This window comes from Burkholderia sp. WSM2232 (genome assembly GCF_000472545.1).
Taxonomy (GTDB): domain Bacteria; phylum Pseudomonadota; class Gammaproteobacteria; order Burkholderiales; family Burkholderiaceae; genus Paraburkholderia.
Window position 1 is genome coordinate 115,344 of sequence record NZ_AWZV01000007.1, and the last position, 57,671, is coordinate 173,014.

Genomic DNA, 57,671 nt, shown 5'->3' on the forward strand with positions numbered 1-57,671 from the left:
TGACCTGACCATCGCGATCAGCCTGATGAATACTTATAATCGTATGGCAATCAGCTTCCGGAACACGCCTCAGGCTGTAATGGAAGAGTAGAGCGCCGCGCGAGTTTGTGCAGGGTAGAGTGCCCCGACTTCGGCATATGCCGCGCCAAATTTCCTGCGCATTTCTTTATGCGCTATGGAGCGCGGCGCGAGTAAGTCTGTTTGTCGGGGTTGTCGACAAGACGATCATTGCAGACATCTCCGCTCGCGCGTTTCTTTTGTCGACGCGAGTGGAATGACTTGCCCTTATGCGTGCCTATGCAACGACGGCGCGCGCAGCACGAGTCCACATTTGCGACGGATTCAGATAGCGCCCGAGCATAGGTCCGAATGCGCACCACCTTCTGACACCCGCTGACCCGCGACGCAATCAGATCGCGTTCCTGTGGCTACCCCTGGCACCGATTCAAGGCGACAGGGGCAGTATCTGCATCGGCCGTTATTTCGTAGTTTTAAATGAATCAACGTGCCTATAAGCTGCCGACAGCACGGACCCACATCGGGTCCGGCCGCCATCATCCCTTTTGCAAGCGCCCCCGGGCTTAAAACGCTGGGTCAGGGCCTTACGTCGATGCGGCCATACACGCCGCTCGTCGGTGTCGGTCCCGCTGCGAAGAACAGCGTATTGAGCGGCTGGTTCGCGGCGTTGTTACCGAACGAGAGGCCCCAGAGGCCCGGCTGTTTGAAGGTTGTGCCGTCGGTATTCGTGAGCGCGCCCTTGAACTCGCCGGAGTTCGGATCGAACACGTCGATCGTGCCGTCGCCGAAATTACCCACCAGCAGTTCGTTGCTCGCGGCACCGAAGTTCGCCGGCGCAATTACGACACCCCATGGCGAATTGAGTGTAGCCGACGTCGCGATGCGCTTGACGAAGTTGCCCGCGGTATCGAAGGCATCCACTACGCCATTGCCCGCGCCGTTGACTTGCGTGCGGCCGTCCGGACCGAGCAGCGCGTAGGTCACATATACGGTGTTGCCGATAGCCGCAATGCCGAACGGCGAGAAGCCGGCGGGCAGAGTCGGATCGATGAATTTGCCGGGAAGCTGGATCTTGTTAAACGACTTGTCGAACACGTCCACTTTCCGGTTGTGGAAGTCCGTTGCGAACAGCAGGCTGGCACCGGCGTTCGCACCAATCGCGAGACCCTTGTAGACGGCGCCGCCCGCACCGTCGTCGAATGCGTTGACCGCCTGAGTCGGCAAGACTTTCGGCGACCATGCGGCGATCGTCCCCGCGTCGGTTGCCCACAAGAACACCGCGTTAGACGCGGCTGCGCCATTGGCGCTGATCTGGAAATCCGTGGTCTTGTTAAAGACAATGCCGGTTGGCCCGGCCGCCTGGCCGGCGGCGTTGGGCGGGAGCGTTACCACCAGCGACTGGACCACGCCGTTGCCGTCATAAAGCGTCGACTTTTTCGTGTTGTTGTCCGACACCCACATTACGCCAGTGGGGTTGAACGCTATGCCCCAGCCGTTCTTCAGATTCGGATCGACATTGGCTGCGTTGGCGCTGCCATCGGATACGAGCGTCGTAGCCTTGAATTGCGCGGCGATCGTCGGCGTCTGATTAACGGCGTTGTCGCTACTGCCGCAAGCGGCGAGCGTGACAGCGGTGAGGCCGAGTAGCGCGGCAAGCACTGCGTCTCTATGCAACTTCATTTTATGATTCCTCTGAATGGATTGGTTTGTACTAACTTGATCGTCCACGACCGGACGGGCCACGCGGTAGTGCGTGCGACGACAGGCGGGCAACGGCCGCCGATTCGACGGCAGTGCCGCGAATCGTTGAATCGTCCCTACCGAAAACGTGCGATGACGCGCATTATTCCGTCGCGCGGCCGCGAAATTTTTGGAGCGTTTTTCGCTGCATTCAGCGTGGGGTGGAATAGCAGCGCTGTATCGACTGTTATGGGTGGGCGGCCATGATCGACCGGAAAAGCGGGCGGCAGGCGCGCTTTCTCCACACTTACGGTAACTGTCATGCTCAATTCACTTATTTCCCGCCGCCGTCTGATTGCGGCCGGGTCGCTGGCTTCTCTCGGTGCCGGTCTCTCGCGCTTTGCTTTTGGTGACACGCGGCAAGATTCATCCACACGCTCGTCAAGCGGAGAAAAGCCAACGCTTTCTGTCGTTCCTACCTATCTTGGGGCTTCCCCGCAGACACTGCCGCCGTTGCCCTACGCGCAAGACGCTCTTGAGCCGACCATTTCGGCACGTACGGTTGGCATTCATTACGGCAAACATCACCGTGCATACTTTGACAATCTGCACAAACTACTGGCCGGCACGCCGCTGGAGCAGGCAACGCTTGAACAGATCATCATGCAGTCACACGATCAACCCGCGCTTGCCGATGTATTCAACAACGCTGCGCAGGCGTGGAATCACAACTTCTACTGGAATTCGTTGAGCCCAGCGTCTGCAGCAACGGCGCCTGGCGCGAAGCTTCAGGCGGCGATAGAACGCAAGTTCGGTTCTGTCGAAGCGCTTTCAAAAACGCTGGTGGCCACGTCCGCCTCGCAATTCGGCAGCGGCTGGGGCTGGCTTGTCGTGGATCGCGGCGAACTCGCGGTGATCAAGACCAGCAATGCAGAAACGCCGTTCACGCGCGGTCTCGCGCCGCTGCTTACCGTCGACGTCTGGGAGCATGCGTACTATCTGGACTATCAGAATCGTCGTCCTGACTATCTGGTGGCGGCCGTCTCGCGTCATTTGAACTGGGCTTTCGCATCGGCCAACCTGGAGCGCGTTTGACCGTGCGCCCGGTCCGCGCGAGTGCTTAACCGTTCATTCAAGGCCCAAAATGTCGAGGAAACACCTACAGTCGGTTGCCATGGTCGCGCTCGCGGTGAGCGCCCTGGCACTGGGCGCTTGCGCGCTCGCTCCGGCAGCTCCTGCGGCGGCGTCGATCGACCCGCCGCAGGGTCAACCCATCATGACGCTTACCGCCTCGGGCATACAGATCTATTCATGCGAGTTCGATGCGCAGCATCGGCTCGGATGGGTGTTCCAGAGTCCTCAGGCAACGCTGTTTGACCGCAGCGGTCATGCGGCGGTCCGTCATGCGGCGGGACCGTCGTGGGAAGCGGAAGACGGCAGCCGGATCGTGGGACGTGTGCTGAGCCAGCGCCCCAGCGACAATAAGGCAAGCGTGCCGCAACTGTTGCTGCAGACGCATTCCACTGCGGGGAGCGGCGTGCTGTCGGCGGTACGGTATGTACAGCGAATGCATACCGTGGGAGGCGCGATGCCGGCGGGAGCATGCACTACTCAAGGACAAGTCGGCAGTTCGCCGTATCTCGCGGAGTACGTGTTCTATCAGTAGTTCACGGCGGCTGGTTCGCGCCGGGAGGCACGGTTCGGCGGCGCGCAACACTCGAACAGGTATGACGTTCGGCCGCTGAATCCTGCATTCCTTGAACGGTAGACGTTGCCGGGCACGAACCGACAGCGAGCCACGGAGTCGCTGCGTGAAGCTGCGGACTCACCGGCAGGAACGGCGATGCATCCGCCTGAGGTCGTGAATCCAGGCCCGCAGCGTGATCGTTGCCACGCGAGCCGGACTGGCGGCGGCAGCGAACAAGGAGCAACGATTCCGCGCCTCAGAACGAGGTGAACCGCCGAACCGTGCGAATTCGCCGAAAAAAAATTTGCACCCAGCAAGGCGCATATATCGCGACAAACATCGCATAAGGTCCTGAACTGCCCGGGCTATTGCAAACGCGGCGATTGCGTCGCGCAGTTCCAGACCTTAAGTGCGAATTCGAAGCTCCTGCACGCCGCGCAGGTTATTTCGCGCATGCCATCTCAACTGGTCCAGCTGTGTCGGTTGCATGTCGGGGAAACGGGCGAGCAGACTGCCTATCGCTACTTCCAGTTCGAGCAATGCGAGCCGCGCGCCGAGACAATGATGAATGCCGGCACCAAACGAGAGCGAGGGCACGTTGGCGCCGCGAGCAAAGTCGAGTCGATCCGGATGAGAAAAGACCGAGGGGTCGCGATTAGCCGCACCGATCAGCATGAAAACTATGCTTCCGGCCGGCAGCGTGACGTCTTTCACGACCACTTCTTCGAAGGCCGTGCGTACCACCATTTGCACAGCGCCGTCGTAGCGCATGCATTCGGCGACAGCCTTTGGAACCAATGTGCTATCGCGCTTGAGCATTTCCAGTTGCGGCGGATGACGGAATAGCGCAACCATCGCATTGCCGATCATGTTCGACGTGGTCTCGTGGCCGGCAATGAACAGCAGGATTACGTTCGAGACGATCTCGTCGTCGGTCAGCTTCGTGCCTTCTTCTTCCACACTCGCGAGCGACGAGATGATGTCGTCGCCGGGATCTGCGCGCCGCTGTTCGACCACATCAAGAAAGTACCGCTCCAGTGTGAGCGCTGCTTCATTTGCCGCGCCGAGCGCTGCTTCGTCGAGCGGAGCCAGGTCGAACGCGGCTACGAGACGGCTCGCAGCATCGCCCAGTTCAGTGCCGTGCGAAGACGGGATGGCGAGCAGACGGCAGATGATCTCGATAGGCAGCGGCAGCGCGTATTCGCTCACCAGATCGAATTCGGCCGCCGAACCGATACGGTCGAGAAGGGCGTGGCTCGTTGCGTCGACGATATGTTTCAGCTTTTCGATCTGCCTTGCGTTGAAGGCCTTCATAAGAAGCGTGCGAAGCTTCGTGTGAGATGGCGGGTTCATCATCAGGAACGTGCGGCTCAGCGCCTGGAACACCGGGTACTGCGTCGCCGCGTCGCCATAACGTGCGCTCACACTTTGCAGATAGGTCTTGCCCATGCGCCGGTCACGCAGCAGCGCGTCGACGATTTCGAAGCGGCCCGTGACGAGCGCGGACGGGCCCGCGCTCACCAGCGGACCTGCTTCGCGTACCTTTTCATAGAGGGGATATGGGTCGGCGAAAAAAGCAGGTGACGAGAAAGTGGCAAAATTCATCGTGTAGAGGTTTTCCGGAATGCGATTGACGGCCCGTTAGGCCGGTTGCAACTGAGAACAGCTGACGAGCCGGTTTATTCCGCTCCGCCCGTTTGCCATCGCTGCGGGTACGCCTGCTTCTCCACATCCTTTGTCTCGCCACGGTTATCGCGTAGCAGATTGCTGTTGCGTAATCTTGCATGTCTCGCGCGTCGGGCGGCAGTACGTTTCGCAGGCCGCCGGGCAACGCGCCGGGCATGCCGATATGCAAAATGGCTAGAGTTTGAAAAAGACCACTTCGTCGATTCACGAAAGAAGAGCTCAAGGCACTGGAGGAAAGCGCAGGCCACACGGTGTCTAGTCCCGCTTTATTGTTTTTTCTTTCAGATTTGCAAGGCGCATATTCTCTCTCGCGCGCAGTCTGACTATCCGGCGACGGCGGTCAATTTCGTCCTATGTCGCGCATCTTCCTCGCGCAAGCGTTTGCGCGGCAGCGCACGCGTGCGCGTTGACAGCCGCCGCAGCGATGCCCGCTGTGCAAGGATTTGACGGTTCCTTGCATTCATCTGTTGGTTATCCCGCTCCCATCGTATTCCGGTCTGTTTTAGGCTCGCATTGCAATATCAGTGTTTAACCCTAAAGGACCGCTCAAATGAATCTACAAAACCACCACGCCTGCCGCCCGTTCCTCGAAGCCGGCAATCTGTCGCAAATCTCCGCCTACTACGAAGAAGGCCGCAATATCATGTGGATGATGCTGCGCGCGCAGCCGCGTCCCTGTTTCAATCTCGATCTGGTCCATGACATTCTCGGGCTCGCTCAGGCGGCGCGCGAGTCGGGCCTGCCTATCGACTTCTGGGTGACGGGTTCGCTGATCCCGAACATCTACAACGTGGGTGGCGACCTCGATTTCTTCGCCGACGCGATCCGCTCCGGCAAGCGCCAGGCGCTCATGGCTTACGCGCGCGCCTGCGTCGACTGTGTTCATGCGGCGGCGCGCGGCTTCGACACCGGCGCGATCTCCATTGCGATGGTGGAGGGCACGGCGCTCGGCGGCGGCTTCGAAGCGGCGCTCGCGCATCATTTCCTGCTGGCTCAGTCGGACGCGCGCATGGGCTTTCCCGAGATCGCGTTCAATCTGTTTCCCGGTATGGGCGGCTATTCGCTCGTTGCACGCAAGGCGGGCATGCGCCTCGCCGAGGAACTGATCGGTGCCGGCGAATCGCATACCGCGGAGTGGCACAGCGAAAAGGGTCTCGTCGATCAACTGTTCGAGCCCGGCGACGCCTACGTGGCGACCCGCACCTTCATCGACACGCTCAAGCCGAAAATGAACGGCATTCGCGCGATGCTGCGGGCCCGCCAGCGCGTGTTGCAATTGCCGCGTGCGGAATTGATGGAAATCACCGAGGACTGGGTGGACGCCGCCTTCATGATCGAAGAGAAGGACCTCGCCTTCATGGAGCGGCTCGTCATGCTGCAAAACCGCCGCACCTCCAACCTGCGGCAGACGGCTGCGAGCGCAGCCAATTTCGGCTGAATCCGTGCCGGCGCGGTCAGCGCGCGCGGTGCCGCTCGCAAGCTCAGGCGATCAGCCTGAGCTTCTGCCTGTCCTGCAGCCAGCGCTCGAAATCGGCGGCGGGCATAGGGTGCGCGTACAGATAGCCCTGCACGTATTCCACGTCCAGCCCCTTCATGAACGCCTCTTCGGACTCCGTCTCGATCCCTTCGGCGACCACCTTGAAACCCAGTTCCTGCGCGACCACGACCATCGAGCGCACCAGCGCTTGCGCTTTGGAGTCGGCGTTGATGGAACGCACGAAACTGCGATCGAGCTTGATCACGTCGAGCGGAATGCGGCCTAATTGCGAGAGCGACGAATAGCCGGTCCCGAAGTCGTCCAGATGCACCTGCGCGCCGATCTGGCGAAACTGCCGGATGAGGTCGATTGCGGCGGCTTCGTCCTCGATCAGACAGCTCTCGGTGAGTTCGACGTCGACGAGACAGGGATCGAGTCTGGCTTCGGCAAGCGCTTCGGTGAAATGCCGGACCACGGCCGTGTCCACCAGTTGCCGCGCCGACACGTTGATCGCAATGCGCAGGTTGTAACCGTCGGCTTTCCATTTGGCGGCCTGTTTGGCGGCCGTTTGCATGACCCAGCGGCCCAGCACGCCGATCAGGCCAGATTCTTCGGCATAACGAATGAACTCGGCCGGCATGATCTGACCGCGTTCCGGCGAATTCCAGCGCACCAGCGCTTCCACGCCTTGCACAGCGCCGGTCGAGAGCAGCAGCTTCGGCTGATAGTGCAGCGTCAGTTGGCCTTCTTCGAGCCCGCGCCGCAGGTTCGTGTCGAGCCACATGTATTCGGCGACCTTGCGGTTCATTTCCGGCGAGAACACTCGGTGCGTGCGCTTGCCTTCGTCTTTTGCGACGTACATCGCGGTATCGGCTGAGCGGATCAGCGACTCAAGATTGTCACCGTGTTCCGGATAGCGCGCGATGCCGATCGAGCAGCCCGTGTAGACCTCCACGAGCCCGAGGCTGAACGGCGTGCGCATGCGCTCGAGTATGCGCTGCGCGGTGGCTTCCAGTTCGTGCGCCGCGCCCCTGGCCGCGAGCACGATGAACTCGTCGCCGCCGAGCCGCGCGAGCGTGTCGCCTTCGTTCAGGCACGTGCCGATTGCCGCGGACACGTCGCGAATCAGACGGTCGCCGAACACATGGCCGTAGTGATCGTTGACCTTCTTGAAGTTGTCCAGATCGAGAAACAGCACGCCGACCGATTCGCCAGGAGCGGCTTCTTCGATTGCGCTGCGAATCTTGTCCTGAATCGCATTGCGATTGGCGAGTCCGGTGAGCGAATCCGTGTTGGCAAGCTGCGTGAGACGTTCCTGTGCGAGGCGTTCCTCGGTGATGTCGGTGCCCGAGCAGATCAGATATTGCTCATCCACGCCGCTGCCGCTTTGCACGAACTTGTTGCGAAACAGAAAGAGCCGTTCGCCCTGCAGCGTTTTCACGCGCCGTTCTACTTCATACGAAACGCCGCGATTGAAGAAGCCCGTAATGTTCTGGCTCGACGCCGCGCCGTCTTCGGAGGACATGAAAAGCGCCCATACGTTGCGCCCGACGATGTTCTCTTCCTTCACGCCGGTGAGTTCCTCGGCGAGCCGGTTAAAGCGCTGGATCCGCCCATGCCGGTCGACGATCACCACGACCGAATTGACTTCGGACACCACCTGTTCCGCGAACGACAGACCGTGCATCAGATCGCGCGCGACGGATTCCGTGTCGTCATAAGCGGAGGCGGTGCCGGCCCAGTTGCTGCTGTTGATTTTTCTGCCGACGAGATGCAGCCGCAGCGGCTCGCCGAACATTCGCACGTCGAGAACCAGGTGCGACGTGATACCCGTGAGGCAACGGATCTGCGCTGCCTGCTGGGGATTCAGCGGAATGGCCACGTTGGCTGGCACGTCGCCCGTGACTGGCGTCAGTTCGAGCGCATTGCTGTCGCTCGACAGACGCCAGCAAGGGCTGCTTGTGCCGAACTGCGCATAAAGCACCTGCTCGTGTTGGTCGTCATTCATGGGATCCCCGGGCGGTGTGCCGTTTCGGCCCTGATGGCGGATAGCGGCAGACAGTCTTCATCATACTTAAAGACGGGCCCATTGTAGCGAAGCCACTGAAATTCGGGCCATAAAGATGAATGACCCGCACTTGCGCAGCGCGCGCCTGAATCGGTAAAAGAGGCAGTCCGAACGATGCCGGGTGAGGCATTCTCTACCCGCGGCGCGTTCCGCGGGATGGCGTCTAGAACCGGCGCGTGAGGAGGCTGCGCGCGCGCTCGCGTTCGAGCGGGTCGGCCTCGACCGACGCGTCGAACCAGAACGCGCCCGCCGCGAGCGTGGCGACGACGATGCCGTCGCGATACAGCACGCGGTTGCCCGCTACCGCCGGCACGCGTTCGCCGACCAGCAGCGTGCCGGCAAGATTCAACGGATCGGTGCCGGCGACGCACACAAAAGCACTATCGTTCGCATGCCTGCGCACTTCGCGCAGCAGGGGTATCGCTTCGGGCAACGCGAATTGCTCGCCGGCCAGTCCATTCACGAAGCGTCCGCCGCGAATCACGCCGCGCGCTTCGAGCCGCTGATACACGCGCAGCAGATCGCGCCACGGCGGCAGCCAGTCGGCCTCGCGCGCAAGGAGCCGCCAGAACACGACGCCGTAGCGCCGCAGCAAGGTCATCGCGACATGTTCGAGAAGCTCGGGCGGCAATTGCCGGGGCGCTTGTGCCGGCCGCTGCGCGTCTTTGGCGACGTCGCCGGACTGCGTGCTCGCGGCCGCCGAGCCGCGTCGGTTCACCAGCGCCCAGCGCCCGGCGTCGTCCATTCCGCCTATCAGCGCTGTCGAGCGCGCGCGGCGGCTACCCGCGTACGCATTGCGTTTGGCGGCCGGCTTGAGCAGCGCGCGCAGGCCAGCGAAACTGTCCGAGTTGACGAGACCGGCCGCCACCAGTTCGCCGAGGGCGTTCTCGAGTTCAATACGCAGTACGCGAAGTTCGTGCAGTAGTTCGTCGAAGAACATCGCGCCGTGTTCGGATAGCGCGTCGTGAACCGATTGCGCGCGCGCCGAGAGTTCGGGCTGACGCGCCGGGTCGATCAGCGCGCTCCACACGCGCACCTGGGCGCGCGGCAACAGGACGATCGGCGTGCCGCGCACCGGAGCTGCGGCGCTGCGCGAACGTTCGGTGAGCCGGGTCCAGACAATCTTGCCCGCCCGGCATAGTTCGTCGAGCGAAGTATTGGAGTAAGCCTTCACGCGAGCGGGCAGGATGTCTTCCTCCCAGGCGCTGGCCGCGGCTTCGAAGCCTTCCATCTGTTCGAGCACGGCCGCGAGCGCGTCGCGGCCTTCGCTTCGCGTGTCCGGCGTGAGGTGCTGCCACTCGAATAGAAAGCGCATGAAGTCATGGCGTTCCACCGGTTCGATCTCGCGGCGCAGGCGCTTGACGGTATAGCGGTGAATCCGCGCAAGCAGGTGCCGCTCGCACCATTCGTCGTCGGTGGTTTGCGCAGTGAAGCGGCCGCGCATCACGTAGCCTTCGGCTTCGAGGCGCACGAGCGCCTCGTCCACTGCCGTCTGCGGTAGCCGCAACGCATCTGCAATCGCGCCGGCCGGCTGCGGGCCGAAGCCCGTGAGCCGCGCGCGCAGCACGTCGAGCAGGGCGTCCTCGGCGCTCCATTCGTTCGTGTAGCCCTTAGGCGCGGCGAGCGGCGGCGCAAAGCGCGCGCCGTTCGTGCCGGGATACAGCGCGGCGAAACAGGTCAGGCGTTCGACAGGCAGCCACAGCGCGGCGTCGGCGGCAATTGCGAGGCGCGTCGCGCGGCCCGATTGCGCAAGCGAGGCGAGCCATTCCAGCCAACCTTGGTTGTTGCGCGCCTCGGCTTCGGTCACGCACGCGAGGCCCGTGAGCGCCTCGTGCATTTCGTCGACACTGCGTGCCTGCGGCCACGCTTCGTCGCGCACGCTGGCAATCGCGTCGGCGTCGAGCGCGCCGAGGTCGTCGGCGCTTGACGGATCGCTCCAGCGGCGGTTCAGCACGGCCTGCGTGCGGCGTTCTTCGATCGGCGCGTCGTCGAGATAAGCGTAGGGCTTCGCGTTGAGGATCTCGGCGGCGAGCGGCGAAGGCGCCGGCAGATCGCGCGCCACGAGTCGTACTTCGCCGCTTTCGATGCGGCGCAGCAGCGCGAGCCAGCGCTCGCTGTCCATCGCGTCGTGCAGGCAGTCGTCGACGGTCTGATCGACGAGCGGATGACGCGGCAGGTCGCGCTCGCCGACCACGTTCTCCAGACACGCGGCCTGCTCGGGGAACACGCTCGTCAGCAGATCTTCGCTGCGCATGCGCTGCAATTGCGGCGCCGTTTTGCGCCCGCCGGTGTAGCGCGGCAGGCCAAGCGCGGTGGTCGCGTTCCAGCGCCAGCGCACGCCGAACAGGGGTGCGTCGAGCAGCGCCTGGATCAGCAGCCGTTCGGCGCTTGCGGAATGTAGATAGCGCCACACTTCGTCGAGCACGAACGAGTGGCTGCCGGTTAGCGACAGCACGATTGCGTCCTCGGTGGCGGCCGCCTGCAGTTCGAAGTTGAACTGACGGCAAAAGCGCTTGCGCAGCGCGAGGCCCCACGCCCGGTTCACGCGGCTGCCGAACGGCGCGTGAATCACGAGCTGCGTGCCGCCGGATTCATCGAAGAAACGCTCCATCACCAGCGTGTCCTGCGTCGGCAGCACGCCGAGCGCCGCGCGGGCGCGCGCAAGGTACTCGACAATCTGGCGCGCCGCGGCTTCGTCGAGCCCCAGTTCGGCGACGAGCCAGTCGATCGCGCGTTCGAGACGCGCGGGCACGGCGGCGGGGGAATTGTCCAGAATGGCTCGATCAGCGCTGTAGGCGCTATCCGCCGGGCCGGCCCCGCGGGCCAGAACATCGCCGCTATCACCACCAAGCAGCCGCCCGATCTGCGCGCGCAGCCGCGCCACGCCGAACGACAGCTCGTCGCTTCGGCCCGGCGCTTCGCCGAGCCAGAACGGGATGTTGGGCGGCTGGCCCTGTGCATCCTCCACACGCACCCGGCCGCTTTCGATCCGCAAAATCCGGTACGACGCGTTGCCGAGCTGAAACACGTCGCCCGCGAGACTTTCTACGGCGAAGTCTTCGTTGACGGTGCCGATATTGATCGCCTGAGGCTCGAGCACGACCGCGTAGTCGGCGTTCTCGGGAATCGTGCCGCCGGAGGTGACCGCGACGAGCTTGCCGCCGCGCCGGCCGCGCAACGTGCCGCTCACCACGTCGCGATGGATATACGCGGCGCGCGGCCCGTTGCGGCTCGTGTAGCCTTCGGCGAGCATGCGCAGCACGGCGTCGTATTGCTCGCGCGCGAGCTCCGCGTACGGCGCCGCGCGGCGCACCAGCTCGAAGAGCGCGTCTTCGCTCCACTCGGCGCTCGACACCTCCGCGACGATCTGTTGCGCGAGCACGTCGAGCGGCGCGCGCGGGATGCGCAGCGCGTCGAGTTCGCCGCGCCGCACGCAGTCGAGCAACGCCGCGCATTCGATCAGGTCGTCGCGCGAAGTGGGAAAGAGCCGGCCTTTCGGCATGCCGCCGACATGGTGGCCCGAACGCCCGACGCGTTGCAGGAACGGCGCGATCGCGCGCGGCGAGCCCATCTGGCAGACCAGATCGACGTCGCCGATGTCAATGCCGAGTTCAAGCGACGCAGTGGCAATCAGCACCCGCAGTTCGCCGCGCTTGAGCCGTTGCTCCGCGTCGAAGCGGTGCTCCCGCGCGAGGCTGCCGTGATGCGCGGCGACGGCTTCCTTGCCGAGCCGCTCGGTCAGATGACGCGCGGCGCGTTCGGCCATGCGGCGCGTGTTGACGAAAACGAGTGTCGTGCGATGCAGCGCGACCAGTTCCGCGAGCCGGTCGTAGACGCGCTCCCAGACTTCGTTCGGCATGACGGCTTCGAGCGGCACCGGCGGAATTTCCAGCGCGAGGTCGCGCGCGCGGATGTGGCCCACGTCGACAATCGCGCAGTCGGCCGCAATCTCGCTGTCGACGCTCGCGCCTCCTACGAGAAATCGTGCAACCGCGCTCACCGGCTTTTGCGTCGCCGACAGGCCGATGCGTGGCAGGCGCCGCCCGCACAACGCGTCGAGCCGCTCCAGGCTGAGCGCGAGATGGCTGCCGCGCTTACTGCCCGCGAGCGCATGAATTTCGTCGACGATCACCGTGCGCACCGTGGCCAGCATGCGCCGGCCGGAGTCCGAGCCAAGCAGCACGTACAGCGATTCGGGCGTGGTGACGAGAATATGCGGCGCACGCTTTTTGAGCGCGTTGCGCTCCTGCTGCGTGGTGTCGCCGGTGCGAACGGCCGTGCGGATGTCGAGCGGCGGGAGCCCGCGCGCTGCGAGTTCCGCGGCGATGCCTTGCAGCGGCACCTGCAGATTGAGACGGATGTCGTTGGAGAGCGCCTTGAGCGGCGACACGTAGACCACCAGCGTTTCGTCGGGCAAGGCGCCGTTGCTGGCGAGACCTTGCTGGACCAGATCGTCGAGTGCCGACAGGAACGCGGTGAGCGTTTTGCCCGAACCCGTGGGCGCGGCGACCAGCGTCGAGCGCCCCTGACGGATGGACGGCCACGCGGCGGTTTGCGCGTCGGTGGGCGCCGGGAAAGTCTTCAGGAACCAGCCGGCCACAGCGGGGTGAAAGTCCGCCAGCGCGATGTGCGCGGCAGGCGCAGCAGGCGCAGCAGGCGTGGCAGGTCTCGCAGGTGCGGCCTGCGCGGCAGGTGCGTTAGATGGGCGGGGCGCGGCGGTGCTGTCCGCCTCGGAAACCGGGGCGGGGCAGGCGGCGGATGCGGTCCTGGCGGCGGTTGAAGTCATGCGAAGTTAGATGGGGGCGCGACGCCCGATATCCAGCGACGCAATCGCCATGCGCCGACAGCGGAACCCGGCCGGGCCGGGAAACCAGTCTCGCAGGTTTTCGCGGCATTTGCCAAATGCCGCGCTCGGCGCGCCACGCCAGCCCTCCTTTGTCGATTGCCAGCCGGCGGTCGCCGGCATCTTGGGACAAAGTATTGCGCCCGGTGGCGATATCCTGAATACTCGCTTCGCTCAACTTTTAGCGCAAAAGTCTCATGGACACGCTCAGCCGATTGCTCGACCTCGCCCGGCCGCAGGCCAGCCTCGATCTGCGCTGCCTGCTGAGCGGCGCATTCGACGTAGACCACGCGCCGATGGAGCCGGGCATCGCGCCGTTTCATCTGGTGCTGGAAGGCGAGTGTGTCATCGAGACGGCAGACGGGGCACCAGTGCCGCTGCGCTCCGGCGATTTCGTGCTGTTCCCACGCGGCACCGCGCATCGCGTGCGGGATACGAAGCGCGGCACCACCACTGCGCCGCTCGTGACGGGCCACGACGGTCTGCTGCCCATCAAGAGCAATCGCGCCGCCGCGGCCGGCGAACTGTCGAACGGCGTCGCGCCTCTCGCCGAGCTAGACCTGTTGTGCGGCCGCTTCGTCTACACGCCGGGTTCGTCCGCCTTGCTGCTGAACGCACTGCCCGATCCGTTTCGCGTGTCGCTCGGCGGGGCGCACGCGCTCGGCCCGTTGCAGGCGCTCATCGGCCTCATGCGCGACGAAGCCGGTCAACGCCGGCCCGGCTCGCTTGCCATCGTCACCGCGCTGAGCCAGGCGCTCTTCACAATGGCGCTGCGCGTGCACGGCGACGAGGCCGGTTCGGCTCCCGGCATGCTGGCGCTGCTTGCCGACCCGCGTCTTGCAGCGTCGGTGCAGGGCATGCTGGGCGCGCCAGAGCGGCCATGGACCATCGCCGGACTCGGCGAGCTTGCGGCAATGTCGCGCGCGACTTACGCGCGGCGTTTTAGCGAACGCGCGGGCATGACCGTGATGGACTTCCTCACGCAGATTCGCATGACGATCGCTTGCGATCTGCTGCGCCGGACCCAACGAAGCGCGGCGGAAGTCGGCGAGGCGGTGGGTTATCAATCGGAAGCGGCATTCGGCAAGGCGTTCCAGCAGCACGTCGGCGTGACGCCGGGGCGCTACCGGCGCTTGCCGGACGACGGCGCGCCGGCCGCGGCGGCATGAAGCCGGGCCGGCCTAGCGCGTGTCGCGGTGCGTGCCCGGCCAGTGTTTTTCCGCGACCAACATCAGCCAAGCCACGAGCAACGCGCACACCGTGCCGAGCGTGACTTCGCCAAGGCGCAGCAACGCCTTGTCCCATGCCGGGCCGATGCCCGGCACCAGCAGCATGATGGTCGCGGTAATGCCGCCAAGCCGCGCTGCGCTGCCTACATTGACCACCCAGCAGATCACGATAGCCGCCGCCACTGTCGCCGCATAAGCCGCGAAATAGCCGTGGCCGACGGTGGCGCCCGCGAGTCCGCACACGCCGCCGACCATCGCGCCGATGAACTGGTCGCGCGACAGCTTGCGCGTGTCGATATAGCTGTGCTGGCTTACTGCGATGGCCGTGATCGCGGCCCAGAACGCCTGCTCCGTGTGCAGCATGCGGCCGATGCCGAACGCGAGGCTTGCGCCCGCCACGGCCTGGAAGGCCATCAAACTGCCTTCGGCGAGCCGCTCGGCGAACGGCAGTGACTTCAGGAAGGCGAACAGTGATTCGCCGGCGCTTGTGCGCCTCGTGTGCGCTGGATCGTCGGAAGGGGTCATCGGCAGGCGAAGTGGCAAAGGCGCCTCGCGAAGCAGCAAGGCGGCTCGCGCAAGCGGCGCAAGGGCGCTCGTATTCTACCGTTCGCGACGGCGCAGCCGGCGGTAGCGGTTCATGAGCGGCGTTGCCGACACGCCGTGAATCACGACCGAAGCGGTGACGACCGCCAGCGCAAGCGGCATCAGCGGCGCGATGTCGGCGGCCGGTCCGTGTTCGAGCGCATACGCCAGGTAGTAGAACGAGCCCACGCCGCGAATGCCGAACCAGCTCATCAGGCGCCTTTGCGTCGGCGAAGCGGCCGAGCCGAGCAGCGACAACTCGACCGACGCGGGCCGCACCACAAAGAACAGCGCAACGATAAGCGCGAGCGCCGGCCAGGTGAAGAGCGGCGCGTTCAGCGTGGCAAGCACGTTGCCGACCATTGCCATGATGATCACTTCCGCGATGCGTTCGAGCTCGATCGTGAAGCCGAGCACCGACTCGGTCATGAACGCGTGGGCCTTGTCGGGGTCGGACGCGGTCGCTTCGACATCGGCCGAATCGATCGTGCCGATCGCTTCGCGCGGCGAGATGCCGCCGCTCGCGCGATGTTCGACGCGGCGCATCGACACCCCTGCTGCGAACACGGCGAGAAAGCCGTAGGTTTGCGCGAGCTGCGCGGCACCGAACGAGAGGCCGATCAGGCCGAGCGCAAAAAAGCCCTCGAGTCCGAGCGCATGCGCATGGCGCGTGCGTAGCCACGCGACCGCGTGCGTCGTCCCCCAGCCGAGCAGACCGCCAATCGCGATCGCACCGAGCACGCCCCACGCGGCAGTGCCTGCGAGCCTCAGATTCAGCACGTCGCCAGCGCCGGCTCCGGGCATCGCGCAGAACGCAAGGCCGACCATCGCGAAGGGCAACGCAATGCCGTCGTTCAGGCCGCCTTCGCCGGAGAGCGCGAAACGCAGCAGATCGTGATCGCCAGGGTCGTGCACCTGCACGTCATGAGCGAGCACCGGATCGGTTGGCGCGAGAATCGCGGCGAGCAGGATGGCGGGTCCCCAGCCAAGATGAAGCACGTACACGCAGAAAAGCGCGAGGAGCGGCACGGTGACGAGCATCGCCAGAAAACCGAGGCGCAGCGGCACGGTCCATAACCGGTCCAGCATGCCCACGCGCAGACGCAAGCCGATTGCAAAGAGCGAGACCAGCAGCGCGATTTCGGTGAGCGTGCGCAGCAGGTGGGCGTCGGCGATCATGTTGAGGTGCAGCAGATCGAGGCCCGGCGGCCCGAGCGCGTATCCGAGCGCGACATACACCATCGCGGCGCTCACGGGAAGGCGGCGCAGTGTCGTCGCGGCTATGCCCATGAAGACCAACACCGCGCCGACAATCAGGAACCAGTATGTTTCGTGCATGTGCATCCGGTTGAGGCCGGCCATGCGAGCTGTGCACGGCAGGCCGGGTGAAGCGCTCAAGGCGCGCGTCCAAATGCTTCACGCAGTTTGCGCTTGGCTTGCTCCAGGGTTGCGCGGCGCGTCTTCGGCAGGTTTCGGCCCGCGCGGTTGATGTAGAAGTTAAGCATCGACATCGCCGATTGAAACGGTGTGCCTTTGCGGCGCCGGCTTTTCGTCGACGACTGTTTGAGCGACTGCGCGATCTCTTCAGCGTTCGCGTTCTTGAAGATGTCCGGCTGGAGATCCATCGCGTCGCTCGTTTCCATCACATGATGCGACCACTTGCGCGGGCGTTTGCCGCCGCCCGCGCTCGCCGCCTTGCGATGTTGCGCGGCATGCGCCTGTGCATGGCGTTGTCGCGGCGGTCGTCCGGACTTGCCGCGCGCCTGCGGGCGCCTCGCTTTACTGGTGGTTTTGCTGGTGGCCATGAGAGCCGCCTCCCTTTCGGGTGCTGGGTGGCCCGGCTGTGCCCGTTCGCCTCGTGCGGTTCACGAGACTGCCGGTAACGGAAGTCAGCGCGCCGGTCGCCGCGAGGGCTGCCGGCGCAATATAGGCGAGCAGCGCGGAGCGCAGATCCAGGCAAACTCAGACGGGATTCGCTTCACGCACTCGCCGCAGCTTGCAAATTACAGCTTGACTCCGCCGGCTTCGGGCGCGTCCGACGAGCCGGCCGGAATGTCGCCGATGCGCGTGTCGTCGCGCAGGTCGAAGCGGTCGCGGCTCCAGTACGGCTCGCTGCCGTAGTACTGGTGCACCGAGGTCGCCCACGTCTCATCCGCCATCGACGGCCAGTGGTCCTTGTCGAACCCCGGCGCGTTCTTCACGCTTTCGGCCGGCATGTTCAGCACGAAGCACTTCTGCTCGGTGTCGAGCGTGAGCGCTTGCCACGGAATGGCGAGCAGCTTGTCGCCGATGCCGAGGAAGCCGCCGCTCGAAAGCACCGCATACGCAATGCGGCCCGAGCGCACGTCGAGCATGATGTCCTTGATCTTGCCGATGTCCTCGCCGTCGCTGCTGAGGACCCGGTTGTCGTCGAGCGTGTCTGCCGCCATGACGTCCGGGCCGGGGCCTTCCGCCGTTGCACTGCCTTTACCGACGATACGTGCTCCTTGCATGCCTTGCGTCTGACTTTGCATGACCATGATCTGCCTCCTTCGTAGGTTAAGGGGTGATGACAGTGAAGCAACGCGCGTTCCTCGTCGTGTGACGCGACGCTTCGCGACAAACTGCCGGCGTGCTGCCGCCCCGGCAGCGCCCGGCGGTGCGAGTGGCTCAGCCGGCAGCCGGTTTGTCCGCGCCCGGCGGAGCAGCGGCGCGCCGCGAGCTGCGCGCGCGAGCTTTTATTCCAGCTTCGGCTTCGCCTTGCACGCCGGTTTTCGCGGCGGCTTTGCCACGGGCTTGACGGGCGGTTTTCGCGCCTGCCTTCAGCGCCGCCTTGTTCGCTTCCTTCCGGATCGCACGTGACTTCTGCAGCAATGTCGAAATGGAGCCGTTGATGCTGTCCGCCTCTTGCGCTTCGCGCAGCTTGCGTCCCTTCGCGCCCGCCTGACGTGCGAGTTTCGCCGCGCGTTTTTCCGCGTGCGCGAGCAATGCGGCAAACGCCACTTCGTCCACTTTCAGGCCACGTCTGGACTGGCCAGGAGGCAGACTCTGCAATTCGTCCGCCTCGAAGGCGCTGATCACAGCAGGATGGATGTAGCAGCGCCGGCATACGGCCGGCGTGTTGCGCAGCAGGCCCGCCACTTCCTTGACGGTGGCCACGATATGGCGCCGCGCTTCCGCGGCGCTCTCGCACACGAGGCGGCGCAGCGTGGCGAGCGCGTAGACGCTGCCCGCCCATGTCCGGTAGTCTTTCGCGGTGAAATCGGCGCCGCTTGCGCGGCGCAGATAATCGTTGATGTCGGCGGAACCGACCGTGCGGCGGTTGCCTTCTTCATCCAGATACTGGAACAGGTCGTGCCCCGGCAGTTCCGCGCAACGTCGCACGATGCGCTTGACGCGCGCGTCGTCGACGGTGACGTCATGCTCAATGCCACTTTTGCCGCGAAACTTGAAGCGCACTTGTCCCGCTTCCACCTTCATGTGTTTCTTGCGCAGCGTCGTCAACCCGTATGACTGATTTTCACGCGCGTACTCGACACTGCCGATGCGCACGAGCGTCGTGTCCAGCAGCCGCACCACGGCGGCCATCACTTTGTCGCAAGGCATGCCGGGCAGTTCGAGGTCGCGCGCCACGCGCGCGCGAATCCTCGGCAATGCGCGACCGAACTCCCGCATGCGTTCGTATTTGTCCGCGTCGCGCGTTTCGCGCCAGCGCGGGTGATAACGGTATTGCTTGCGGCCGCGCGTATCCCGGCCGGTTGCCTGAATGTGGCCGCGTGGATCGGGGCAGATCCATACGTCTTCATAGGCGGGCGGAATCGCGAGCGAATTGATGCGCTGGATTTCCGCTTCATCTTCAATGCGCTTTCCTTCGACGTCGAAATACGCGAAGCCGTCTTTCTCGCGCTTGCGCGTGTAGCCCGGCTTGCTGTCGTCCGCATGGCGCAAACCGGGCGGCATTGTCGTCGCGGTGGCCTGCTTCGCGGCGTCGTCGGCCGGCGCGTGAGCGTTGGGTGTCGTGCTGTTGGTCGTGGGCATCTTCGCAGGTAGAACTTTCAAGCGTGAAGCGCGTTGCGCCAGTGATGGCCCGAAGCAAGGGCGGTGCCTGGCCGCTGCGTCGCCGGGAGCTCCGCCGTTGCGCGTGCGGAACAGTCCTTGCGCTCAACCTCATACGTATTCATCCGCCCATCAACCAGCACAGGAGAGCGCCATGAGCAGCACGCTGAATCCCGATGAAGAGCCGCAACAGGTCGTGAAGCAAACCTCCGGCACGACAGGCACGTTGGGACCGAGCGATTCGTCCGATAGCGGCAGCGATGTCGCAGGCCAGAAGCGCCATGAGTTCGACGTCGATACCGAACTCGACAATCACGCGCTGGAAACCGGCGAGCTCGAACTCGCCAGCGACACCGACCGCGCCGGAACCGGCGAGCGCGCCGCAGCCGACGGCGATTCGACGCTCGACCCGGATCGCGACATCGAACCGGATCGCATCGTGAGTCCGCCGGAAGCGGCGGACGACGACGGTCTCGACGAGGACCCGAGCGGCCTCTAGACAGCACGCGTGATCGCTGTACGGTTACCTTCGCGTTGCGTTGCGCTGCGTTACGTTGCTTTGCGTTGCGTCGCGTTGGGCTGTGGTCCGTGCCTGGCGGGTCATACCGCGCGAGGGCAGGCACCACGGCAGCTCACACCCGAGCGGCAGGCACATGCCTTGCTGCCCCCCGATTGACGAATAGCAGATGACGAGGGCTCGCGTCACGCACGCAGCCCCGCGTTTGAATGAAGGAGAGAACAGATGGCTAACAGCCTCGACGGTCTGAAAGTAGCGGTACTCGCAGTGGATGGCTTCGAACAGGCGGAACTGGTCGAACCCAAACGCGCGCTGGCCGAAGCCGGCGCGACCGTGCATGTGATTTCGGAGAAGCCCGGCAAGATCCAGGGCTTCAGGCATGTTGACAAGGGCGACGCGGTCGAGGTCGATGCGACTTTCGACAAAGCCACCGCCGCGGACTACGACGCGGTGGTGTTGCCCGGTGGCGTGGTGAACGGCGATGCGATTCGTCTATTGCCGCAGGCGCAGGCTTTCGTGAAGGCCGCCGACAGCGCGCACAAACCGATCGCGGTGATCTGCCACGGCACATGGCTGCCGGTGTCGGCGGGAATCATCAAGGGCCGTACGGTGACGAGCTGGCCGAGTTTGCAGGACGACATTCGCAACGCCGGCGGCACGTGGGTCGACCAGGAAGTGGTGGAAGACAGCAACTTCATTTCGAGCCGCAAGCCCGACGACATTCCCGCTTTCAACAAGGCGCTGATCGGGCAACTGTCGAAACGCAAGGCAGCATGAGCGGCACGACGCGCGTCGCGCTGTGCGCAAGGCAAGGCGATGGGTGTGGTCGAACAGCGCCGGTGACTCCGTAAGCAAGGGAGAAAAGCATGAAACTACGGTATTCCCTCCAGGTAACGGCGCTCGCGCTGGGCCTTGGCGTGGCATCGGCCGGCCCAGCGTATGCGCAGGCAAGCGACGCCCCGGCGAGCGCGGCGCCCGCGGGCGGCACCAGCCTCTCGCCGGCGGACCAGCAGTTCATTCAGGACGCCTCGCAATCCGACGCTACCGAAATCGCCGCAAGCAAGATCGCGCTGAAGAACTCGCGCGATCCGCGTGTGAAGAAGTTCGCGCAGCAGATGATCACGGACCACACGAAACTCTCGCGCAGCATGGCCGCGCTCACGGCGAAAAAGCGCGTACCCGCGGTACCTGCGGCGGATTCGGCGCTCGTCGGCAAGCTGCAAACGCTCAAGGGCCAGCAGTTCGACGAAGCGTATGTCGAGCAGATCGGCGTAGAGGCGCATCAGCGGGCGGTCGATCTGTTCCAGCAGCAGAGCCAGAGCGGCACCGACTCGCAACTGAAGGCCGCAGCCGCGCGCGCGCTGCCGATCATCCAGCATCATCTCGAGATGGCGAAGCAGCTTGCCGGCACCATGAAGGGTTCTTCATCATGAACGCAATCCTGCCGCGGCCTGCCTATGAGGACTCTCTTATGCAGATCACTTTTCCCGACGACAAGCCGACCTTCGACGGCGCGAACCTGACCGTTCGCTTTATGGCGCGCGTGGAGGGCGAACCGGTTGTGTGCGCAATCACCGTCGAGGCGCTCGAGGATCATTTCGGCGCCGAGTCGCCGCTCGAAAGCGCGTTGATGGAAGCCTTCGAAAAAGGCCGCAACCGCATCCGTTCGGTGTGCGCGGAGGCACTCGACCAGAACAACGGCGAGGGCGTCATCCTGCACAGCGGACTGTTCCGGGTGGAAGGCATGGAGTCCGATCGCGGCACCGCCGCCTAGCGCGGGCACCCGGGTTGCCACGCACTGAGTGGGCCGGGTGGCCGCTCGGTGGCGACCGAAGCCGCTGCTCATCGCCAGAAGGCGCACCGTAGTTCGCGCGCGTCGTCCGCAAAAATGCTATCACGATGCAAGGAGGCCTTATGTCACTCATCGTCGCAGCACGCTTTACAACTTTCCCAGCCGCTGAAGAAGCGGCGCAAAAACTCTTCAACGCAGGCTTCGTCGAGGAAGACGTCACGCTCTTCTTCGTCAATCCCCGCGGCCAGCACGCGCGTTTTCCAATCGGCGGCGATACGCACACCGACGCGGGAGCGAAGGGCGCCTCCAGGGGCGCAGGTTTTGGTGTGACGATCGGGGCGGTGGTGGGCGCAATAGTGGGTGTCGGCATCTTCGCGGCGTTTTCGGCACCGTTGCTCGTGTCGGCGATTGCGGCGGGCGTCGGCGCGTATATCGGGTCGCTGGCCGGCGCCATGTGGCGCACACGGCAGGGTGCCGAGGCCGGGCAGCGCACGCCGTTTCATGAAGAGACGCGGGATTCCGGTGTGCTCGTCGCCGTGCACGTGTCGACGGATAATCAGCTCGAGGCGGCGCGCGTGTTGCGCGATGCAGGCGGCGTATCCATTGAACGCGCGACCGGTCGTTGGCAACAAGGCCGCTGGGCCGATTTCGATCCGCTGAAGCAGCCCGTGCCACTTAGCGAATTCAACGAAAAGCGCGCTTAGGGCGCGCGTTGCCTGAGTGAATGCCTGAGTGAATGCCTGAGTGAGCGCCTCAGTAAAACGCCAAGGGCCCGACGATTGTCGGGCCCTTTGTCTTTGATGGCCGGGCACAGAGCAGAGCGCTCGTGTGATGCTGCCCGGCCGTTTGCACTCCAGCTATACCCAGATGCGTGCGGCGCCACGCTGCGCAGGCGCGTGTTCCGCAGGACGTTGCTCGCGTGCAGCTTCGCATGACGCCGGGATGATGCCGTTGCGCGCGCGCTCGCAAGACGTGGGCGCCGCCTCGACGCTTTGCGGCGCGCTCGTTGCGAGGTTCTCGTCGGGTTGAGAGTGCTGCCGAAGCTGCAGTACCGTGGCTGACGAGACTATCGCCACGGTGGCAAGAAACTCTGCGCTGCTGATCTTCATGATGGTGTTCTCCCTGTCGTCGTTGCTCGCCCAGTCTTTTCAATTTGTCTGTACGTCGTGCAGGTTTTCGCTTGACGCGCTGCATGACATTGCGAAGGGCCAACGCGATAAGCAACCCATATGCCACCGGCAAAAGCCTTGCCCCGCGGGGCGCGCGCGGTGCCCCTGGAAAATCGCGCCGCGCAACATTTACGCGGCCTGGCAGGAACAGCCGTGGCTTGATGGCGGCCCGGGCGCAAGCGGGTCACGCGGGGCGCCGGGCACGCGCCATGCGGGTATTGAACGAACCCCGTTGCTCATGCAGTTCATGACATGGCCGACGGCACGCGTGTCCTTAACGCATGCGTGCAGGCCGGCGACGGATTTCGCGATCAACGAAACCCTTGGAGGTATGAATGGCTACGAACGTTGTTTCCGTACTGAACGATCTGATCGAAACGTCGAAGGATGGAGAAAAGGGCTTTCGCAAGGCCGCCGAAGATGCGCGCGACGCCCAGTTGAAGACGCTGTTCCTCACGCGAGCCGAAGACTGCTCGCGCGGCGCACGCGAACTGCAGGACGTGGTGCAGCGGCTGGGCGGTAAGCCCGAGACCGGCGGCAGCGTAAGCGGCGCGTTGCATCGCGGCTGGGTCGACGTGAAGTCGGCGGTGACGGACCGCAGCGACCATCAGATACTCGTCGAGGTGGAGAAGGGCGAGGACGTCGCGAAGAAGAACTATCACGACGCGCTGGAAAAAGAACTACCGGCCGACGTGCGTGCGATTGTCGAACGTCAATATCAGGGCGTGCTGCAAAACCACGACCGCGTTCGTGATCTGCGCGACCAGTATGCCGCGAAGAGCTAACACGGCCAGCACGTAAGCTCAGGCGTCACGTAAAAAAGCCGTCCGCATGCGGACGGCTTTTGTTTGCCTGGCGCCTGGCGCACACAGTGACATTGAGTGCGCCAGGCGCCAGGCGCGCCTTAACCGGACTTATTCAGCCGCGATCTTCAGGCGGTTCTTCACGCTGCTTACGCCCTTCACGCCTTCCACGACTTCCTGCGCGGCGAGCTTGTCGTCGGCGGAAGGCACGGTGCCGGTGAGCCAGACCACGCCCTTACGCGTCTTCACGTGGATGTGCGTGGACTTTACGTTCTTCGCGCCCAGCAATTCTGCCTTGACCTTGGTGGTGATGGTGCCGTCGTCGATGTGCTGGCCGATGCTTTCGGATGCAGCGGGCGGTGCCGAGGCACTGGTTTGCGCAGTCGCGTTCAGTGCGAATGCAAAACACGCGATGGTGCCGGCGGTCTTGAGCATCTGGATGGTCTTCATGGTTTCTCCTTCGGGTGTTGATGAAAATTGCGGTCTTGTTGCCTGCGGTCGATCGCGACCAAAGCCGCCGATGACTCGCGTGGGGTCGTTGCCGCTACGGTTCCGTCAGGGCCCGTTATCGACACCGGCCGGGTCCCGCAGTCGTTGCGCGATTCGCGCGGGATGCGGGGACACACGTCCGTCCACGCCGAGCGTGTCGCAAAGTGCATGCCCAACAGTTGGCTTACGCCGGCAACACGGGGAGCGAACTGGGCGGCGCGGATGAATTCCGCTGACGAATTAGCCCAAGCCGCATGGCGAAAGCGTTTGACGGGCCGTCCCGAGGGAGCCCGGATTTGCCGCCCCGCTTGTAAAAATGGCGCCGCGCGGGGCCGCAAACGGCGAGCCCGAAAAAACAAAGGCTAGGAAAAACAGTGTCTTGCAAAAGCTGGTACAGCAGTTGCTCTATGGAGGGTGCTCTCTACTTCAGCTATTAACGGGACCTCAACACGATGCCTTCAATTGAACTTCGCACAAGGCAGTCTCTTGCACTCACGCCGCGGTTGCAGCAGTCCGTGCGTCTGTTGCAGCTATCGTCTCTGGAGTTCCAGCAGGAATTGCGAACCGCGCTCGACACTAATCCGTTCCTCGAATACGACTCGTCGGATACAGAAGACGTTGCGCTCGCAACCGCGACCCCCGGCGACGAGTCCGGCGCGCTGCCCGCCACCGATGCCGTCGCGGCAGCGGAGCCCGACGCGCTGCCCGCAGAAGCGGTCACGAGCGAAACGCTAGACAGCGGCGGCCCGGACGATATGCCCGGCGACTTCTCCGGCGACTACAGCAGCCGCAGTTCGGCCCGTCAGAACGGCGATTCGGACGGCAGCGATCCCGCCGAATGGGCACGTTCGCAGCCCACCTTGCGCGAGCAGTTGCACGACGCGCTGCGTCTTTACAGGCTGGACGACCGCGATCGCGCCGTGGCGCGCTTCATCATCGAGGCGCTCGACGACGACGGTTATCTACGCCAGAACCTCGCGGATCTCGCCGACAGCGTCGATCTCGAGCCCGAGCTGACGGAAGAAGAACTGCTGGTCGCGCTGCGCCTCGTGCAGTCGCTCGATCGACCCGGCCTCGGCGCGCGTTCGCTGTCGGAATGCCTGCTGCTGCAACTGAACGCGTTGCCTGCCGAAACGCCGGGGCGCGAGGTCGCCCGCCAGATCGTCGAGCATCATCTCGAGCGACTCGCGCGCCGCGAGCAGGCGGAATTGCAGAAGCAGATCGGCTGCAGCGCCGAGGAATTGCGGGTGGCCTGCGCGCTCGTGCGCAAGCTCGACCCCAAGCCGGGCAACTGCTATGGCCGCACAGAGGACAACTACGTGGTGCCGGACGTGATCGTGCGTCAGGTCCGCAACAAGTGGGTGGTGACGATCAACCCGGCCGTGCAGCCGCGCGCGCGAATTCACCGCATGTATGCGGAGCTCTTTGCGCAGTCCGCGGGTGCGAGCCGTTCGCCGCTCGCCCAACAGCTTCAGGAAGCCCGCTGGTTGATCAGGAATGCACAGCAACGCTTCGATACGATTCAGCGTGTGGCCGAATGCATCGTCGCGCATCAGAAGGCCTTCTTCCAGTACGGCGAAATCGCGTTGAAGCCGATGGTGTTGCGCGACGTCGCCGACGAACTCGGCCTGCATGAATCGACCATCTCACGCGCGACCGGCAACAAATATATGGCGACGCCGCGCGGCATTTTCGAATTCAAGCACTTCTTCCCGCGCGAACTGGGCACGGAAAGCGGCGGCACGTGTTCCGCGGCCGCGGTGCGGGCGCTGCTGAAGGAAATGATCGCTGCGGAAAACGCCCGCGATCCACTCTCCGACGTGACGCTGGCGAAGATGCTGGCGGATCAGGGCGTGCTGGTCGCGCGCCGCACGGTCGCCAAGTATCGTCATCTGATGAAGGTGCCGCCGGCGGAGTTGCGCCGCCAGGTCTGAGCTGCCAGGTCCCTGCACGCGGGGACCGGCGAAGCTGAAGCGCCGCGCGAGGCTGTCCGCCCGCGCGGCGCTTTTTCGTATCTGGACGTTTCGCGCTGGCCCCATTACATTGGCGGGTCAAACTGGAATGGGTGAGCGCGATGAAGTATTCGAGTCGGGTGGAGGGTTTGCAAGGAAGGCGCACGTCGGCGTGGGAAATTCATCGTGTCGCGCAGCAGGCCGCCGCCAATGGCGAAGACGTGATCGTGCTGAGCGTGGGAGACCCCGACTTCGCGACGCCCGCGCCGATAGTCGAGCGCGCAATCGAAGCGCTGCGCGGCGGCGACACGCACTACAGCGCGGTGTCGGGCCGCGATCCGTTGCGTGCGGCGATTGCGGCCGAACATTCGCGCATGAGCGGTTGCAGCGTCACGGCGGCTAATGTGATTCTCACGGCCGGTGCGCAAAACGGCGTATTTGCCGCGTCTTTGTGTCTGCTCGAAGCCGGCGACGAGGTCATCGTTCCGGAGCCCATGTACCTGACCTACGAAGCCTGCGTGCGCGCAGCCGGCGCGACGCTCGTGCCGGTGCCGGTCGACCCCGAGCGGGCCTTCCACCTGAACTGCGATGCACTCGAAAGCGCCGTCACCCCGCGCACCAAGGCCATTTTCTTTGCCACGCCGTGCAATCCCACCGGAGTCGTCATGCCGCGCGCGGATCTGGAGCGGATTGCGCGGCTCGCGTGCAAGCACGATCTATGGGTGCTCTCCGACGAGGTGTACGCCGACCTTACGTTCGAACGCGAGCATGTAAGCATCATGGCGCTGCCTGGCATGGCCGCGCGCACCGTTACGCTCGGCAGTCTGTCGAAATCGCATGCAATGGCGGGCTGGCGCGTAGGCTGGGCAATTGGCCCGACCCAGCTCATTGAACACATGGGGCGCCTCGCGCTCGCCATGCTGTATGGCTTGCCGGGCTTCATCCAGCAGGCCGCGCTGACGGCGCTGCACGACAAGGCGCGCATAGTCGCCGACATGCGGGAGATTTATCGGCGCCGCCGCGACGTCGTATTCGAGCATTTGAGCCGCATTCCACGCTTGCGCTGTCTGCTGCCGGAAGCGGGCATGTTCATGATGGTCGACGTGAGCGGCACAGGTCTCGATACGGTGGATTTCACATGGCGGCTCTTTCGTGCGCAAGGCGTGTCGGTGCTGGACGCGAGCGCTTTCGGCGAGACGGCGAACGGCTTCGTGAGGTTGGGCTTCGTGGTCGACGAAGCGCGGCTTGCCGAGGCGTGCAAGCGCATTGCGGCGTTTGTGGCGACGCTATAATTCATGCGCCGCGCGCGCAGTTTGCGCTCGCCGATCCCACGCCCTGAACCGAACAATCCGGCTTTGTCAGCCGCAGCCTATGCACTTTCGCCCGATCCAGTCCTTCACGCGCAAACGGCTTTCCGACGTGGTTGCCGACCAGATCAAGCAATTGATCTCGGAGGGCACCCTGATGCCAGGCGACCGCTTGCCGGCTGAGCGCGATCTGGCCACGCAACTGGCTGTGTCGCGGCCTTCGTTGCGCGAGGCGTTGATCCGGCTGGAGTCGGACGGCTATATCGCCACCTCGGGGCGGGGCGGCTTTACCGTGGTGGACCTCACCGCACCGATCATTTCGCGGCCGCTCGCCGAACTGCTTCTGCAGAATCCGCGTACCAGTGCAGACATTCTGGAGCTTCGCCAGGGGCTCGAGTCCATTTCCACCGTGTATGCGGCCGAGCGCGCCACGGCGGCCGACCTTCGCAAGATCAGAACGGCGTTCGAGGCCTTGAAGGCGGCGTCGCAGTCGCAAGACCGCGTGAATCTCGCCGAACTGGACGCCGCTTTTCATCTTGCGATTGCCGACTCCACGCATAACATTGCGCTCGCACATGTGATGCATGGCATCCATACGCTGATTGGCGAAGGCATGCGTCAGTACCATCGCCTGATCGACTACGACGAGGCGATGGAAAAGCAGCTGATGAGCCAGCACCAGGCCATCTACGACGCGGTCATGGCGCGCGACGCGCAAAAGGCGCGCAAGGCGGCAGAACGGCATCTCGCGTTTGTCCGCGAGATTTATCAGGAGGATGCGGCGAAGCTGTAGCCGTCGCACGCGCCTTTCGTTTCTACTTGACCGGTTCCGGATGCCATTGGCCGCGCACGGCGCGCGGGGCCGATGGCATGGTCACGCCTGCGGTGAGCCGCCACGTTCGAATTGACAGTTACCGGCGACTTCCTTATATTTTGGTCTGACCAAGCTGACCGGCCTTGCCGACGGGCCGGCGGCATCCCCGCACGCGTCCACAGGTCCATCGGTAAATGGACAATCGGTTAATCGGTCCATGAGCCCACCCGTCCACACGTCGCTTCTCCCGTGAATTCATGAACACATGAAAGTCGCCCTTTTTATCCCGTGCTTTATCGACGCGTTCTATCCCGAAGTCGGCGTTGCCACGCTCGAGTTGCTTGAGCGCTTCGGCATCGAGGTCGACTATCCGCAAGAGCAGACCTGCTGCGGCCAGCCGATGGCCAATAGCGGCGCGCACGCCGACGCTGCCGGGGCCGAGCGCGTGTTTGCGCGCAACTTCGCGGGCTACGACTACATCGTCGGCCCCTCCGCAAGCTGCATTCACCACGTGCGTGAGCATCTCACTGCGATCGAGCAGACCGACCAAGTCAGGAAGGTGCGGGTAAGCGCATACGAACTGGTCGAGTTTCTGCACGACGTGGTGGGCGCGCGCGAATTCCCGTGGGCCGAGTTTCCGTATCGGGTCGGCCTGCACAACAGTTGCAGCGCGCTGCGGCATTTGAAGGAGGCGTCGATGTCTGAAGTGGCGGGGCAGCCGTTTTCGAAACCGCGCACTTTGCTGGAGGGCGTGAAGGGCATTGAATTCGTCAAGCCGTCGCGGGCGGACGAATGCTGCGGCTTTGGCGGCACCTTCTCGGTGACCGAAGAGCCGGTCTCCGTGCGCATGGGGCAGGACAAGGTGCGCGACCATCTGAACGCGGGCGCGCAATACATCGTGTCGGGCGACATGTCGTGCCTCATGCACCAGCAAGGCTGCGCGGAACGCATGAAGGCGGATGCGCGCTTTATTCACATCGCGCAAGTGCTCAATGGAGCGCGCGCATGAGCCGCATCGACCACGCAAAGGCAGCCGGAGACTTCATCAAAAAGACGGAGCACGTTGCGTTTCACGACAGACGTCTATGGGATTTGCGGCAAAAGCGCGACGCGCAGGCGCACGGAATTGCCGAATGGGAGACGCTGCGCGAACTGGCGTCAGCCATCAAGGAACATACGCTGTCGCATTTGTCGCAGTACCTCGAACAGTTTGCGGCGGCGGCTGAGGCGAACGGTGTTGTAGTGCATTGGGCTGCGACTGCCGAAGAGCACAACGCGCTCGTGCACAAGATCATGTCGGAGCGCGGCATGACCACGCTCGTCAAAAGCAAGTCGATGCTCACCGACGAATGCCGGATGCGCGAATATCTCGAGCCGCGCGGCATAACGGTCATGGAAACCGATCTCGGCGAACGCATCCAGCAGCTCGACAATCAGGACCCGAGTCATATGGTCGTGCCCGCGGTTCATAAACTACGTGCCGATGTCGCGCAACTGTTCGGCCGGACCATCGGCACCGATCCGCAAAACAGCGACATTCACTACCTCGCGGAAAGCCAGCGCATGAACACGCGGCCGTACTTCGTACGCGAGAAAACAGCGGGTATGACCGGCTGCAATTTTGCGGTGGCGGAAACCGGCACCGTCGTGGTGTGCACGAACGAAGGCAACGCGGATCTTTCGGCGAACGTGCCGCCGTTGCATATCGCGTCGATCGGCATCGAGAAGCTGATTCCCAAGGTCGCCGATCTGGGCGTGTTCGTTCGCATGCTGTCACGCAGTGCTCTCGGTTCGCCGGTCACGCAATACACGTCGCATTTTCGCGCGCCGCGTCCGGGCGCGGAGATGCATTTCATCCTTGTCGATCATGGCCGCTCGGAACGGCTTGCGATGGAGGACTTCTGGTACTCGCTCAAATGCATACGCTGCGGTGCGTGCATGAATACCTGTCCGGTGTACCGGCGCAGCGGCGGGCTCTCATATGGCGGCACGTACTCGGGTCCGATCGGCGCGATCATCAACCCGACCTTCGACCTGAAACGCTATAGCGCGTTGCCGTTCGCCTCCACGCTCAACGGCAGTTGCACGAACGTGTGTCCGGTGAAGATCAATATTCACGAGCAGATCTACAAATGGCGCACGGTAATTGCGGAGCGTCACGAAGTGCCCTTCGTGAAGCAGGAAGTGTTGAAGATGGCGGGGCGCCTGCTGGCGAGCCCCACCCTGTATCGGGCGACGGTCGCGTCGATGGGCGGCGCATTGCGGCGGCTGCCGAATTTCGTGCTGTACAACCCGCTGAACATCTGGGGCAGGCAACGCGAGTTGCCTGAGCCGCCCAAACAGACTTTCCATGCCTGGTACAAGAAGAACCGCGGAGGTGGCGATGGCAACGCGTGAGGCTTTTCTCGCCAGAGTACGCGAGGCGCAACCGGCTGCGCGGCCGCGTCCCGAGGTGCCGCTGTTCAGTTCAGTAGGCGGCGACCTGCGCGCGCGCTTTACGGCCGCGTTGGAAACGATGGGCGGTACATGCGTAGAGGCGCAGACCGCGTCCGGCGTGGCCGACGCGATCCGCGAGCGTTTCGGCGCAGCGGTGTCGATCGTATCGGCTACCGCTGAAGTGCCCGGCACGCGCGCGCTGACCGCCGACATGGAGCCGGCGTCGTTGCAGGACATCGACGTGGGCGTGGTGCGCGGGCGTTTCGGCGTCGCGGAGACGGGTTCGGTGTGGTTCAGCGAACGCGAGTACGTGGTGAATGCGTTGGGCTACATCGTGCAGCATCTGGTGGTGCTGCTCGATCCGGCGCAACTAGTGGACGGCTTGCAAGACGTCTACCGGCGCGACGACTTCCGCGACGCCCGCTACGCAGTGTTGGTCACGGGGCCTTCCGCGACCGCAGACATAGAAGGCGTGCTCATTCGCGGCGCGCAGGGCGTGCGTTCGCTGACGGTCGTCTGGCTGGCGGCCGGCGCGTAGCGGCAATGGAGTTTGCTATCATCACTGTATATACATACAGGTCGTGCAAATTCCGTGGCAACCGATGCTGCGCCGGATTCCCTCACCGGCGTTCCCTACTATCTGCTGAACTTCGAGCGGGCGCTTGCCTGGCTCGCGCAACGTTACGACGACCTGCTCGATGCAGGCGAGCGTGCTTTTCTCGGCGCGTTCGCGCTGATGCCGCAGGCTTCGCGAGCCTTGCTGGTGCGCATGCTGATGCGCAAGGGCACGCTGTTTCGCGCGAGCCGCCTCGCTTATGACGAGATCGGCTGCCCGTTGCAGGCGGCCGCGCCCATCAGCGCGCTGGGCTGGTTAGACCCGGCGCCGCACCTGACGCTCGACGACCTGTTCACGGTCACCACACGCGCCGAACTGCTCGATATTTTCGCGGATGCACTCGTGTTGATTCCAGGCGCGCGCGGCTTGCGCAAGCCTGAGTTGCTGGAGGCATTGCGTCCGTTTCATGCGCAGGTGGATGATGAGGACGGCAGCGGCAAGAGCCTAGGCAACAACGCCGGCAACACCGCGCGCCCGCTATCGGCATGGCATCCCGATTCAAGCGATTGCGTGTTTCGCGTGGACGTTGCGCCGTTGTGCGAGCGTCTGCGGCTGATGTTCTTCGGCAATCTGCAGCAGGAGTGGTCCGAGTTCGTGCTCGCGGATCTTGGCGTGTTCCAGTACGAGAAGGTCGCGTTCGGGCCGTCATCGCGTGCGTTCCAGCGGCGCGCGGACGTTGACGTGTATCTTGCGTTGCACGCATGTCGCGAGGAGCTGGCGTCGATAGAGTCGTTCGGATCGCTGATCGATCGCGAAGCGGAACAGGCGGTGATCAATGAGATAGTCGCGCGCGTTCGGGCAGTCGAAATTCCTGACTCATGGCTCGAAATGCGGCGCGCGAAGCTGCTGTTTCGCATCGGCCAGCATTGCGAACGGCGGCAACTGTGGGCCGACGCGCTGACGGTGTACGAGCTATGCACTTGGCCCGGCGCGCGCCATAGGCGCATGCGTGTGCTCGAGCGTAGCGAGCGGTTCGACGCGGCGCTTGCGCTCGCGTTGCAGGCCACGCTGTCGCCTGAAAGCGAGGAAGAGCAGCAGCGCATCGCGCGCATGCTGCCGCGCTTGAGGCGCAAGCTCGGTGAGCCGGCGGTCCGCGTGCGTGCCGAGCGCGCCGCTGAACGCAGCACCTTGATTTTGCCGAGGCCGCAAGCCGCGCCATCGCAGCACGCGTCCTCGCCCGAAGCCGCGCATGCGCAGCAGTCCGTTGAATACCTCGTACGCGATCATCTGACGTGCGAAGCCGCGCCGGTCTATTACGTCGAAAATGCGCTGATCAACTCGCTGTTCGGCTTGCTCTGCTGGCAACCTGTATTCGCGGCCCTGCCGGGTGCGTTTTTCCATCCGTTCCAGCGCGGTCCGGCCGATCTTCACGCGCCGGATTTTCATGCGCGCCGTGCGGTACAGTTCGCCGCGTGCCTTGAACAACTCGATAGCGGCGTTTATCGCGAGACAATTCTGCGGCATCTGCACGAAAAGGCCGGTGTGCAGTCGCCGTTCGTCTTCTGGGGGCTGCTCACGCCCGAACTCGTCACAATCGCGCTCGACTGTCTGCCGGCCGCCCATCTGAAGCTGTGGTTCGAGCGTTTGCTGCGGGACGTGCGCGCCAATCGCTCGGGTCTCCCGGACCTGATTCGCTTCTGGCCCGCCGAGCGCCGTTATGAACTGATCGAAGTGAAGGGGCCGGGCGACCGTCTGCAAGACAACCAGATTCGTTGGCTCACGTACTGTGTGCAGCACGGCATGCCAGTGCGTGTGTTGGATGTGCGTTGGGCCGACGAAGCGAACAGCGATATGTGCGCCGATGCAGCCGCCCACGCGGGCGCCCACGCGGTCGCTCATGCGGCCGCCCATGCAGCCGCCGATGCAGCCGCCGATGCAGCCGTCCAAGCAGCGGAAGCGACAGCCCTACCTGCCGCGACCCTGGCGGAGCGCGCCACATGACCTACGTCGTTGCGGTGCGAGCGATGTGCGAGTTCACCGCGAGACGCGGCGACCTCGATCTGCGCTTCACGCCGGCGCCTACTTCGCTGGAAGGCATGGCGGGCCACGTGACCGTCGCGGGCCGCCGCGCGAGCGGCTACGAAAGCGAGATCGCGCTGACGGGCACACATCGCAACCTCACCGTGCGGGGCCGCGCGGACGGCTACGATCCGGTCGCGAATCGTCTCGAAGAGATCAAGACGCATCGCGGCGACCTCGAGCGCATGCCCGCCAATCATCGCACGCTGCATTGGGCGCAGGCGCTGGTGTACGGCCATTTGCTGTGCCGCGCGCGCGGGCTCGCCGAGTTGAGCGTTGCACTGGTTTACTTCAATGTCGGCAGCCAGAAGGAAACGGTGCTCACGCAGCTGCATACGGCCCGTGAGCTGGAGATCTTTTTCGTCGACCAGTGCGAGCGTTTTCTCGATTGGGCCGTGCAGGAGGAAGCGCACTGTGCCGCGCGCAACGCCGCGCTGAGCGCCTTGCAGTTTCCGCATGCGCAGTTTCGCAGCGGACAAAGGGAACTGGCGGTGTCCGTCTATCGTGCTGCACGCGACGGTAAGGCGCTGATGGCGCAGGCACCCACCGGCATCGGCAAAACGCTTGCCACGATCTTTCCGTTGCTCAAGGCGTGCGCCGCGCAGCAAATCGACCGGGTGTTCTTCCTCACGGCGAAAACGCCCGGCCGGGCACTGGCGCTGGACGCAATCGACACGCTGCACAGGAGCACGGCGCCGTTGCCTTTGCGCACGCTCGAACTGGTCGCGCGCGACAAAGCCTGCGAGCATCCCGACAAAGCATGCAATGGCGAGTCGTGTCCGCTTGCGCGCGGCTTTTACGACCGGCTCGACGCCGCTCGCAGCGCGGCGCTCGCGGTGCCGCGCATGGACCGCGCGGCGGTTCGCGAAGCAGCGCTCGCTCATGACGTCTGCCCGTACTACCTGTCGCAGGAGCTTGCGCGCTGGGCCGACGTGGTGGTGGGCGACTACAACTACTACTACGACAGCAGCGCGATGCTGTACGCGCTCACGCAGATCAACCAGTGGCGCGTCGGCGTGCTGGTGGACGAGGCGCACAACCTGCTGGACCGCGCGCGCCGCATGTACACGGCGTCGCTGGATCAGGCGGCGTTGCGGCTCGCGCGCAAGACCGCGCCGCTCACGTTGCGCAAGCCGCTCGAACGTTTGCAGCGCGAATGGAACGCAGTCAGGCGCGCGCAGCACGCGTCGTATGAGGTCTATGCCGAGGTGCCCGGCAAGCTGCTCGCAGCCGCGCAAAATCTGATCGGCGCAGTGACGGATCAGCTTGCCGAGGCGCCGCTTTCAATCGACGAGGCAGCGCTGCGCTTTTTCTTCGACGCCATGCATTTTGTCGCGCTGGCCGAGCAGTTCGGCGAACATTCCATTTTCGACATCACGCTGACCACGGACACCCACGCCCCCCGCGATAAAAGCAGCTGTGTGCTGTGCGTGCGCAACGTGATTCCCGCACCGTTTCTCGCACCGCGTTATGCGGCGGCGCGCGCCACCGTGCTGTTCTCCGGTACGCTCACGCCGCATCATTTCTATCGGGATACCCTCGGGCTCGCGCAGGACACGCAATGGCTCGACGTAGAAGGGCCGTTTCGCGCGGAACAGTTGCGCGTGCGGGTAGCGGGCAACGTATCCACGCGTTGGCGCGATCGCAACCGTTCGCTCGAGCCGATTGTCGATCTGATCGCGGCGCAGTATCTGGCGAAGCCCGGCAATTACCTGGGGTTCCTGAGCAGTTTCGAGTATTTGCAGCAAGTGGTTGCGTTGATGCGCGAGCGCCATCCCGGCTTGCCCGTGTGGGCGCAGGAGCCGCGCATGGACGAGGCGGCCCGCGACGCCTTCCTCGCGCGCTTTCGCACCGCGAATCAGGGCGTCGGCTTTGCGGTGCTCGGCGGCGCGTTTTCAGAAGGCGTCGACCTGGTCGGGCAGCAGTTGATCGGCGCCTTTATCGCGACGCTCGGCTTGCCGCAAATGAACGAAGTGAACGAGCAGATGCGCCGCACGATGGAGGCGCGCTTCGGCAACGGCTACGAATACATGTACCTGTACCCCGGTTTGCAGAAGGTGGTGCAGGCGGCGGGGCGCGTGATTCGCACGGAGCACGACGAGGGCGTCGTGCATCTGATCGACGACCGTTACCGGCGGTCCGAGGTGCGCCGCCTGTTGCCCCGCTGGTGGCAGGTTCAGTAGGGCGTGAGCGCCCGGGGAGCGTCATTCATGCGGCGAGGCCTGTCCAGGATTGGCGGGCGTGCCCGGGCCGCCTGCGGGCTTAGGGTCCACCGGAATCTGGTCCTGCACCGGCGCGTCGCCTTTCGAAGCGCCATCGGACGAAGTCCCGTCGGCGGACGAACGGCCTGAAGGCGCTTGTGCTGCTTGCGCTGCTTGTGCTGCTTGCGCCGCTTGTTCCGCTTCTGTCCGCCGCTGCGGCTCCTGCTCGGGCGGTTCAGCCGCTTCCACGCGTGGCGCAGCGCTCTGCGGATCCCACGTCAGCAGCTTGCGCTGCGGGTTCGCGATTTCGATGCCGCGCTCGCGGAACTGGTCGAGAATGCGCCGGTTGAATTCACGCTGCACACCCCAGCGCGCGGAGTCGCGGCATTGCATCTGGCCGGCCAGCATCACCGCCGAGCCGTCCACTGCGTCGACACCCCAGAAGCTGAAGTCGGACAGAATGCCGTCCTTGAACTTGTCTTCCTCGCGCAGCGCGGCGCCGATTTCCTTGAGCGTTTCGATTGCCAGATCCACGTCCTGGCCGAACACGATGTTCACGCGCACAGCCGCATTGCCGATGCCGCGATTCGTATTGTTCACCGTCGAGACCGAACTGAATGGCACGGTAAACAGCGAACCGTCGCTGCCGCGCAAGCGTACCGTGCGGATCGACAGATACTCGACGGTGCCGGACACGCCCGCGACCGTCACCCAGTCGCCCACCTGCATGGCGTTTTCCATCAACAGGAAGATGCCGGTAATGAAGTCCTGCACCAGCTTTTGCGAGCCGAAACCGAGCGCCACGCCGAAGATGCTTGCGCCGGCCAGCAGCGGTCCGATGTTCACGCCAAGCTCGCTCAGGCCGGTCAGCACGACGACGAGCGCGATGGCGCAGAAGAGGGCGGTACGCAGCATCGGCAGCAGCGTGCGCAGACGCGCGGCGCGCACCAGATCGCCGCTCGTGGTCCAGCGCTCGAGGCGCCGTTCCACCGACACGTTCACGCTTTCCCACACGAGCAGCGCGATCACCGCCGCCACGCCAATGGTGACGAGGGCCGACGCGAGCCGGTGACCGATGCTGCCGTCGCGGAACAACTCCCCAACGTCGACGCCCCACACCGCCAGCAACGCCAGCGCGGTCGCGATGCCGATGATCCACGAGACCACCCGCCGCAGCAGCGGGTAGTAGCGGTACGCGTGCTGATGCACGAGCGACTGGTCGGCGTCGTCGCGGCCGTTGAAGAGCCGCGCCAGGCCGCCGAAGATCACGATGGCAAGCACGCGCGCGCCCACCAGCACCGCGAGCGACATGCCGCCTAACTGCAGCAACGCGTGGTAGCCGTTCTGCACGTCGAGCGCCCAGATGAACCACAGCGCCATCACCACGAACACCGCGAGCCATGCCCACGCATCGGCGAGCGCGTTGCCGGCCAGTTCGAGCGACTTGCGCGCGGCGGCGCGCTGCCGGATCAGCTCGCCCACGGGTTTCGCGCATTGCAGGATCAGGATGGAGAGCATCACATGGCCGGCGAGCGCGACGACCTTCATCAACGCGAGGTGCGCGGCCTCGTTCAGACCGAGCGACCTGGCAATTTCCGCGACCGCCGAACCGACGCCGATCACGGTCACAATGCGGATCACCCAGCGATGCACGAAGACGGACCATGCATCGCTCATGCGCAACAGACGCAGACGCGGCGCGGCCGGCTGCAGGAAGAAACCGCTGACGATCACGACCAGGCGGCACAGCACATAAATGTCGACGAGCGAGTCGAGTGCGCGGTCTTGCGGCGTGTTGTCGTCGGTGAAGAGCGACATGAGGGCGCTCGATGCGCCGACGAACACCGCCAGCGGCACGAGCCGCAGCACCGTGACCAGCAGCGCGCGGGGCAGGCGCTGCAGGAGCGTCCAGTGATGCGTCGCGTTCTGCTTGCCTTTCGCTTCGGCGGCCTTGCCGGTGGCGGCGGACGGCGCGGGGGTGGGAGTCACCGGCGGCTCGCCGGTGGCGGGCGTCGCTGCCGAGCTTGCTGTGGCTCTTGCCGCGGCCTGCTTTGCCGCCGCCTCGGCTTCGGCCTCGGCCCGCGCCTCGGCGACCGGCGGGGCGGGCAAGGGCGGCGCGGCATTCGGCGCGTCGGCAGGTTGGGGCACCACGTCGACCGGCAGGTCGGTGCGCGGCGCGTCCACCAGGTCGCCGTGTTCGCGGCGCGCGGCGAGAGCGCGATAGGCGCGGCGCAGCAGACGCCGCGCGAGCCATTCGAGCGCGAGCGCCGGCAGCAGCGCGGCCAGCAACGACCAGGCGACGTGCGCGAGGATCGAGCGGGCCTGCGGGCTGGTCAATTGCCAGTTCCACCACGCGCGCACCGATGCCACGTCGAGCAGCGCCGTCACCGAGTTGCGCAGCGACGTGCCGAGATGCACGGCCCAGTGCGCGCCCTGACGCGCGAGTTGCGAGGCGAGCCCATTGGACTTGAACGCGGCGGGCACGAGCGCGGCAGCGCCGCTCGCGGCCGCGGGCGCCGAGGCCGGCGTCGCGGCGGACGCCGGGGCGCTGAGCGCGCCGGCTGCGGCGATGGCCTGCAACGTATCGGCAACCTGTGCGCGGCGCTTGGGGTCGTTGAGCACCGAAAGCGCCTGGCGCGCCTGGTCGGGAGTCAGTGTGACGGCGGTTCCCGAGGCCGCCGAGGCGGGCGTGGCCGGCGTCACAGCGGCGAGGACGGGCGGGGCGCCGAGAATGAGCAGAGCGACGAAGCAGGCGTGTAGTAGTTTGCGCATAAGGTATAAGACGGGCTGCGGGGTGCGACGGCATCGCAGGATGCAGGGGCCGGTCTGGCGATTTTCGGCTGGGCCTTGACCGACACGGCACGGGCGGCACAAGTTCCTGAGTCGTCAAGCTTGAGCCCTGCGGCGGGCCCTGCCGGGTAACGAATGCCCGCTCGCGAAAGGCGCGCGGCGCTGGCCAGAGGCGGTAGCAAGTTGCTTGCCTGTGCGTCGCGGGAACGGTGAGGCGGCAGGCGAGCCGGTGGGCGTCGGCCGCTATAAGGTGGGCCCGCGCGGAAAGATGTCGACTGGAAGTTGCGCTTGATGAGGCGAACGCGCGTGGGTGGTCGGGGACGGCCGGCTCGACATGAACGGGTCCAAATGAGCTTTTTCCGGTAACGGGCACACGCCGGCTCTGGGCGCCCGCCGCGCCGCTTGTCGAACTGCAACCGCGCACTCAGCCGCATCTCGGCGCGCTGCATGCAACGGCGCATGCCACTGCCACGCCGCTTTGCCGAACCGAAACCGCGCCGCAAACCGCAACGCGCCCCGCCCGCTGCGCTATGCGAACCCTACGCGGAAGCCGCCGACAGTAACGACGGCGCGCGCCTCTCCGATTCGCCGTCGTCGTCCGCGTGCGAACTGCGGTTCGCGCCGCCGCTCGACGCATGCCCGCCCGCCGGCTCCTGGTGCAGACGGTCGGCATGCATCAGCCGGTACAGCGTGGCGCGAGAAATGCCGAGCTCGGCCGCCGCTTCTGACAATTTATGGCCATGCCGCTGCAGTGCATGTTCTATCGCGTCTTTTTCCGCCTTGCTGCGGATCTCCGCGAGCGTGACGGGCGGCCCGTTGTCCGTAGCGGGCAGGCCCAGGTCGCTTGCAGTGAGAAAACGACCCTCGCTCATCACCACGGCGCGGCGCACGCAGTTGATCAGCTCCCGCACATTGCCCGGCCACGCGTAGTTCGACATGGCGACGATCGCGTCGCTCGACAGCCCTCGCAGTTTGCGCCCGCCGTCCTGCCGGTACATGCTGAGCGCGTAGTTCGCGAGCAGCCTGATGTCGCCGCCGCGCTCGCGCAACGGCGGCTCGATAAGACGCAGCACGCATAGCCGGTGATACAGGTCGGCGCGAAAGCGCCCGTCTTCCACAGCCTTGTCCAGGTCGACATGGGTCGCGGAAATGACGCGCACGTCGACGTGAATCGGGCCGTTGCCGCCGAGCCGCTCAATGGTGCCTTCCTGCAGAAAGCGCAGCAGCACGGCCTGGCATTCGTGCGGCATGTCGCCGATCTCGTCGAGAAACAGCGTGCCTTCATGCGCGCTTTCGATCCGGCCGATCTTGCGCTGAAGCGCGCCGGTGAACGCGCCGCGTTCATGCCCGAAGAGCTCCGCCTGCAGCAGGCTCGGCGGGATCGCCGCGCAATTTATCGCGACGAACTGGCGGCCGGCGCGCGGCGAGCGGTCGTGGATGGCGCGCGCGGTCAGCTCCTTGCCCGTGCCCGATTCACCGGCGATGAACACTGGTGCTTCCGTCGGGCCGCATTTGTCGATGCGCCGGTACAACTGCTGCATCGCCTCGCACTGACCGACCATGCCGTGCCGCCCGAGCGACGGTTCCGGCGTCACCTGCACATGCCGCAGCGCCGAGAGCCCGTGCGCGTGGCCGAGCGCGAACACGAGCCGCTCGTTCAGCCACGGCCGCGTGACGAAGTCGAAGCAGTAATCGAGAATGAAGCGGCTGACCAGTTCGTTGTCCGCCTCGCCCGGCGCGATCTGCGCGACCCAGTTGGTTTCCGGGCGGCGCATGCACGAGGCGAGCGCGGACAACTGTTGCGACGTGCAGTCTTCCGGCAGTTGGACGAGACCGACCTTGATGTTCTCGCGCTCGATCATGCGCTCCGCGCTGGCGGTCGTTTTCGCGTGAACAGCGTGCCAGCCCGACGCGGCGAGAAAGTCGGCGAGTTTCTGATCGGGCGAGTTCGATACATAAAGAACGGTGCGTCCGATCTCCGCAGATGCGAAAGTCATTTCCATTACCCCCGATTCCGTGCTGGCTGAAGACTGCTGTTCGACGTTGTTCATGACCGGCAAGGCCGCACGGCCTCCGGATTAAGCGAGCCGGCCAGCCTGTGTGCGAGGTCCGGCGAAGCCCAATGCCAGCGGCGCACTCTCGTTTGTGAGTGCGGCCAATGGCCGGTTCAACAGTCGACGTTCTAGCCGGGCGGGAAAAGTACGGCGCGAGCCGGGAGGTGCCGCATGTTTGCGACAGGCGGCAGCATGGTCTATGTTGCAACCGCCGGAGTGTTCATCCCCGAATCACTTATACCGCTTCCTGGCCAGCACGCTGTTTTTTATCGCGCTCTGTCCGGCGCGTGACTTAAACATAAGCGAAAGCGCTTTGGAATGCTATACAAACAAATCAGTAGCGGAAAAGTTTGTTGATTGACTCGCGATTATTCAGTAGTTGCCTGATATGGCGGACATTGCGCGGCTAATCGCATGCCGTTTCACTTGCGCTGCGTCAAGCCCTGTTGTGAGCGTTGCAGTACGCAGCGCGTGCACGCGTCGCGAATTGCCATGTTTCAGTCCTGCAACAAAATCGACTTCATGCGTTTGCGGCCTATTCGCACCGTTTCAATGCACGGCGATGGCGCGATATTGACCGGCGCATTCCCGCAAAGCGCGAAGGCAGGCGGCGCCGCAGGATGGAGCGCTTATATGATGCGCGAATTCCATGCGTTCGATTTGCGTGTCGCGCACCTTTGCGAGGCCGCAGCGCGTCTCGTATACGAATCACTCGGCGTCATCTCATGCTGTGGTGAGGCGAGCCGCTGCCGCGCAAAGTGCAAGACGCCTTGTGCAGCAGCACCTGCGTGCACATGGCATAGCCATTGCAATAAGCGAGTCACAGCGAATGTGTTGCTGCCCGTCAGCCAAGGAATACGAGGCCGAAGCGAGGGGAAAGCCGGAACGACCGGCAGCAACAGAACGACTTCGTGGACGCGGCCGGGGAACGCCAATGCGTCATACGAGGCTGCGGCGGGGCCATGACAGACGGACGTCCAACAACAAGGGCCGAACAACCGATGCGAAGCGGTGGTTCGTGAACCGACGACGCCAAGCTCTGACCTCGCCGGTTTTTTTTCGTCTGTGAAGGTGCTGGACATATAACGACAGGTACCTCGCGCGGCAACGTTTGCGCGAGCGACGTGCATACAAGGGAAAGGGGCAGCGTACGGTCTTGGCCAACCGGCGCGACGAAGCGGGGAGAAGGTCAGAGAGCCTCCATAGAGAGGCGGAGTTGCGAGTGGACCGGGCGCCGTGTTCGCGCATTCGCGTGAGCACGGCGGACCTGGAACGCTGCAACGAAGCCATGAGCAGATGAGCGTATCAGCGTGTCATTCGTACGGGGGATGTCATGAAAACACAAATTTCCAGGCCGGCCTGCGCGCCGCGCCACGATCAATCAGCTACATCAGTCACTTTGTCCGCGGCCAGTGCCGCGCGCCTGCGTTATCGGGCCCATCTCGGCGCGAAGCGCGCGTTGTTCGCCGCGCCGCCCGTCGATCTGACGACACTCGTGATTGCCGAGGCCATCAAGCGCCGCGCACAGGCGGAGCTTCAGCGCCCGGCATTGCGGGACGCATACGAGCTGCCTGTTTCGCATGAAAGGACCGACGCTCGCGATGCGAGCGTTCGTCCGCCCAAATCCGGCGACGCCGACTGAACACTGTCGCCCGACAGCGGGCAGGCCGCTCTCCAACGTGCGCGGGCCGCGAATGACCGGGCCCGGCAGTTGCCTGCCGCGCGCGGCATGCTCGTGGCATCATGTAAAGCCAGTCACTGTCAGCGAGCCGAGCGCGGAGTTTCTTCATGATCAACGAGTCCAGCGATCCTGGCGGCGTGCGCGCGTTCCTTTCGAATCCCATCCTCAACACGGATTCGTACAAGGCGTCGCATTATCTGCAGTACCCGCCAGAAGCGTCGGCGATGTTTTCTTACATCGAATCGCGCGGCGGGCGCTACGACCGCACGCTCTTTTTCGGCTTGCAGATGCTCATCAAGGAGTATTTGTGCCGCCCCATTACGGCGTCGATGATCGACGAGGCCAGGGCGTTTTTCATCGCGCATGGCGAACCGTTCAACGAAGCGGGCTGGCGTCATATCGTGGCGCATTACGGCGGTTATCTGCCGGTGCGCATTCGTGCGGTGCCCGAAGGTTCCGTGGTGCCCACGCATAACGTGCTGGTTACCGTGGAATGCGACGATCCGCAGGTGTTCTGGCTCGCTTCATATCTGGAGACGATGCTGCTGCGCGTGTGGTATCCGGTCACGGTTGCTACGCAAAGCTGGCATCTGCGCCAGACGATTCGCGCGTATCTGCTCAAGACCAGCGACGATCTCACGCAACTGCCGTTCAAGTTGCACGACTTCGGTGCGCGCGGCGTGTCGAGCGCCGAATCGGCGGCGATCGGCGGCGCCGCGCATCTGGTGAGCTTCATGGGATCGGACACGGTGCTCGGCGTGGTGGCTGCCAATCACTACTACAACGAAAGCATGGCCGCGTTCTCCGTGCCCGCCGCCGAACACAGCACGATCACGTCATGGGGCCGGGAGCGCGAGACCGACGCATATCGCAACATGATCGCGAAATTTGCGAAGCCGGGCGCAATCGTCTCCGTGGTGTCGGACTCGTACGACCTGTTCGCTGCGCTAAAGGTATGGGGCACTGAGCTCAGACAGGCGGTGCTCGATTCCGGCGGCATGCTGGTGATTCGCCCCGATTCGGGCGATCCGCGGAGCATCGTGTTGCAGACCTTGCATGCGCTTGAGGCGTCGTTCGGATCCAGCGTAAACAGCAAGGGCTGGCGCGTGCTGCACAATGTGCGTGTGATTCAGGGCGACGGCGTGAACGCGGACTCGCTGCAAGCCATTCTCGCCGCAATGGAACATGCGGGTTTCGCCGCGGACAACATCGTGTTCGGAATGGGCGGGGCGCTGTTGCAACAGATCAATCGCGACACACAGCGCTTTGCGATGAAATGTTCGGCGATCCGCCTCGGCGACAGGTGGCATGACGTTTCAAAAGACCCGGTGACCGACGCCACCAAGCGCTCGATGAAAGGCCGGCTCACGCTGCTCGTGAATCGCCGTACGGGCGAGTACCGCACGGCCACGCTGCCGCTCGCGCCACATGAACATACCGGCGATGCAGATGCCGAGTGGCAGGACGCGATGGTAACGGTATTCGATTCCGGCAGACTGCTGGTCGACGTTTCGCTCGCCGGGATCCGCGCTCGGGCTCACGCGCATGAGGGCTAGCCGCCGCCGCTTCAGGGGCGTGTGCGCTGATTCGATACAATCCGCCTTCCCACGCGCCCGAAGTCGCGGACTTCCTCAGCGGCTTGAATGCCGGCAACCCCAGCTACCAGAACAAATGAGACATCCGAATATCGAACTGATCGAGCGCTTCTATACGGCGTTCCAGCGGCGCGACGCCGACACCATGATCGCCTGCTATGCCGATGACGTCGTGTTCAGCGATCCGGCATTCGGCGAGCTGCGCGGCGACGAAGTGCGCGACATGTGGCGCATGCTCGTCACGCGCGCGCAGGATTTCTCGCTGACCTTCGACAGCGTGGAAGCCGACGAGCACACCGGCCGCGCGCACTGGACAGCGGGCTACGTATTCGGTCAGACCGGCCGCCCGGTGGTGAATCAGATCGACGCGCGCTTTGCCTTTCGCGACGGACTGATCGTCGAGCATCGCGACAGTTTTGATTTATGGGCGTGGATGCGTCAGGCACTCGGCGCACGGGGCGCGCTGCTCGGGTGGTCGCCGCTCGTGCAGCGCTCGATCCGTGCGCGGGCGCGCAAAGGGCTCGCCATTTATCGGCGCCAGGACCATCAGGCGTGAACGGAGGGCGTCTGCCGATGCATTATGCTTGTTCTATCCAACAGCGGGGAAAGGTATGCCGGTAGTGGACGCCGCATGGCAGGAATGGCTGCGCGCCAACGCGGCACGCGGCTGCACGATGGAGTCGATGATCGAGGCCATGGTGCAGGCCGGTTTTGCCTCCGACGCGGCTGAAGAAGCGGTGCGCGGCGCGTTCGGCGTGACTGCGTTGCACGCATTGCCGTTGCCGGCGTCTGCGGGTGGCGTTGAAGCCGCCTTGCCGCACGAGGCGCAAGGCTCACAGAAGGCGCGTGCGGCATACGAGTACGACGCAGGCCCCGTCGCGCGCGGCAATACGATTCGCGCCTTCGACCGCGACGTGCAGGTGTTGATGCGCTGTGAACGGCCGCAGGTCATCGTGTTCGGCAACGTGCTTTCGCCGGACGAGTGCGCCGAAATGATCGAGCGTTCGCGGCATCGGCTGAAACGCTCGACCATCGTCGATCCGGCTACCGGCCGCGAAGACGTAATCCGCAATCGCACCAGCGAAGGCATCTGGTATCAGCGCGGAGAAGACGCGTTGATCGAGCGGCTCGACCAGCGGATCGCAAGCCTGATGAACTGGCCGCTGGAGAATGGCGAAGGTTTGCAGATTCTTCATTACGGGCCGAGCGGCGAATACCGGCCGCATTTCGATTATTTCCCGCCCGACCAGCCCGGCAGCGCGGTGCACACCGCTCGCGGCGGACAACGCGTGGCGACGCTCGTCGTCTATCTGAACGACGTGCGTGACGGCGGCGAAACCATCTTTCCTGAAGCAGGCTTGTCCGTGGCGGCGCAGCAGGGCGGCGCCGTGTACTTCCGCTACATGAACGGCCGGCGTCAACTCGATCCGCTGACCTTGCACGGCGGCGCGCCGGTGCTATCCGGCGACAAGTGGATCATGACGAAGTGGATGCGCGAGCGCCCGTACGTCTGAACGACGCTGCAGCGCGCATGAGGCCCGGCCTTGGCGCGGGTTGTCGTGGCCGCGCCGGCTCTGTCAGGCGCCGGTGTAGACGTCCGGGTTGTGCACTTCCATGAAAAGCGCGGGGTCCGACAAAGCCTTGAAGCCATGCGGCCGATAGACGTGATGCGCGTCCGTTGTCGCCAGCATGATTCTTCTGAGACCTTGCAGCGACTCGCTCGCCAACAATTGCGCAAGCAGCGCGCTCGCATAACCTTTACCGCGATGCTCCGGCAGCACGAAGACATCGCATAGATAGGCAAAGGTCGCACGGTCCGTAACGACGCGCGCGAACGCCACCTGCCTGCCGCCGACGTAGCCGCCAAAACATAGCGACCCCGCAATCGCGCGTTCCAGCGTTTCGCGCGGCATGCCCTTCGCCCACGGCGTTTGCTGCGAGAGGAACGCGTGCACCATGTCGAGGTCGAGCTCGCTGTTGTCGCTTGAGATTTTCAGCTCATTGGACGTCGTCACGTTGTCTCCTGACTCTCTCCTGATGTGGCTCAGCCCTTCGCGGGATCTTCGGCGCCCCGCGAGCCGCCGCCGATGCTTTGGCCCGCATCGCGCGAAAGGCCCATGTAGCCGATCACCGACAGCAGCGTCAACACGCCTGCGAGCAGGAATGCGAGGCGGAAGTCGTCGAGCGTGAAGGCGTGGCCCGACGTCTCGCCGTTGAAGAACGCGGCGGCGCGCAACGACACCGCGCCGAACGCAATGCCGAGCCCGATTGTCATTTGCGCGGCCGCGCTCCATAGCGTGCTGGCCGCGCTCATTTGCGGCTGGGCGACGTCGGCGTAGGCGAGCGTGGCGAGCGTCGAAAACTGCATGGAGCGCGCGACGCCGTACACGAACACCACGATCAGCACGAGCGCAAGCGGCACCTCGGGCGTCAGCAGGCCGCACGCGATGATGAAGATGCCCGCCACCGTCACGTCGACGATCGACACCATACGAAAGCCGAAGCGCTGCAGGATGCGCGTGGTCAGCGCCTTCATGCCCAGATTCCCGAGTGCGCTCGCGAGCAGCAGCAGCCCCGACTTGAACGCCGACAGCCCAAAGCCGACCTGAAACAGCAGCGGCATCAGATAAGGCACGGCGCCAATGCCGATGCGTGTAAAGGAGCCCGTGACCACGGTCACGGAAAAGGTCGGAATCTTCAGCGTGGAGACGTCGATGAGCGGATGCGGATGCCGCTTCGCGTGCTGGAACGCGACCACGCCGACCAACAAGCCCGCAGCGATGATCGCACCGGCCACCCACGGATTCTCGGCGGGCTGGCTCGCCAGTTCCGCGCCATACAGGATCGCGGTGAGCGCGGTGCCGCTCAGCAGAAGGCCCGCCAGGTCGAGCGGCCGGCGTTCGCTGCCGCGCAGGTTCGGCACCATGGCGAGCGCCACGGCCATTGCCGCGAGGCCGAACGGTACGTTGAGCAGGAAAATCCAGCGCCACGACGCGTAGGTCGTAATGAAGCCGCCTATCGGCGGGCCGACCACGGGCGCGGCGATGGCGGGCCACGTGATGGTGGAGATGGCCTGCATCATGCGGGACTTTTCGGTGCTGCGAACCACGATCAGCCGGCCCACCGGCACCATCATCGCCCCGCCGATGCCTTGCAGCAGACGCGCGGCGGTGAACTGGGCGACGTTCTGCGAGAGTCCGCACAAGATCGAAGCCACCGTGAACACGCCGATTGCGCTGAAGAACACGGTGCGCGAGCCGCAGCGGTCGGCCACCCAGCCGCTCGCGGGGATGAAGATTGCCAGCGCCAGCATGTAGGCCGTCATGCCGAGACTGATGCTGTTCGGCCCCACGCCGAACGAGTGCGCCATCTGCGGCAGCGCGGTCGCGATCACCGTGGTGTCGAGATACTCCATGAAAAACGTGCCCGCGACGATGTAGGGCAGCCAGCCGACGTGCTTGTGAGGCGCGTGCGTCGCCCTCATCGCTTGGCTCCGCGCAGGTTGCGGGGGACTGCGCGTTGGAGCGCGCCATGAGCGTGTGGGCCACGCTCGCGCGCCGGGAGGGCCATGAGCGATGTGATGGGCTTCATTTTATTGACTACCTTTCTCGAATGCGTGTTGGTGCCGTGCCGGTCAGCCGGGCCTGCGGTAGCCGTGCGACTGGCGCAACCGTGCCGATCGCGCCGCGCGCCCCGTGGTTCCGTTGTCCGGCGACATGGCGAGGCGATGTGCGGGCATCCACCGTGTCGAAATGGGCCGCGAGAGCCGCCTTGGACGCTGCACGTGCGTGCGGTGCCCGCCGCCGCTGCACTGACGTGCGGCACCCGCTGGGTTTGCTGGCCGGTCATGAATCCTAGCGCAATCGGGCTTGCCGCATCGGCGAGCCATGCAAGGCGGCCGTGAGTTCGCAGCCGATTCTCGCAGCCGATTCTCGCCGCCGGTCTTCGCCGCCGGTCTTCGCCGCCGGTCCTCGCAGCGGGTCCTCGCCTCCGGTCCTCGCAGCCGGCTCTCGCACGCAGCACGGTTCATGCCGTGCCGCGTGCGGCGCCAACACGCTTTAAGCGACACGCGCGGCTCAGTCTTTGGCCGCGTATTCGCGGTCGAGCCGGTCGTACAGCGGCTTGTTGACCAGACGCTGGCGCTCGCTGAACGGCGCGACCAGCGACGCGTCTTCGTCGAGGCGGCCGTTCGTCTTCAGCGTGCCGAGCGCGCGCTGCATGCCGAGCACCGCGCCTTGCAGCGCCGCGTTCGCGTAGAGCACGATGCCGTAGCCGAGCTTTGCCAGCGCCTCGCGCGACTGTACGGGCGTCTTGCCGCCTATCACGATATTGATCAACTGCGGCTTGTCGAACAGCGACGGCAGGCGTTCGATGTCCGCGAGCGATTCGGTCGCCTCGATGAACAGGATGTCGGCGCCCGCCTCGATGAAGCGATGGCCGCGCTCGATCGCGTCTTCGATGCCGTGAACGGCCGCGGCATCGGTGCGCGCCATGATCTGCAGATTGCCGTCCTCGCGGGCGTCGACGGCCGCGCGAATCTTGCCGACCATCTCGCCCGTGCTGACCACTTCCTTGCCCGAAAAATGGCCGCACTTCTTCGGCATGATCTGGTCTTCGAACTGGATCACGTCTGCGCCGCTGCGCTCCAGCACGCGCACGGTCTGGCGCACGTTCAACGCGTTGCCGAAGCCGGTGTCGGCGTCCACGATCAGCGGCAGCGCGACCGCGTCGCGAATCCGCGCGGTGTGCTCCGCGACCTCGGCAAGACCGATAAAGCCGAGATCGGGCAAGCCGAGCGACATGTTCGTGACACCCGCGCCCGTGATGTAGACAGCCTCGAAGCCGGCGTCCTCGATCACGCGGGCGCTCATCGCGTTGAATGCGCCGGGCACCAGCAGGCCATCGCGTTGATTGACTCTCGCACGGAAGGCGGCGCGGCGGGTGGCGGAAGTGCTCATGACGGTTTCTCCGGAAAGTTGACGAGTGGTAGATGTGGCCGGTAGGGCAGAAAGTGTGCCATTGGCGGCGCGTGAGCATTTCCCTTGCTGAATCAGGGGCTTGCGCAACGGCACGGGGCAAGCGCGTTTCGTGGCAGAATGCGCGAACGTTCCGGACAGTGTTTCATGGAACGTTTCAACGGCGTTCCTTCGCCGCCATGACTGGGCCAACAGGAGTTCGTGTGTCCACTTTTACGCCGTCCTTCAGCAACGCGGACCGGGGCCGGCCAGGTGTCGCTCTTGTCAGTATCAGCCGCCTGCAGTCGCTTTGCGAGACTATCGCGCCGCGCTACGCCGACCGTGCCAGGTTTTTTCCGGTGCGCGAGGGTTACGGTGCCGCCGTCACGGCGTTGCAGCGCTACGTGGATGCGGGTTCCGTCGACGTGGTTCTGGCGGCTGGCTCGAACGGCGCCTATTTGCGCGACCACCTGAGCGTGCCGGTCGTGATGGTCAAGGTGAACGGCTTCGACGTTTTGAGCGCGATCACGCACGCCACCACTACTTGGCCCGGCGCACCGATCGGCCTTGTGCTGCACGAAACCATCGCGCACGAACTCGCCGAGCTGGACGGCTGGCTGAACGTGCGCCTCACCCAGCGCGCGTACCGCTCGGCCGACGAGGTCAGAACCGCCGTGAACAACCTTGCCGACGCGGGCTGCCGCGTCATTATCGGCCCCGGCATGGCATGCGACCTCGCGCAGCAGGCGGGGCTCGCGAGCGTGTTCCTCTACTCGCTCGGCGCGGTGGAAGAAGCGTTCGAGCGTTCGGTCGAACTCGCGCGCGTGAGCCGGCAAAAGGAGTCCAAGCGCGTGCGCCTGAACACGATCGTCGCGCACTTGCGCGACGGCGTGGCCGCTTTCGACGACGCGGGCCAGCTCGAAGCCGTCAATCCGGCGATGCTCGACCTGCTCAGTCTGCAGCGCGATCGCGACGTGTCCGCCGGGCTCGTGCGAACGGTCGGCCCGTGGCTGCGCGAAGCGCTGGAACGCGGCGGCGCCGTCGACGAACGGATCCAGCAGATCGGCGAACGATCGCTGATAGTCAATTGTGTGCCGATCCTCGAGCAGGGCGTGCGTTCCGGCTCCGTCGTGACGGTGCAGGACGCGCTCGTCGCGCAGCGGATCGACCGCTCGCTGCGCACCAGTCAGCGGCCAAAGCATCTGGTCGCCCGGCACCGGTTGGAGGATCTGGTCGGCGAGTCGGCGGCTCTGCAACGCGTGCGGCGGCTCGCGCGCGCAGCCGCGGCACACGACGTCACCGTTCTTCTGAGCGGCGAGAGCGGCACCGGCAAGGAATTGGTCGCCCAAGGCATTCACAACGCGAGCCGGCGGCGCGGCAATCCGTTCGTGGCGTTCAATTGCGCGGCGCTGCCCGAAGGCTTGATCGAAAGCGAGTTGTTCGGCCATGAAGAGGGCGCGTTCACCGGTGCGCGGCGCGGCGGCAAGCCGGGTCTGTTCGAGATTGCCCACACGGGCACCATTTTTCTGGACGAAATCGGCGAGATGCCCGCTGCATTGCAAAGCCGGCTCTTGCGCGTGCTCCAGGAGCGCGAGGTCATGAAGCTCGGCTCGGGCCGCGCGACGCCGGTCGACGTGCGGGTGATCGCCGCCACGCATCGCGACCTGCATGCGCTGGTCGAGCAGGGCGCGTTTCGCGCGGACCTGTATTTCCGTCTGAATCTGCTTCAGATAGAATTGCCGCCGCTGCGCGAGCGGCGCGCCGACGTGGTTGCGCTGGCCCGGCACTTGTTAAGCCGCAGTGCGCTTCAATATAAGTTGTCGGAGGCGGCGCTCGAGCGGGTGCTCGCGTTTCTGGCGCCGCTCTTCGACGGTTATACGTGGCCCGGCAACGTGCGGGAGCTGGAAAACCTGCTGGCGCGGGCGGCGATTTATCTGGACGCCGCCGGAGCCGACGGCGCTGACGACGACAGCGGCGCGGATCTGCGGGCGCTCTTCCCCGAGTTCGAGCGCATGACGCGGGCTGGGCGCCACACGCTGGCGAATACTGCCGCTGACGAAGCGGTGGCCACGCGGCTCAACGCGCCGCCGGTCGCAGCCGTGACCGGACCTGCGCCCGGGGCCTCGCCTCAAGCCGCACTGGCTGCCGCTGACTCTGCCGCCTCCGTACCCCGCGCCGCTCCTAGCCGCCAGCAGATACTAAGCGCACTGGAGCAGTGCCAAGGCAACCGGGCGGCGGCCAGCCGGATGCTTGGAATAGGCCGGACCACGCTCTGGCGGATTCTCAAGGCTGACGGGAACCGATAGCCGGTAGAGTCCGAAAGGGGTGCGATAGACCCAAGGGTCGATAGGCTAAAGGGTCAAAATGGATAGATTCAATCTATCAACAGAATTAAAACAATCCACTTTACCTATTAAGCGCAGTCTGACATACTGACTCCACTTTCCAACCACTCAGAAAGAGGACTCAGCAAATGCCGATCATCAACAGTCAAGTCAAACCGTTCAAGGCACAGGCTTATCACAACGGCGATTTCGTGACCGTCACTGAAGAAAGCCTGAAGGGCAAGTGGTCGGTTTTCGTTTTCTATCCGGCCGACTTCACGTTTGTATGCCCGACCGAACTGGGTGACCTGGCCGATCGCTACGCCGATTTCCAGAAGCTCGGCGTTGAAATCTACAGCGTGTCGACCGATACGCACTTCACGCACAAGGCCTGGCACGACACGTCGGACACGATCCAGAAGATCAAGTACCCGATGCTGGCCGACCCGACGCTGACTATCGCGCGCAACTTCGACGTGCTGATCGAAGAAGAAGGTCTGGCACTGCGCGGCACGTTCGTGATCAACCCGGAAGGCGAGATCAAGCTGTGCGAAATCCACGACAACGGCATCGGCCGTGACGCCGGCGAACTGCTGCGCAAGGTGCAGGCTGCGCAATACATCGCGGCTCACCCGGGTGAAGTGTGCCCCGCCAAGTGGACGCCGGGCGCAGAAACGCTCACGCCGTCGCTCGACCTGATCGGCAAGATCTAAGGTTTCGCAGGCCTGGAAGCGTCGGTCAGCTTCAAGGCAATCTGCTTCACAGCTTCAGGCAATAGCGCCTTCGCGGCGCATCAACGTGCGGGCCGCTTCATGCAGCGGTTCGCACGTCCCCGGGCCGCACGCGTCCTACCGGTACGCGTGCGGCGCCGGGAACCCAACACCCATCGTCACGGAATCGAATAGCCATGCTTGATGCCAATCTCAAGACTCAGTTGAAAACGTACCTCGAAAAGGTTAGCAGGCCTATCGAGATCGTCGCGTCGCTCGACGACAGCGCGAAATCGCAAGAGCTGCTGGCATTGCTGAACGATATCGCGACGTTGTCGGAACGCGTGAGCGTGGTTGTGCGTCGCGACGACAGCGAACGCAAGCCGTCGTTTTCGATCGGCGAGCCGGGCAAGGACACCGGCATCCGCTTCGCTGGCATTCCGATGGGGCATGAATTCACGTCGCTCGTGCTGGCATTGCTGCAAGTGGGCGGCCATCCCGTCAAACTCGACGACGCGGTAATCGAACAGATCCGCAATCTCGACGGCGACTATCAATTCGAAACGTATTTCTCGCTGTCGTGCCAGAACTGCCCGGAAGTGGTGCAGGCGCTCAATGTGATGGCGCTCATCAACCCGCGCATTCGTCACGTGGCAATTGACGGCGCGCTGTTTCAGAACGAAGTCGAAGCACGCCAGATCATGGCGGTGCCGACCATGTTCCTGAACGGCGAAGTGTTCGGCCAGGGACGCAGCGGCGTGAAGGAAATTCTCGCGAAGCTCGATACCAACGCCGGAGCACGTGCCGCGAAAGAACTGGAAAAGAAGCCGGTGTTCGACACGCTCATCGTTGGCGGCGGGCCTGCCGGTGCGGCCGCGGCGATCTATTCGGCGCGCAAGGGCATTGTCACCGGCGTGGTGGCCGAACGCTTCGGCGGCCAGGTGCTCGACACGCTCGCGATCGAAAACTTTGTGTCGGTCACCGAAACCGAAGGCCCGAAGTTCGCCACTGCGCTCGAGCAGCACGTGAAGACGTATGAAGTCGACATTATGGACGTGCAGCGCGCCGAAGCGTTGATTCCCGGCCGCATCAACGAGGTGCGTCTTGCGAACGGCGCAGTGCTGAAAGCGAAGACGATCATTCTCGCAACCGGTGCGCGCTGGCGCGAAATCAACGTGCCGGGCGAGCGCGAGTATCGCAATCACGGCGTCGCGTACTGCCCGCACTGCGACGGGCCGCTCTTCAAAGGCAAGCGCGTCGCGGTGATCGGCGGCGGCAACTCGGGCGTGGAGGCCGCAATCGACCTCGCGGGCATTGTGCGCGAAGTGACGCTGTTCGAATTCGGCGCAAGCCTGCGTGCAGACGAAGTGTTGCAACGCAAGCTGCGCAGCCTGGCCAACGTCACGATCGTCACGCAGGCGCAGACCACCGAAATCACCGGCGACGGCAAGAAGGTGAACGGGCTCGTCTACAAAGACCTGCGTTCGGGCGAAGTGAAGAAGGTGGAACTTGAAGGCGTGTTCGTGCAGATCGGTCTGGTGCCGAACACCGAGTGGCTCAAAGGCACGGTCGAGTTGTCGAAGCACGGCGAGATTGTCGTCGATGCACGCGGCGCGACGTCGGTGCCCGGCGTGTTCGCGGCAGGCGACGTGACGACGGTGCCGTTCAAGCAGATCGTGATTGCAGTGGGCGAGGGCGCGAAGGCATCGCTCAGCGCGTTCGATCATCTGATCCGCAACAGCGAAGAAACGGAAGCGGTCAGCGAGGTGGAAGCGGAAGCGGCGGTTTGACGATCACCCGCAACCAGTAGCGAACAACGGCGGCCCGCGGGCCGCCGTTTTTATTTGCTCGTCGCGCAGCACTCATACGGTGCTTGCGGCATCGCGGGTAGGAAGTACGGAAAGGCTCAAGCGGAGCCCTGCATTGTGAAATACGCGCGTGCAAAAAACCGCCCGGCGCAAACCGGGCGGCTTCCAACCTCAAATGAGCTTATGACACGGCAGCGCCGCTCAAGCCCACAACTCCGACACCTCGATGTTGCGCAGGTCGAACACCAGCACTTCGGCGTCGTGGCCTTGCGTGAAGGTCAGCGCATCTTCGCCGCGCACGCGTGCGCCGTCGCCTTCGCCGAGTTCAACGCCGTTCACCGTCACGCTGCCGCGCGCTATGTGTACATACGCGTAGCGGTTGCTAGCCAGTTCGAGCCGCGCCGTTTCGTCGCCGTTGAAGAGCCCGGCATAAACCCGGGCGTCCTGTTGCAACGTCAGCGAACCGTTCGCACCGTCCGGCGACAGAACGAGGCGCAGCACGCCGCGCTTGTCCTGCTCGCTGAAATGCTGCTGCTGATAGCGCGGCGCCGTGCCCTTTTGCGCGGGCGCGATCCAGATTTGCAGGAAGTGCACCGGCTCGCTCTTCGAATGGTTGTATTCGCTGTGCGCAACGCCGGTTCCCGCGCTCATCAACTGAATGTCGCCGGGTACGATCACGGAGCCGGTGCCCATCGTGTCCTTGTGTTCCAGCGCGCCCTCCAGCACGTACGAGAAGATTTCCATATCGCGATGCGGGTGCTTGCCGAAACCTTGGGCCGGCGCGACGCGGTCGTCGTTGATGACGAGCAGGTCCGAGAAGCCGTTCTGCTTCGGATCATGGTAGTGCGCGAACGAAAACGTGTGACGCGAGCTAAGCCAGCCGTGCTCCGCGCGGCCGCGTTGATTGGCATGTCTGATTTCGAGCATCTTTTTTCTCCTGTGGGGGGACGCTTGAGGCGTCGCGCTCCTCGTGGGATGCAACTTTCGTTGCGGGGCGATCGGCATTGATGTTGTCTGCGATCTGTGAATGAGAGTTTAGGTCAACCGGAGTTGGTATAATTGCTCGATAATCGGAAAGACCGTCTCATTTAAGTGGACAACGCCAATGCAACTGGATGACATGCGCATCTTCGTCGCGACCGTCGACGCCCATAACTTCACGGCCGCCGCCCGGCGCATGTCGCTGTCGAAGCAATTCGTCAGCCGGCGCGTCATGGCGTTGGAAGAAGCGCTCGGCGTGCCGCTGCTCGTGCGCAATACCCGTAAGCTGGCCGTCACCGAACTGGGACAGGAGTTCTACGAGCGCGCCAAACGCATCCTGAGCGAGGTGGAGGAGGCCGAGCAGGCCATGTCGCTGCGGCGCGCGGGCCCGCGCGGGCTGCTGAGGGTGAGCGCGCCGATGTCGTTCGGCATGACGCATCTGTCGCCCCTCGTCGCGGACTTCTTGCGCGAGCACCGCGACGTGCGGTTCGACATGGAATTGAGCGACCGCACCGTTGACGTGGTCGGCGAGGGCTTCGACATGGCGGTGCGGATCGGCGTCCTGCCGGATTCCACGCTGATCGCGCAGAAACTCGTAGACGTGAATTTCGTCGCATGCTGCAGCCCGGGGTATCTGCGGCGCCGCGGCAAGCCCGCGACGCCTGCGGACCTCGGGGTCCATTCATGCCTGCTCTACGGGCACGGGGGCGTGGTGACCTGGGAGTTTGCCGTGAACGGCGCAATGAAGAGCTTTGAAGTGCACGGGCCGTTGCGCGCCAACAATGGCGATCTGATTCGCGACGCCGCGGTAGCCGGGTTGGGAATAGTTCGGCTTCCTCATTTTATCGTTGCGGACGCACTGCGGGACGGCCAGCTCGTCACGGTGCTCGACGATTTCATGCCGGGCTCAACCGGCGTGTATGCGGTATATCCGCAGCATCGGCAGAGTTCGCTGACGATTCGCGCTTTCGTCGACTTCCTGCGCAAGCATCTGAAAAAGCGCCTGACGCCATGAGCGTCAGAGCTCGCGGCCCGAGCGTCAAAAAGGCGCTCGGGCCGCTGCACTACCGCATGCTCAGCCGTCGCGGAAAATAAAACTGTAGCCGTTCAAGGCAGGCACACCGCCAAGGTGCGCGTAGAGCACACGCGAGCCTTTGGGAAACTCGCCGTTGCGGACCATCTCGATCATGCCGTGCATCGACTTGCCCTCGTACACCGGATCGGTCAGCACGCCTTCGAGGCGTGCGCACAAGCGGATCGCCTCGAGCGTGCCTGCGTTGGGCAGGCCATATTCCGGGCCGCCGAAACGCTCGTCCAGCACCACGTCCTTTGGAGTAATGTCACGCCCCAGGTCCACTTTCTCCGCAGTTTGCCGGGCGATTCGCGTGATCTGCTCGCGAGTCTGCGCGGGCTTGGCCGATGCGTCGATGCCGATCACACGATCTGCGCGACCGTCGGCGGCAAAGCCCACCACCATGCCGGCTTGCGTGCTGCCCGTCACCGAGCACACCACGATATAGTCGAATTTGAAGCCGAGTTCTGCCTCCTGCTGGCGCACTTCCTCGGCAAAGCCAACAAAGCCGAGGCCGCCTAGCGGATGATCCGAGCAGCCGGCAGGAATCGCGTAAGGCTTGCCGCCGGCGGCGCGCACGCTTTCCAGCGCGTCTTCCCAGCTTTTGCGAAAGCCGATGTCGAAGCCGTCGGGGACGAGGCGCACATCGGCGCCGAGTATGCGCGACATCTGGATGTTACCGACGCGGTCGTACACAGCGTCGGAATAGTTGACCCAGTTCTCCTGCACCAGCACGCACTTCATGCCGAGATGCGCGGCGACCGCCGCGACCTGGCGCGTCTGATTCGACTGGATGCCGCCAATCGACACTAGCGTGTCGCAGCCTTGCGCAAGCGCTTCCGGTATCAGGTATTCGAGCTTGCGCGTCTTGTTGCCGCCGAACGCAAAGCCGCTGTTGCAATCCTCCCGCTTCGCGTACAAATGCACGTTGCCGCCCAGGTGATCGCTCAAGCGCTTGAGCGGCTGGATAGGTGTCGGTCCAAAAGTGAGCGGATAGCGGGGAAAGCGTTGCAGGTTCATGGCATCTCCATGGTCGATGTTGGGCGCGGGCAGGGGCCGCCGCGTTCAACACATGGTAGGAAAAACCGCGAGAAATGAGCTTGCGAAGAAAATGCTTCGTACCTAATTTAGGTAAGATCAGCGCATGTTACCGTCAGGTTTATTTCTGCATGAAGCCTCCAGACAAAACAAAAGTGCGCCGGGCCCCGGCAACCCCGGCTGCCGCCCGCGTCGCAGTATCCGCTCCGTTTGAGTCGTTGGACCGCATCGACCGTGCGATCCTGCGCCAGTTGCAAACGGACGCGTCTATCTCCAACGTCGCACTCGCAGCCAAAGTCAAGCTCAGTGCACCGGCGTGCTTGCGGCGCGTGGAGCGTCTGAAGGAATCGGGCCTGATTCGCGGCGTGGTTGCGTTGATCGATCCGAAGTCCGCGGGCGCGGGCATGCTGGTAATCATCGGGGTGGTGCTCGATCGCTCGACGCCGGAATCGTTTGCCGACTTCGAAAAAGCCGCGCAGAAAGTGCCCGGCTGCATGGAGTGCCACGTCGTGACGGGCGAGTTCGATTACTTCATGACTATTCGCACGCGCGACAGCGACAGCTTCAACCGTCTGCATGCCGAGCAGTTGCTGTATTTGCCGGGGGTACGGCAGATCCGCTCGTTTATGGTGCTCAAGGAAATTCTCTCGACCACGCGCTTTCCGTTCTGAGTTCCTTCTGCTCGCTTTGCATCGGCCAGCGCGAAGCGGGAAAGTCGCGCATGCTGTCATTAATGCGGCGTTCGCACGACCAACTTTTGGGGCCGTTCGCGTCGCGCAACATCTACACAGACGCTCGTGAACCGAACGGTATCGCTCTCATGCACGTGCAATCAGGACGGACATCATGAATATCGGCAAGCGTATCGACAGCAGGCACTTCGGCTCGCGCACGGCGCGCCGCTTTCCCGGCGGCGGCCTGGGCGCAATCGCGCTGCTGCTCGGGCTCTTTCTCGCGCAAAGCGTGGCGTTTTCAACGGAGCGGGCGGTGCCCATTGCGCCGCCCGCACTGGACGAGCCAGTGGCGGCGGCATCGGCTCACGAGGAGAGCGCGGTGTTCGCGGGCGGCTGCTTCTGGGGCGTGCAGGGCGTGTTCCAGCATGTGCGCGGCGTGAAGCAGGCCGTGTCCGGCTATTCTGGCGGCCAGCGCGAAGCCGCGCATTACGAAACAGTGAGCGGTGGCGCCACGGGCCACGCGGAAGCGGTGCAGGTCGAGTTCGATCCTACCCAGGTCACCTACGGGC

Annotated in this window: 47 protein-coding genes (2 of these 47 cut by a window edge); 29 read left to right on the forward strand and 18 right to left on the reverse strand. The window is 64.3% G+C overall.

What is annotated here, in order from left to right; translation table 11 throughout:
• On the forward strand, window positions 1–91 hold the end of the coding sequence (locus F757_RS0107100) for a carboxymuconolactone decarboxylase family protein (protein WP_027210799.1). It extends 365 nt beyond the left edge of the window; the window shows 91 of its 456 coding nt (coding positions 366–456); the start codon falls outside the window, past its left edge; it ends in the stop codon at window positions 89–91.
• Window positions 92–594: 503 nt separating this feature from the next.
• Here F757_RS0107100 and F757_RS0107105 read toward each other — a convergent pair.
• Window positions 595–1,698 carry a TIGR03118 family protein gene (locus tag F757_RS0107105; protein WP_027210800.1) on the reverse strand — a complete coding sequence of 368 codons (1,104 nt, stop codon included), beginning with the start codon at window positions 1,696–1,698 and terminating at the stop codon, window positions 595–597.
• A 504-nt stretch (window positions 1,699–2,202) separates the two neighbouring features.
• Here F757_RS0107105 and F757_RS0107110 point away from each other — a divergent pair.
• The gene (locus F757_RS0107110) at window positions 2,203–2,793 is read left to right on the forward strand and encodes a superoxide dismutase (protein WP_198021362.1); all 591 of its coding nucleotides are present in this window, start codon (window positions 2,203–2,205) and stop codon (window positions 2,791–2,793) included.
• A gap of 49 nt (window positions 2,794–2,842) precedes the next feature.
• A complete protein-coding gene (locus tag F757_RS0107115) occupies window positions 2,843–3,364 on the forward strand; it encodes a DUF3455 domain-containing protein (protein ID WP_027210802.1) in 522 nt (173 codons plus the stop codon).
• A 426-nt stretch (window positions 3,365–3,790) separates the two neighbouring features.
• On the opposite strand, the gene F757_RS0107120 is transcribed toward F757_RS0107115, so the two are convergent.
• Complete coding sequence (locus tag F757_RS0107120; RefSeq protein WP_027210803.1) at window positions 3,791–4,990, reverse strand: cytochrome P450; 1,200 nt, start codon at window positions 4,988–4,990, stop codon at window positions 3,791–3,793.
• Between the two features lie 631 nt (window positions 4,991–5,621).
• Here F757_RS0107120 and F757_RS0107125 point away from each other — a divergent pair.
• A complete protein-coding gene (locus F757_RS0107125) occupies window positions 5,622–6,509 on the forward strand; it encodes a crotonase/enoyl-CoA hydratase family protein (RefSeq protein ID WP_027210804.1) in 888 nt (295 codons plus the stop codon).
• 43 nt (window positions 6,510–6,552) lie between these two features.
• On the opposite strand, the gene pdeR is transcribed toward F757_RS0107125, so the two are convergent.
• Both pdeR and F757_RS0107135 read right to left on the reverse strand, forming a co-directional pair.
• Complete coding sequence (gene pdeR / locus F757_RS0107130; protein ID WP_027210805.1) at window positions 6,553–8,556, reverse strand: cyclic di-GMP phosphodiesterase; 2,004 nt, start codon at window positions 8,554–8,556, stop codon at window positions 6,553–6,555.
• Between the two features lie 223 nt (window positions 8,557–8,779).
• A complete protein-coding gene (locus tag F757_RS0107135) occupies window positions 8,780–13,402 on the reverse strand; it encodes a DEAD/DEAH box helicase (protein WP_027210806.1) in 4,623 nt (1,540 codons plus the stop codon).
• Between the two features lie 254 nt (window positions 13,403–13,656).
• On the opposite strand from F757_RS0107135, the gene F757_RS0107145 reads away from it, so the two are divergent.
• Window positions 13,657–14,628 carry an AraC family transcriptional regulator gene (locus tag F757_RS0107145; protein WP_027210807.1) on the forward strand — a complete coding sequence of 324 codons (972 nt, stop codon included), beginning with the start codon at window positions 13,657–13,659 and terminating at the stop codon, window positions 14,626–14,628.
• A gap of 12 nt (window positions 14,629–14,640) precedes the next feature.
• On the opposite strand, the gene F757_RS0107150 is transcribed toward F757_RS0107145, so the two are convergent.
• The 5 genes from F757_RS0107150 to F757_RS0107170 form a co-directional block, all read right to left on the reverse strand.
• Window positions 14,641–15,213 (reverse strand): FUSC family protein, encoded by a 573-nt coding sequence (locus F757_RS0107150; RefSeq protein WP_027210808.1) that lies wholly within the window; start codon window positions 15,211–15,213, stop codon window positions 14,641–14,643.
• 75 nt (window positions 15,214–15,288) lie between these two features.
• Window positions 15,289–16,608: a cation:proton antiporter gene (locus tag F757_RS0107155; RefSeq protein ID WP_027210809.1), complete on the reverse strand. Its 1,320-nt coding sequence runs from the start codon at window positions 16,606–16,608 to the stop codon at window positions 15,289–15,291.
• Window positions 16,609–16,664: 56 nt separating this feature from the next.
• Window positions 16,665–17,075 (reverse strand): DUF3175 domain-containing protein, encoded by a 411-nt coding sequence (locus F757_RS0107160; RefSeq protein ID WP_027210810.1) that lies wholly within the window; start codon window positions 17,073–17,075, stop codon window positions 16,665–16,667.
• A 198-nt stretch (window positions 17,076–17,273) separates the two neighbouring features.
• The gene (locus F757_RS0107165) at window positions 17,274–17,789 is read right to left on the reverse strand and encodes a PRC-barrel domain-containing protein (protein ID WP_027210811.1); all 516 of its coding nucleotides are present in this window, start codon (window positions 17,787–17,789) and stop codon (window positions 17,274–17,276) included.
• Window positions 17,790–17,919: 130 nt separating this feature from the next.
• Window positions 17,920–19,287: a DNA topoisomerase IB gene (locus F757_RS0107170; protein WP_027210812.1), complete on the reverse strand. Its 1,368-nt coding sequence runs from the start codon at window positions 19,285–19,287 to the stop codon at window positions 17,920–17,922.
• A gap of 172 nt (window positions 19,288–19,459) precedes the next feature.
• Between F757_RS0107170 and F757_RS0107175 the strand changes: the two genes are divergently transcribed.
• The 5 genes from F757_RS0107175 (at window position 19,460) to F757_RS0107195 (ending at window position 22,318) form a co-directional block, all read left to right on the forward strand.
• Window positions 19,460–19,804: a hypothetical protein gene (locus F757_RS0107175; protein ID WP_027210813.1), complete on the forward strand. Its 345-nt coding sequence runs from the start codon at window positions 19,460–19,462 to the stop codon at window positions 19,802–19,804.
• Between the two features lie 243 nt (window positions 19,805–20,047).
• Window positions 20,048–20,599 carry a type 1 glutamine amidotransferase domain-containing protein gene (locus F757_RS0107180; protein ID WP_027210814.1) on the forward strand — a complete coding sequence of 184 codons (552 nt, stop codon included), beginning with the start codon at window positions 20,048–20,050 and terminating at the stop codon, window positions 20,597–20,599.
• An 89-nt stretch (window positions 20,600–20,688) separates the two neighbouring features.
• Window positions 20,689–21,255, forward strand: coding sequence for a DUF4142 domain-containing protein (locus F757_RS0107185; RefSeq protein WP_027210815.1), 567 nt, complete (start codon window positions 20,689–20,691; stop codon window positions 21,253–21,255).
• A complete protein-coding gene (locus F757_RS0107190; protein WP_013341263.1) occupies window positions 21,252–21,596 on the forward strand; it encodes a DUF1488 domain-containing protein in 345 nt (114 codons plus the stop codon). Before F757_RS0107185 ends, F757_RS0107190 begins: the two co-directional genes overlap by 4 nt.
• 140 nt (window positions 21,597–21,736) lie before the next feature.
• Window positions 21,737–22,318, forward strand: coding sequence for a membrane protein (locus F757_RS0107195; RefSeq protein ID WP_027210816.1), 582 nt, complete (start codon window positions 21,737–21,739; stop codon window positions 22,316–22,318).
• 153 nt (window positions 22,319–22,471) lie between these two features.
• Here F757_RS0107195 and F757_RS0107200 read toward each other — a convergent pair whose 3' ends face one another.
• A complete protein-coding gene (locus F757_RS0107200) occupies window positions 22,472–22,723 on the reverse strand; it encodes a hypothetical protein (protein ID WP_027210817.1) in 252 nt (83 codons plus the stop codon).
• A gap of 395 nt (window positions 22,724–23,118) precedes the next feature.
• Between F757_RS0107200 and F757_RS0107205 the strand changes: the two genes are divergently transcribed.
• On the forward strand, window positions 23,119–23,568 hold the full coding sequence (locus F757_RS0107205) for a PA2169 family four-helix-bundle protein (RefSeq protein WP_027210818.1): 450 nt from the start codon (window positions 23,119–23,121) through the stop codon (window positions 23,566–23,568).
• 129 nt (window positions 23,569–23,697) lie between these two features.
• On the opposite strand, the gene F757_RS0107210 is transcribed toward F757_RS0107205, so the two are convergent.
• Window positions 23,698–24,036, reverse strand: a complete 339-nt coding sequence (locus F757_RS0107210) for a BON domain-containing protein (protein WP_027210819.1) — start codon at window positions 24,034–24,036, stop codon at window positions 23,698–23,700.
• A gap of 491 nt (window positions 24,037–24,527) precedes the next feature.
• Between F757_RS0107210 and F757_RS0107215 the strand changes: the two genes are divergently transcribed.
• From F757_RS0107215 to F757_RS0107250, 8 genes are all read left to right on the forward strand, one after another.
• Window positions 24,528–26,009, forward strand: a complete 1,482-nt coding sequence (locus F757_RS0107215; RefSeq protein WP_027210820.1) for an RNA polymerase factor sigma-54 — start codon at window positions 24,528–24,530, stop codon at window positions 26,007–26,009.
• 140 nt (window positions 26,010–26,149) lie between these two features.
• Window positions 26,150–27,319 (forward strand): pyridoxal phosphate-dependent aminotransferase, encoded by a 1,170-nt coding sequence (locus F757_RS0107220; RefSeq protein ID WP_027210821.1) that lies wholly within the window; start codon window positions 26,150–26,152, stop codon window positions 27,317–27,319.
• Between the two features lie 79 nt (window positions 27,320–27,398).
• Window positions 27,399–28,127: a FadR/GntR family transcriptional regulator gene (locus F757_RS0107225; RefSeq protein ID WP_027210822.1), complete on the forward strand. Its 729-nt coding sequence runs from the start codon at window positions 27,399–27,401 to the stop codon at window positions 28,125–28,127.
• A 286-nt stretch (window positions 28,128–28,413) separates the two neighbouring features.
• A complete protein-coding gene (locus tag F757_RS0107230) occupies window positions 28,414–29,157 on the forward strand; it encodes a (Fe-S)-binding protein (protein ID WP_027210823.1) in 744 nt (247 codons plus the stop codon).
• Window positions 29,154–30,545 (forward strand): lactate utilization protein B, encoded by a 1,392-nt coding sequence (locus F757_RS0107235; protein ID WP_027210824.1) that lies wholly within the window; start codon window positions 29,154–29,156, stop codon window positions 30,543–30,545. Before F757_RS0107230 ends, F757_RS0107235 begins: the two co-directional genes overlap by 4 nt.
• Window positions 30,532–31,122 carry a LutC/YkgG family protein gene (locus F757_RS0107240; protein ID WP_027210825.1) on the forward strand — a complete coding sequence of 197 codons (591 nt, stop codon included), beginning with the start codon at window positions 30,532–30,534 and terminating at the stop codon, window positions 31,120–31,122. Before F757_RS0107235 ends, F757_RS0107240 begins: the two co-directional genes overlap by 14 nt.
• A gap of 54 nt (window positions 31,123–31,176) precedes the next feature.
• Window positions 31,177–33,141 carry a VRR-NUC domain-containing protein gene (locus F757_RS0107245; RefSeq protein WP_027210826.1) on the forward strand — a complete coding sequence of 655 codons (1,965 nt, stop codon included), beginning with the start codon at window positions 31,177–31,179 and terminating at the stop codon, window positions 33,139–33,141.
• Entirely contained in the window at window positions 33,138–35,402 is a 2,265-nt protein-coding gene (locus F757_RS0107250; RefSeq protein ID WP_027210827.1) for an ATP-dependent DNA helicase, read from the forward strand. The genes F757_RS0107245 and F757_RS0107250 overlap by 4 nt, the downstream gene beginning before the upstream one ends.
• A 21-nt stretch (window positions 35,403–35,423) precedes the next feature.
• Here F757_RS0107250 and F757_RS0107255 read toward each other — a convergent pair whose 3' ends face one another.
• Window positions 35,424–38,192: a mechanosensitive ion channel family protein gene (locus F757_RS0107255; protein ID WP_027210828.1), complete on the reverse strand. Its 2,769-nt coding sequence runs from the start codon at window positions 38,190–38,192 to the stop codon at window positions 35,424–35,426.
• Window positions 38,193–38,749: 557 nt separating this feature from the next.
• Entirely contained in the window at window positions 38,750–40,213 is a 1,464-nt protein-coding gene (locus tag F757_RS0107260; RefSeq protein ID WP_027210829.1) for a sigma-54-dependent transcriptional regulator, read from the reverse strand.
• Between the two features lie 1,384 nt (window positions 40,214–41,597).
• On the opposite strand from F757_RS0107260, the gene F757_RS0107265 reads away from it, so the two are divergent.
• The 4 genes from F757_RS0107265 to F757_RS0107280 all read left to right on the forward strand — a co-directional run bounded on the left by F757_RS0107265 (window position 41,598) and on the right by F757_RS0107280 (window position 45,054).
• A complete protein-coding gene (locus F757_RS0107265; RefSeq protein ID WP_027210830.1) occupies window positions 41,598–41,906 on the forward strand; it encodes a hypothetical protein in 309 nt (102 codons plus the stop codon).
• 146 nt (window positions 41,907–42,052) lie between these two features.
• Window positions 42,053–43,501: a nicotinate phosphoribosyltransferase gene (locus F757_RS0107270; RefSeq protein ID WP_027210831.1), complete on the forward strand. Its 1,449-nt coding sequence runs from the start codon at window positions 42,053–42,055 to the stop codon at window positions 43,499–43,501.
• A gap of 115 nt (window positions 43,502–43,616) precedes the next feature.
• Window positions 43,617–44,096 carry a nuclear transport factor 2 family protein gene (locus F757_RS0107275; RefSeq protein ID WP_027210832.1) on the forward strand — a complete coding sequence of 160 codons (480 nt, stop codon included), beginning with the start codon at window positions 43,617–43,619 and terminating at the stop codon, window positions 44,094–44,096.
• A 55-nt stretch (window positions 44,097–44,151) separates the two neighbouring features.
• Window positions 44,152–45,054: a 2OG-Fe(II) oxygenase gene (locus F757_RS0107280; protein WP_027210833.1), complete on the forward strand. Its 903-nt coding sequence runs from the start codon at window positions 44,152–44,154 to the stop codon at window positions 45,052–45,054.
• 63 nt (window positions 45,055–45,117) lie between these two features.
• On the opposite strand, the gene F757_RS0107285 is transcribed toward F757_RS0107280, so the two are convergent.
• From F757_RS0107285 to F757_RS0107295, 3 genes are all read right to left on the reverse strand, one after another.
• Window positions 45,118–45,555, reverse strand: a complete 438-nt coding sequence (locus F757_RS0107285; RefSeq protein ID WP_027210834.1) for a GNAT family N-acetyltransferase — start codon at window positions 45,553–45,555, stop codon at window positions 45,118–45,120.
• Between the two features lie 29 nt (window positions 45,556–45,584).
• A complete protein-coding gene (locus F757_RS0107290; protein ID WP_027210835.1) occupies window positions 45,585–47,024 on the reverse strand; it encodes an MFS transporter in 1,440 nt (479 codons plus the stop codon).
• A 592-nt stretch (window positions 47,025–47,616) separates the two neighbouring features.
• Complete coding sequence (locus F757_RS0107295; protein ID WP_027210836.1) at window positions 47,617–48,498, reverse strand: isocitrate lyase/PEP mutase family protein; 882 nt, start codon at window positions 48,496–48,498, stop codon at window positions 47,617–47,619.
• A gap of 221 nt (window positions 48,499–48,719) precedes the next feature.
• On the opposite strand from F757_RS0107295, the gene prpR reads away from it, so the two are divergent.
• From prpR to ahpF, 3 genes are all read left to right on the forward strand, one after another.
• The gene (prpR, locus tag F757_RS0107300; RefSeq protein ID WP_027210837.1) at window positions 48,720–50,801 is read left to right on the forward strand and encodes a propionate catabolism operon regulatory protein PrpR; all 2,082 of its coding nucleotides are present in this window, start codon (window positions 48,720–48,722) and stop codon (window positions 50,799–50,801) included.
• Window positions 50,802–50,968: 167 nt separating this feature from the next.
• The gene (gene ahpC, locus F757_RS0107305) at window positions 50,969–51,532 is read left to right on the forward strand and encodes an alkyl hydroperoxide reductase subunit C (RefSeq protein WP_027210838.1); all 564 of its coding nucleotides are present in this window, start codon (window positions 50,969–50,971) and stop codon (window positions 51,530–51,532) included.
• Window positions 51,533–51,726: 194 nt separating this feature from the next.
• Entirely contained in the window at window positions 51,727–53,319 is a 1,593-nt protein-coding gene (gene ahpF, locus F757_RS0107310) for an alkyl hydroperoxide reductase subunit F (protein WP_027210839.1), read from the forward strand.
• 219 nt (window positions 53,320–53,538) lie between these two features.
• Here ahpF and F757_RS0107315 read toward each other — a convergent pair whose 3' ends face one another.
• Entirely contained in the window at window positions 53,539–54,264 is a 726-nt protein-coding gene (locus F757_RS0107315) for a pirin family protein (RefSeq protein WP_027210840.1), read from the reverse strand.
• A 178-nt stretch (window positions 54,265–54,442) separates the two neighbouring features.
• Between F757_RS0107315 and F757_RS0107320 the strand changes: the two genes are divergently transcribed.
• Window positions 54,443–55,333: a LysR family transcriptional regulator gene (locus tag F757_RS0107320; RefSeq protein WP_027210841.1), complete on the forward strand. Its 891-nt coding sequence runs from the start codon at window positions 54,443–54,445 to the stop codon at window positions 55,331–55,333.
• 60 nt (window positions 55,334–55,393) lie between these two features.
• On the opposite strand, the gene F757_RS0107325 is transcribed toward F757_RS0107320, so the two are convergent.
• On the reverse strand, window positions 55,394–56,410 hold the full coding sequence (locus F757_RS0107325; protein ID WP_027210842.1) for a 1-aminocyclopropane-1-carboxylate deaminase: 1,017 nt from the start codon (window positions 56,408–56,410) through the stop codon (window positions 55,394–55,396).
• Window positions 56,411–56,559: 149 nt separating this feature from the next.
• On the opposite strand from F757_RS0107325, the gene F757_RS0107330 reads away from it, so the two are divergent.
• Together F757_RS0107330 and msrA are read left to right on the forward strand one after the other, a co-directional pair.
• Complete coding sequence (locus tag F757_RS0107330) at window positions 56,560–57,099, forward strand: Lrp/AsnC family transcriptional regulator (RefSeq protein WP_027210843.1); 540 nt, start codon at window positions 56,560–56,562, stop codon at window positions 57,097–57,099.
• A gap of 175 nt (window positions 57,100–57,274) precedes the next feature.
• A protein-coding gene (gene msrA, locus F757_RS0107335; protein ID WP_027210844.1) for a peptide-methionine (S)-S-oxide reductase MsrA crosses the window boundary here: on the forward strand, window positions 57,275–57,671 show its 5' portion. Its footprint extends 359 nt past the window's final position; the window shows 397 of its 756 coding nt (coding positions 1–397); it begins with the start codon at window positions 57,275–57,277; its stop codon lies beyond the right edge, outside the window.

Coding starts and splice junctions, on each gene's coding strand:
- F757_RS0107250 (WP_027210827.1), top strand. CDS start 33,138: ATGACCTACGTCGTTGCGGTGCGAGCGATGTGCGAGTTCACCGCGAGA.
- F757_RS0107265 (WP_027210830.1), top strand. CDS start 41,598: ATGAAAACACAAATTTCCAGGCCGGCCTGCGCGCCGCGCCACGATCAA.
- F757_RS0107235 (WP_027210824.1), top strand. CDS start 29,154: ATGAGCCGCATCGACCACGCAAAGGCAGCCGGAGACTTCATCAAAAAG.
- F757_RS0107155 (WP_027210809.1), bottom strand. CDS start 16,608: ATGCACGAAACATACTGGTTCCTGATTGTCGGCGCGGTGTTGGTCTTC.
- F757_RS0107270 (WP_027210831.1), top strand. CDS start 42,053: ATGATCAACGAGTCCAGCGATCCTGGCGGCGTGCGCGCGTTCCTTTCG.
- F757_RS0107290 (WP_027210835.1), bottom strand. CDS start 47,024: ATGAGGGCGACGCACGCGCCTCACAAGCACGTCGGCTGGCTGCCCTAC.
- F757_RS0107115 (WP_027210802.1), top strand. CDS start 2,843: ATGTCGAGGAAACACCTACAGTCGGTTGCCATGGTCGCGCTCGCGGTG.
- F757_RS0107160 (WP_027210810.1), bottom strand. CDS start 17,075: ATGGCCACCAGCAAAACCACCAGTAAAGCGAGGCGCCCGCAGGCGCGC.
- F757_RS0107275 (WP_027210832.1), top strand. CDS start 43,617: ATGAGACATCCGAATATCGAACTGATCGAGCGCTTCTATACGGCGTTC.
- F757_RS0107120 (WP_027210803.1), bottom strand. CDS start 4,990: ATGAATTTTGCCACTTTCTCGTCACCTGCTTTTTTCGCCGACCCATAT.
- F757_RS0107320 (WP_027210841.1), top strand. CDS start 54,443: ATGCAACTGGATGACATGCGCATCTTCGTCGCGACCGTCGACGCCCAT.
- F757_RS0107295 (WP_027210836.1), bottom strand. CDS start 48,498: ATGAGCACTTCCGCCACCCGCCGCGCCGCCTTCCGTGCGAGAGTCAAT.
- F757_RS0107150 (WP_027210808.1), bottom strand. CDS start 15,213: ATGACCCCTTCCGACGATCCAGCGCACACGAGGCGCACAAGCGCCGGC.
- F757_RS0107220 (WP_027210821.1), top strand. CDS start 26,150: ATGAAGTATTCGAGTCGGGTGGAGGGTTTGCAAGGAAGGCGCACGTCG.
- F757_RS0107135 (WP_027210806.1), bottom strand. CDS start 13,402: ATGACTTCAACCGCCGCCAGGACCGCATCCGCCGCCTGCCCCGCCCCG.
- F757_RS0107205 (WP_027210818.1), top strand. CDS start 23,119: ATGGCTACGAACGTTGTTTCCGTACTGAACGATCTGATCGAAACGTCG.
- ahpF (WP_027210839.1), top strand. CDS start 51,727: ATGCTTGATGCCAATCTCAAGACTCAGTTGAAAACGTACCTCGAAAAG.
- F757_RS0107225 (WP_027210822.1), top strand. CDS start 27,399: ATGCACTTTCGCCCGATCCAGTCCTTCACGCGCAAACGGCTTTCCGAC.
- F757_RS0107125 (WP_027210804.1), top strand. CDS start 5,622: ATGAATCTACAAAACCACCACGCCTGCCGCCCGTTCCTCGAAGCCGGC.
- F757_RS0107195 (WP_027210816.1), top strand. CDS start 21,737: ATGTCACTCATCGTCGCAGCACGCTTTACAACTTTCCCAGCCGCTGAA.
- F757_RS0107210 (WP_027210819.1), bottom strand. CDS start 24,036: ATGAAGACCATCCAGATGCTCAAGACCGCCGGCACCATCGCGTGTTTT.
- F757_RS0107255 (WP_027210828.1), bottom strand. CDS start 38,192: ATGCGCAAACTACTACACGCCTGCTTCGTCGCTCTGCTCATTCTCGGC.
- F757_RS0107170 (WP_027210812.1), bottom strand. CDS start 19,287: ATGCCCACGACCAACAGCACGACACCCAACGCTCACGCGCCGGCCGAC.
- F757_RS0107315 (WP_027210840.1), bottom strand. CDS start 54,264: ATGCTCGAAATCAGACATGCCAATCAACGCGGCCGCGCGGAGCACGGC.
- F757_RS0107165 (WP_027210811.1), bottom strand. CDS start 17,789: ATGGTCATGCAAAGTCAGACGCAAGGCATGCAAGGAGCACGTATCGTC.
- F757_RS0107215 (WP_027210820.1), top strand. CDS start 24,528: ATGCCTTCAATTGAACTTCGCACAAGGCAGTCTCTTGCACTCACGCCG.
- ahpC (WP_027210838.1), top strand. CDS start 50,969: ATGCCGATCATCAACAGTCAAGTCAAACCGTTCAAGGCACAGGCTTAT.
- F757_RS0107330 (WP_027210843.1), top strand. CDS start 56,560: ATGAAGCCTCCAGACAAAACAAAAGTGCGCCGGGCCCCGGCAACCCCG.
- F757_RS0107190 (WP_013341263.1), top strand. CDS start 21,252: ATGAACGCAATCCTGCCGCGGCCTGCCTATGAGGACTCTCTTATGCAG.
- F757_RS0107180 (WP_027210814.1), top strand. CDS start 20,048: ATGGCTAACAGCCTCGACGGTCTGAAAGTAGCGGTACTCGCAGTGGAT.
- F757_RS0107260 (WP_027210829.1), bottom strand. CDS start 40,213: ATGGAAATGACTTTCGCATCTGCGGAGATCGGACGCACCGTTCTTTAT.
- F757_RS0107325 (WP_027210842.1), bottom strand. CDS start 56,410: ATGAACCTGCAACGCTTTCCCCGCTATCCGCTCACTTTTGGACCGACA.
- F757_RS0107145 (WP_027210807.1), top strand. CDS start 13,657: ATGGACACGCTCAGCCGATTGCTCGACCTCGCCCGGCCGCAGGCCAGC.
- pdeR (WP_027210805.1), bottom strand. CDS start 8,556: ATGAATGACGACCAACACGAGCAGGTGCTTTATGCGCAGTTCGGCACA.
- F757_RS0107280 (WP_027210833.1), top strand. CDS start 44,152: ATGCCGGTAGTGGACGCCGCATGGCAGGAATGGCTGCGCGCCAACGCG.
- F757_RS0107230 (WP_027210823.1), top strand. CDS start 28,414: ATGAAAGTCGCCCTTTTTATCCCGTGCTTTATCGACGCGTTCTATCCC.
- F757_RS0107200 (WP_027210817.1), bottom strand. CDS start 22,723: ATGAAGATCAGCAGCGCAGAGTTTCTTGCCACCGTGGCGATAGTCTCG.
- F757_RS0107175 (WP_027210813.1), top strand. CDS start 19,460: ATGAGCAGCACGCTGAATCCCGATGAAGAGCCGCAACAGGTCGTGAAG.
- F757_RS0107105 (WP_027210800.1), bottom strand. CDS start 1,698: ATGAAGTTGCATAGAGACGCAGTGCTTGCCGCGCTACTCGGCCTCACC.
- F757_RS0107240 (WP_027210825.1), top strand. CDS start 30,532: ATGGCAACGCGTGAGGCTTTTCTCGCCAGAGTACGCGAGGCGCAACCG.
- F757_RS0107185 (WP_027210815.1), top strand. CDS start 20,689: ATGAAACTACGGTATTCCCTCCAGGTAACGGCGCTCGCGCTGGGCCTT.